Origin of the sequence: uncultured Sphaerotilus sp. (genome assembly GCF_963924895.1) — a bacterium.
Taxonomy (GTDB): Bacteria; Pseudomonadota; Gammaproteobacteria; order Burkholderiales; family Burkholderiaceae_C; genus Sphaerotilus.
In genome coordinates, this window is record NZ_CAWURG010000044.1 from 56,402 (window position 1) to 107,267 (window position 50,866).

45 protein-coding genes and 1 other RNA gene (1 of these 46 only partly in view) are annotated in these 50,866 nt (G+C 69.4%); 27 read left to right on the forward strand and 19 right to left on the reverse strand.

What is annotated here, in order from left to right:
* The 3 genes in view from AABN02_RS16080 to AABN02_RS16090 are tightly spaced (at most 1 nt apart) and all read right to left on the reverse strand, a layout consistent with a single transcriptional unit that may run on beyond the window.
* A protein-coding gene (locus AABN02_RS16080) for a methyl-accepting chemotaxis protein (RefSeq protein WP_338415932.1) crosses the window boundary here: on the reverse strand, window positions 1–1,497 show its 5' portion. The gene continues 1,092 nt to the left of window position 1, outside the view; 1,497 of the gene's 2,589 nt are visible here — the first part of the coding sequence; the start codon lies at window positions 1,495–1,497; its stop codon lies beyond the left edge, outside the window.
* Window positions 1,494–3,467: a chemotaxis protein CheA gene (locus AABN02_RS16085; RefSeq protein WP_338415933.1), complete on the reverse strand. Its 1,974-nt coding sequence runs from the start codon at window positions 3,465–3,467 to the stop codon at window positions 1,494–1,496. Before AABN02_RS16085 ends, AABN02_RS16080 begins: the two co-directional genes overlap by 4 nt.
* A 1-nt stretch (window position 3,468) precedes the next feature.
* A complete protein-coding gene (locus tag AABN02_RS16090) occupies window positions 3,469–4,599 on the reverse strand; it encodes a methyl-accepting chemotaxis protein (protein ID WP_338415934.1) in 1,131 nt (376 codons plus the stop codon).
* Between the two features lie 223 nt (window positions 4,600–4,822).
* Between AABN02_RS16090 and AABN02_RS16095 the strand changes: the two genes are divergently transcribed.
* Both AABN02_RS16095 and AABN02_RS16100 read left to right on the forward strand, forming a co-directional pair.
* Window positions 4,823–6,931 (forward strand): methyl-accepting chemotaxis protein, encoded by a 2,109-nt coding sequence (locus AABN02_RS16095; RefSeq protein WP_338415935.1) that lies wholly within the window; start codon window positions 4,823–4,825, stop codon window positions 6,929–6,931.
* Window position 6,932: 1 nt separating this feature from the next.
* A complete protein-coding gene (locus AABN02_RS16100) occupies window positions 6,933–8,930 on the forward strand; it encodes a methyl-accepting chemotaxis protein (protein WP_338415936.1) in 1,998 nt (665 codons plus the stop codon).
* On the opposite strand, the gene recJ is transcribed toward AABN02_RS16100, so the two are convergent.
* Window positions 8,903–10,624: a single-stranded-DNA-specific exonuclease RecJ gene (gene recJ, locus AABN02_RS16105; RefSeq protein ID WP_338415937.1), complete on the reverse strand. Its 1,722-nt coding sequence runs from the start codon at window positions 10,622–10,624 to the stop codon at window positions 8,903–8,905. The genes AABN02_RS16100 and recJ overlap by 28 nt on opposite strands.
* A gap of 28 nt (window positions 10,625–10,652) precedes the next feature.
* The gene (locus AABN02_RS16110) at window positions 10,653–11,633 is read right to left on the reverse strand and encodes a hypothetical protein (protein WP_338415938.1); all 981 of its coding nucleotides are present in this window, start codon (window positions 11,631–11,633) and stop codon (window positions 10,653–10,655) included.
* 164 nt (window positions 11,634–11,797) lie between these two features.
* Between AABN02_RS16110 and AABN02_RS16115 the strand changes: the two genes are divergently transcribed.
* Genes AABN02_RS16115 through AABN02_RS16135 form a run of 5 tightly spaced genes read left to right on the forward strand, consistent with a single transcriptional unit; the run spans window position 11,798 to window position 17,277 of the window.
* Window positions 11,798–12,976 (forward strand): acyltransferase, encoded by a 1,179-nt coding sequence (locus AABN02_RS16115; RefSeq protein WP_338415939.1) that lies wholly within the window; start codon window positions 11,798–11,800, stop codon window positions 12,974–12,976.
* A 50-nt stretch (window positions 12,977–13,026) separates the two neighbouring features.
* Complete coding sequence (locus tag AABN02_RS16120; RefSeq protein WP_338415940.1) at window positions 13,027–14,283, forward strand: lipoprotein-releasing ABC transporter permease subunit; 1,257 nt, start codon at window positions 13,027–13,029, stop codon at window positions 14,281–14,283.
* Complete coding sequence (locus tag AABN02_RS16125; RefSeq protein WP_338415941.1) at window positions 14,276–14,989, forward strand: ATP-binding cassette domain-containing protein; 714 nt, start codon at window positions 14,276–14,278, stop codon at window positions 14,987–14,989. Before AABN02_RS16120 ends, AABN02_RS16125 begins: the two co-directional genes overlap by 8 nt.
* A 48-nt stretch (window positions 14,990–15,037) precedes the next feature.
* Complete coding sequence (locus AABN02_RS16130) at window positions 15,038–16,369, forward strand: cation:proton antiporter (protein ID WP_338415942.1); 1,332 nt, start codon at window positions 15,038–15,040, stop codon at window positions 16,367–16,369.
* On the forward strand, window positions 16,366–17,277 hold the full coding sequence (locus AABN02_RS16135) for a mechanosensitive ion channel domain-containing protein (RefSeq protein ID WP_338415943.1): 912 nt from the start codon (window positions 16,366–16,368) through the stop codon (window positions 17,275–17,277). Before AABN02_RS16130 ends, AABN02_RS16135 begins: the two co-directional genes overlap by 4 nt.
* Window positions 17,278–17,305: 28 nt before the next feature.
* Here AABN02_RS16135 and AABN02_RS16140 read toward each other — a convergent pair whose 3' ends face one another.
* A complete protein-coding gene (locus tag AABN02_RS16140) occupies window positions 17,306–17,587 on the reverse strand; it encodes a DUF427 domain-containing protein (protein WP_338415944.1) in 282 nt (93 codons plus the stop codon).
* A gap of 111 nt (window positions 17,588–17,698) precedes the next feature.
* Here AABN02_RS16140 and arsA point away from each other — a divergent pair, with 111 nt between their 5' ends.
* Window positions 17,699–19,492 (forward strand): arsenical pump-driving ATPase, encoded by a 1,794-nt coding sequence (gene arsA, locus AABN02_RS16145; RefSeq protein ID WP_338415945.1) that lies wholly within the window; start codon window positions 17,699–17,701, stop codon window positions 19,490–19,492.
* 89 nt (window positions 19,493–19,581) lie between these two features.
* On the opposite strand, the gene AABN02_RS16150 is transcribed toward arsA, so the two are convergent.
* Window positions 19,582–21,321 (reverse strand): PQQ-dependent methanol/ethanol family dehydrogenase, encoded by a 1,740-nt coding sequence (locus AABN02_RS16150; RefSeq protein WP_338415946.1) that lies wholly within the window; start codon window positions 21,319–21,321, stop codon window positions 19,582–19,584.
* Between the two features lie 228 nt (window positions 21,322–21,549).
* The gene (gene glp / locus AABN02_RS16155) at window positions 21,550–22,824 is read right to left on the reverse strand and encodes a gephyrin-like molybdotransferase Glp (protein ID WP_338415974.1); all 1,275 of its coding nucleotides are present in this window, start codon (window positions 22,822–22,824) and stop codon (window positions 21,550–21,552) included.
* Between the two features lie 152 nt (window positions 22,825–22,976).
* Between glp and AABN02_RS16160 the strand changes: the two genes are divergently transcribed.
* From AABN02_RS16160 to AABN02_RS16200, 9 genes are all read left to right on the forward strand, one after another.
* Window positions 22,977–23,690 (forward strand): ABC transporter permease, encoded by a 714-nt coding sequence (locus AABN02_RS16160; protein WP_338415947.1) that lies wholly within the window; start codon window positions 22,977–22,979, stop codon window positions 23,688–23,690.
* 5 nt (window positions 23,691–23,695) lie between these two features.
* Complete coding sequence (locus tag AABN02_RS16165) at window positions 23,696–24,418, forward strand: ATP-binding cassette domain-containing protein (RefSeq protein ID WP_338415975.1); 723 nt, start codon at window positions 23,696–23,698, stop codon at window positions 24,416–24,418.
* A 23-nt stretch (window positions 24,419–24,441) separates the two neighbouring features.
* Complete coding sequence (locus AABN02_RS16170) at window positions 24,442–25,242, forward strand: substrate-binding domain-containing protein (protein WP_338415976.1); 801 nt, start codon at window positions 24,442–24,444, stop codon at window positions 25,240–25,242.
* A gap of 203 nt (window positions 25,243–25,445) precedes the next feature.
* A complete protein-coding gene (locus AABN02_RS16175) occupies window positions 25,446–25,919 on the forward strand; it encodes a 4Fe-4S dicluster domain-containing protein (RefSeq protein WP_338415948.1) in 474 nt (157 codons plus the stop codon).
* Between the two features lie 27 nt (window positions 25,920–25,946).
* Window positions 25,947–27,794, forward strand: a complete 1,848-nt coding sequence (locus tag AABN02_RS16180; protein WP_338415949.1) for an aldehyde ferredoxin oxidoreductase family protein — start codon at window positions 25,947–25,949, stop codon at window positions 27,792–27,794.
* A gap of 65 nt (window positions 27,795–27,859) precedes the next feature.
* The gene (locus AABN02_RS16185; protein WP_338415950.1) at window positions 27,860–29,182 is read left to right on the forward strand and encodes an FAD-dependent oxidoreductase; all 1,323 of its coding nucleotides are present in this window, start codon (window positions 27,860–27,862) and stop codon (window positions 29,180–29,182) included.
* A gap of 14 nt (window positions 29,183–29,196) precedes the next feature.
* A complete protein-coding gene (locus AABN02_RS16190; RefSeq protein ID WP_338415951.1) occupies window positions 29,197–29,451 on the forward strand; it encodes a MoaD/ThiS family protein in 255 nt (84 codons plus the stop codon).
* Between the two features lie 13 nt (window positions 29,452–29,464).
* On the forward strand, window positions 29,465–29,767 hold the full coding sequence (locus AABN02_RS16195) for a hypothetical protein (RefSeq protein ID WP_338415952.1): 303 nt from the start codon (window positions 29,465–29,467) through the stop codon (window positions 29,765–29,767).
* Window positions 29,768–29,804: 37 nt separating this feature from the next.
* Window positions 29,805–30,953, forward strand: coding sequence for a substrate-binding domain-containing protein (locus AABN02_RS16200; protein ID WP_338415953.1), 1,149 nt, complete (start codon window positions 29,805–29,807; stop codon window positions 30,951–30,953).
* Here the strand turns inward: AABN02_RS16200 and AABN02_RS16205 are convergent.
* The 3 genes from AABN02_RS16205 to AABN02_RS16215 are packed head-to-tail and all read right to left on the reverse strand — an operon-like array spanning window position 30,911 to window position 34,972.
* Complete coding sequence (locus AABN02_RS16205) at window positions 30,911–31,963, reverse strand: quinoprotein relay system zinc metallohydrolase 1 (protein ID WP_338415954.1); 1,053 nt, start codon at window positions 31,961–31,963, stop codon at window positions 30,911–30,913. The genes AABN02_RS16200 and AABN02_RS16205 overlap by 43 nt on opposite strands.
* Before the next feature lie 4 nt (window positions 31,964–31,967).
* Window positions 31,968–32,765 carry a quinoprotein dehydrogenase-associated SoxYZ-like carrier gene (locus AABN02_RS16210; RefSeq protein WP_338415955.1) on the reverse strand — a complete coding sequence of 266 codons (798 nt, stop codon included), beginning with the start codon at window positions 32,763–32,765 and terminating at the stop codon, window positions 31,968–31,970.
* Between the two features lie 23 nt (window positions 32,766–32,788).
* Entirely contained in the window at window positions 32,789–34,972 is a 2,184-nt protein-coding gene (locus AABN02_RS16215) for a TonB-dependent receptor (RefSeq protein ID WP_338415956.1), read from the reverse strand.
* Window positions 34,973–35,210: 238 nt separating this feature from the next.
* Here AABN02_RS16215 and AABN02_RS16220 point away from each other — a divergent pair, with 238 nt between their 5' ends.
* Genes AABN02_RS16220 through AABN02_RS16230 form a run of 3 tightly spaced genes read left to right on the forward strand, consistent with a single transcriptional unit; the run spans window position 35,211 to window position 39,925 of the window.
* Window positions 35,211–37,238 carry a TonB-dependent receptor gene (locus AABN02_RS16220; protein WP_338415957.1) on the forward strand — a complete coding sequence of 676 codons (2,028 nt, stop codon included), beginning with the start codon at window positions 35,211–35,213 and terminating at the stop codon, window positions 37,236–37,238.
* 15 nt (window positions 37,239–37,253) lie between these two features.
* Window positions 37,254–37,853 (forward strand): YfiR family protein, encoded by a 600-nt coding sequence (locus AABN02_RS16225; protein ID WP_338415958.1) that lies wholly within the window; start codon window positions 37,254–37,256, stop codon window positions 37,851–37,853.
* 8 nt (window positions 37,854–37,861) lie between these two features.
* Window positions 37,862–39,925 carry an EAL domain-containing protein gene (locus AABN02_RS16230; protein WP_338415959.1) on the forward strand — a complete coding sequence of 688 codons (2,064 nt, stop codon included), beginning with the start codon at window positions 37,862–37,864 and terminating at the stop codon, window positions 39,923–39,925.
* Here AABN02_RS16230 and AABN02_RS16235 read toward each other — a convergent pair.
* The 4 genes from AABN02_RS16235 to folE form a co-directional block, all read right to left on the reverse strand.
* A complete protein-coding gene (locus AABN02_RS16235) occupies window positions 39,875–41,140 on the reverse strand; it encodes an SUMF1/EgtB/PvdO family nonheme iron enzyme (RefSeq protein WP_338415960.1) in 1,266 nt (421 codons plus the stop codon). The genes AABN02_RS16230 and AABN02_RS16235 overlap by 51 nt on opposite strands.
* A gap of 92 nt (window positions 41,141–41,232) precedes the next feature.
* Window positions 41,233–42,057 (reverse strand): DUF429 domain-containing protein, encoded by an 825-nt coding sequence (locus AABN02_RS16240; protein WP_338415961.1) that lies wholly within the window; start codon window positions 42,055–42,057, stop codon window positions 41,233–41,235.
* A complete protein-coding gene (locus tag AABN02_RS16245; protein ID WP_338415962.1) occupies window positions 42,054–42,479 on the reverse strand; it encodes a BLUF domain-containing protein in 426 nt (141 codons plus the stop codon). The genes AABN02_RS16240 and AABN02_RS16245 overlap by 4 nt, the downstream gene beginning before the upstream one ends.
* A 5-nt stretch (window positions 42,480–42,484) precedes the next feature.
* Entirely contained in the window at window positions 42,485–43,225 is a 741-nt protein-coding gene (gene folE, locus AABN02_RS16250; RefSeq protein ID WP_338415963.1) for a GTP cyclohydrolase I, read from the reverse strand.
* Between the two features lie 166 nt (window positions 43,226–43,391).
* On the opposite strand from folE, the gene AABN02_RS16255 reads away from it, so the two are divergent.
* Window positions 43,392–44,189 carry a gamma-glutamyl-gamma-aminobutyrate hydrolase family protein gene (locus AABN02_RS16255; RefSeq protein WP_338415964.1) on the forward strand — a complete coding sequence of 266 codons (798 nt, stop codon included), beginning with the start codon at window positions 43,392–43,394 and terminating at the stop codon, window positions 44,187–44,189.
* A 185-nt stretch (window positions 44,190–44,374) separates the two neighbouring features.
* Here the strand turns inward: AABN02_RS16255 and AABN02_RS16260 are convergent, their stop codons facing one another.
* Window positions 44,375–44,509 carry a hypothetical protein gene (locus AABN02_RS16260; protein WP_338415965.1) on the reverse strand — a complete coding sequence of 45 codons (135 nt, stop codon included), beginning with the start codon at window positions 44,507–44,509 and terminating at the stop codon, window positions 44,375–44,377.
* Between AABN02_RS16260 and AABN02_RS16265 the strand changes: the two genes are divergently transcribed.
* Both AABN02_RS16265 and AABN02_RS16270 read left to right on the forward strand, forming a co-directional pair.
* Window positions 44,508–45,290, forward strand: a complete 783-nt coding sequence (locus AABN02_RS16265) for a hypothetical protein (protein ID WP_338415966.1) — start codon at window positions 44,508–44,510, stop codon at window positions 45,288–45,290. The genes AABN02_RS16260 and AABN02_RS16265 overlap by 2 nt on opposite strands.
* A 179-nt stretch (window positions 45,291–45,469) precedes the next feature.
* Window positions 45,470–47,152 carry an MFS transporter gene (locus AABN02_RS16270; protein WP_338415977.1) on the forward strand — a complete coding sequence of 561 codons (1,683 nt, stop codon included), beginning with the start codon at window positions 45,470–45,472 and terminating at the stop codon, window positions 47,150–47,152.
* A 39-nt stretch (window positions 47,153–47,191) separates the two neighbouring features.
* On the opposite strand, the gene AABN02_RS16275 is transcribed toward AABN02_RS16270, so the two are convergent.
* Window positions 47,192–47,659, reverse strand: coding sequence for a universal stress protein (locus tag AABN02_RS16275; protein ID WP_338415967.1), 468 nt, complete (start codon window positions 47,657–47,659; stop codon window positions 47,192–47,194).
* 110 nt (window positions 47,660–47,769) lie between these two features.
* Here AABN02_RS16275 and AABN02_RS16280 point away from each other — a divergent pair, with 110 nt between their 5' ends.
* Window positions 47,770–48,909 (forward strand): class I SAM-dependent methyltransferase, encoded by a 1,140-nt coding sequence (locus AABN02_RS16280; protein WP_338415968.1) that lies wholly within the window; start codon window positions 47,770–47,772, stop codon window positions 48,907–48,909.
* A gap of 91 nt (window positions 48,910–49,000) precedes the next feature.
* On the opposite strand, the gene ffs is transcribed toward AABN02_RS16280, so the two are convergent.
* Window positions 49,001–49,099: signal recognition particle sRNA small type (gene ffs, locus AABN02_RS16285), an RNA gene on the reverse strand.
* A 98-nt stretch (window positions 49,100–49,197) separates the two neighbouring features.
* Between ffs and AABN02_RS16290 the strand changes: the two genes are divergently transcribed.
* Complete coding sequence (locus tag AABN02_RS16290) at window positions 49,198–49,527, forward strand: H-NS histone family protein (protein ID WP_338415969.1); 330 nt, start codon at window positions 49,198–49,200, stop codon at window positions 49,525–49,527.
* Between the two features lie 79 nt (window positions 49,528–49,606).
* Here the strand turns inward: AABN02_RS16290 and AABN02_RS16295 are convergent, their stop codons facing one another.
* Window positions 49,607–49,771, reverse strand: coding sequence for an undecaprenyl diphosphate synthase family protein (locus AABN02_RS16295; protein WP_338415978.1), 165 nt, complete (start codon window positions 49,769–49,771; stop codon window positions 49,607–49,609).
* A 198-nt stretch (window positions 49,772–49,969) separates the two neighbouring features.
* On the opposite strand from AABN02_RS16295, the gene AABN02_RS16300 reads away from it, so the two are divergent.
* Window positions 49,970–50,569: a hypothetical protein gene (locus tag AABN02_RS16300; RefSeq protein ID WP_338415970.1), complete on the forward strand. Its 600-nt coding sequence runs from the start codon at window positions 49,970–49,972 to the stop codon at window positions 50,567–50,569.
* Window positions 50,570–50,651: 82 nt separating this feature from the next.
* Window positions 50,652–50,866 (forward strand): DUF1176 domain-containing protein (locus tag AABN02_RS16305; RefSeq protein ID WP_338415971.1); only part of this gene is annotated, 215 nt, incomplete at its 3' end.

Genomic DNA, 50,866 nt, shown 5'->3' on the forward strand with positions numbered 1-50,866 from the left:
GGCCACCGCGGCCCGCACGAGGCTGTCGGTGTCGACGATCAGGGCCTGGAGGTTGGCGCGGACCTGCTCGATCGCCTGGTTGATGAACACCTTCTGGCCCGGCAGCGGGGCGAGGGGCGTGTCGAAGCGACCACGCCCGAAGGCGCTGACGACGTCCAGCGCACGACGCTGCACATCGATGTGGTCGCGCACCGTGGCATTGACCAGATCGGCCACCTGCCGGTATTCGCCCTGGAACGGCGCCACGTCGATGAAGACATCGATCTCGCCGCGGGCGTGCGCGTCTGACATCTGGCGCAGCTCGGACAGCAGTGCGCGCATCGTGAGGCACACGGTTTCGAACGACCTGGCAATTTCGGCCAGTTCATCGTTCCCGCGGACCGTGGTGCCGTCCTCGAGTTCGCCGCGCGCCGCGGCGGCAGAGCGGTTGCTGATGAACTGTGCCGTGCGGCGCATCGACCGCGCCGTGCCAATCGCCAGATACAAGGCCAGCAGCACCCCCGAGATGGCCAAGATCGCCATCAGGTTGCGGATGTGCACTTGTTGCGCATGGCGTTGTTCCAGCAAGGCTTGCAGGCGGTGGATTGCCTGGTTGTGGAAAGCATCGGTCTTCTCCTGCAACTCGTTGGCACTGCGCGACATGGCGATCGGATCACTGCGCAGCGAAGCACCGGCGGCGACCAGAGAATCGATCTGCACGAGGTAGTGGTCCGCCGCGGTGCCCGCTTCTTTCCAGCCGGCGGATGCCTTCTCGCCGGCACGCTCCAGGGCGTCGATCCGGGCCTGAATGTCGATGCGGCTGTCCTCGAATTTGCGCCGCGTGACGGCAAGTGCCACGGTGTCGCCGGACAGCCAGCTGCCGCGCGCCACGGCCTGCATGGAGATGTCCCGCAGCTCCGCCAGGGCTCCGACGTAGACCGGCATCCGGTCGAACGCCAGGTCCATGAGCAGATAGGTGGCCGCCTCCGGGTCCAGCAGCAGCCCGCTCTTCTCGGTCACCAGCCCGATCAGGGCATGGGTTTCACGGACGGGCTGGTCCATGCGCGGTCCGTTGCGCTCCGCGGCGCTGCCGGGGTCTTCACGGGCGTCGCGCACGATGTGCTCGCGCAGGGCGATCCAGGCGGTGGACAGATCCATGCCGGAAGCCGGCACCAGGCCGTCCACCGACGCCACGGACTTGAGCAGCGCGGTGCGCGTCTCGTCCAGCTGGGCGCGGGCGGCGGGGAGCGTGCCCGCCCGTGCGCGCGCGCTCTGGAACGTTCGCTGCAGGTCCATCAGGTCGATCAGCTCGTGCGCGAGGGGGAGGCCGGACAGCTCCAGCCGGACCGCTTCGGCGACAGCCCCTTTGTCTCGAACCACCGTCGCCAGCAGCAGGGACAGCGGCAGCAGCAGCACCGTGACGATCAGACCGAGCTTGATCGACAGGCGCATCGGCCGGGTCACTGCGGTGACGGGGGCGAACAGCAGCGAGAGCAACGAGGTCCGGGCGGTGGTCATGGCGTTTCCGATGCGAGGCTGGCCGTCGAGGTGGACGTCGACGTGCGGGGGGATTCGGTGTGCAGGCGGGCCAGGGCTGGCACGTCCAGGATCAGGGCCACCTCGCCATTGCCGAGGATGGTCGACCCGGCCAGGCAGGGCAGGTGGCGGAACAGCGGCCCCAGCGGCTTGATGACCGTCTGGTGTTCACCGAGCAGTCGATCCACCAGCAGACCGACGCGGCCGGTGCTGCAGCGCACGACCACCAGGCTCTGCCGCGCCGGGCGCTCGCCGCCGTGACCGAAGCAGGACCGCAGGTCGAGGAAGGGCAGCACCTGGCCGCGCAGGTCGACGCAGCCGCTGTCCCGGCCCGGCCCGGCCTGCAAGCCGGACGGCGTTTCGATGCACTCGGCGACGATGTCGAGCGGCAGGACGTAGCTCACGCTGCCGACCCGGGTCAGGAAGCCGTCGATGATGGCCAGCGTCAGGGGCAGGCGGATCTGCACCGTCGTGCCCTGGCCGGGTGTGCTGCTCAGGTGGATCTGGCCGCGCAGCGCTTCGACCTGCCGGCGCACCACGTCCATGCCGACACCGCGGCCGGACAGGTCGGTGATCTGCTCGGCGGTCGAGAAACCGGGTTCGAAGAGCAGGGCATGCACCTGGGCATCGTCGAGCACGGCCTCGGGCGCGACCAGGCGGCGCTCGATCGCCTTCGAGAGGATGCGGCGCCGGTCGAGGCCCCGGCCATCGTCGCTGACCTCCAGCACCACGCTGCCGGCTTCCTGGTAGGCCTGCAGGCACAGTTGTCCGCGGACAGGCTTGCCGCTGGCGCTGCGCTCGCCGGGCGACTCCAGGCCGTGGTCCATGCTGTTGCGCACCAGGTGCATCAGCGGATCGGCGATGGCGTCGACCAGGGCGCGGTCGAGTTCGGTGTCGCCGCCAAGGACCTGCAGCCCCACCTCCTTGCCCAGCGTCTTGCCCACGTCGCGCACGACGCGCTGGAAGCGGCTGAAGGTCTGCCCGATCGGCACCATGCGCAGCGCGAGCGCGCCGTCGCGGGCCGACTGCACCAGCTCGTGCACGCGCTGCGCGGTTTCGATGCAGCGGGCGTGGCGGCTTTCCCGGGCCGCGTTGCCCGCGCCCGATCCGGCGATGACCAGCTCGCCGATCAGATCGACCAGCCGGTCCAGCTTGTCGGCGCGGACGCGGATGAAGCGGCCTTCTTCGGCGGGACGCCGTTCGGCGGGGGTGCCGGGGGACGGTGCCGGCGCTGGGGCCGATGCCGCAACCGGGCTCGGGACGGGGACCGGGGCGGCGGATTCGGGCTGGATCTCCAGCGTGCAGTCGTCCTGCAGGAAGTCGAACACGTCGGCGATGGCGGCGCGCGGTGCGGTGGACTGCAGCAGGATCTCGAAGTCGAGCCAGCAGTCTTCGGCATCCAGATCCTCCAGCGCGGGCAGGCGGTCGTGGCGGGTCTGCACCGTGCACAGCGTGCCGAGCGTGCCGAGGTGGCGGATGAAGGACAGCGGATCCAGGCCATTGCGCAGGGCGTCGGCGCCCATGCGCAGGGTCAGGCGCCACAGCGGCTCGCCCGGCGTGGCGGGCGGCTCGTGCGCCGCGGCGGCATCCGGTGCCTCCGGCGCAGCGCCGGTGTCCGGATCGTCCTGCAGCGCCGTGACCAGATCCCCGAGTTCATCGGCCCCGGTCAGCAGCGCGGCCATGCTGTCTTCGGTGAGGGTCTGGCTGCCTTCGCGCAGGGCGTCGAGCGTGCTTTCCAGCGTGTGGGTCAGGCGCACGATGGCGTCCAGACCGAACATGCCCGCAGCACCCTTGAGCGTGTGCGCGGCGCGGAAGGCGCCATGCACCGCCTCCAGGTCGCCGGGGTCCTGTTCCATGCGCAGCAGGTCCTGCTCCAGCTGGCGCAGGTTGTCCAGGGCCTCGTCCATGAAGCCCGCGCGGGCGGCGGCGATGATGTCGGCGTCGAGGCCCATGTCAGTGGACCGCCTGGCGCGCCTGTTCGCGGCGATGGGTGTCGACGTCGGTGTTCAGGCGCAACAGCCAGTCGTCGGCGGACCCGGCGAGCGGGTCCTCGGCGCCCAGCAGCCACTGGCGCAGGCGCTGCATGTCCTGCATCAGACTGTCCATGCCGGGCCGGAGCTGGTCGAGTTCCTGCAGGTCGTTGCGCAGTGTCGCCAGCTGGACCTGCAGCTGCAGACACTCCTCGTAGAGTTCGGTCGCCCCGCGGCGCACATCCCCGACCTCGTCGGCGGTCGCCCGCACCAGGCGGCGGGCCTGCTCCTCGGCCTCGGCCGCGCAGTCTTCTTCCGGTGCGTCCGGGTCGACGTCGTCGCGCGCGGCGCGCTGCATGACCGCGTCCAGCGGCGCTTGCATCTGCCCGACCTGCCGGGCGATGCGGATGCCGGCCTGGCGCGACTGGGCCGCCAGTTGCCGGACTTCCTGTGCCACCACCGCAAAACCACCGCCACGTTCACCGGCCCGGGTGGCCTCGACCGAGGCGTTCAGCGCGAGCAGGTGGGTGGCGCGGCTGATGGTCTGCACCTCGCGCGCCAGCGCGTTCAGCGCCTCCAGGGACGCCACCATGTTGCGGGCCGCCGACACCGTGTCCTGCCGCAGGCGTGCCGTCGAGCGGCTGTGGCGCAGCAGTTCGTCGAGGATGGCGTGGTGGCGCTCCATGAGGTCGTCGGTCAGTGGCGGCGCCGAAGACGTGGTCATGTGCAGGTTCAGCACCGACTCCAGCTGCTGCGCGATCGCCACGACGCGGGCATCGATCGACCGCTGGCGCTGGTGGCTGGCGCGCTGGGTGTTGCCGAGCAGGAGCTGCCAGCCGGACAGTACCGGCTCGGTCAGCCGCGCATCGCCCGCACGGCGGACGCGGCGTGTGTCGGATGACGCCGCCGCATGCGCCCGCCCGGAGGGTCGGGCGCCCAGCAGGGCGAAGGCCACGATGGCCACCCCGGCGACGGACCATCCGCCCAGGTAGAAGCCGGCGGCACCCGCCGCCGCGGCGAGTGCCGAGGCTGCGGCCGACCGCCAGTGCACCGGCCGGCCTGTTCGGGCGTCCGGATCGGCTGGAGCAGGCAAGGTCGACGTCTTGGAGGGCATGCAGGTTCTCTGGACAGCAGGAGATGCCTGCGAGTGTCGGAAATTCACAGGGGTGTCCAGACCCGGATAAGGCGGTGATGCCGCGCCTTCTTCGGGTGTGGCGCGGCAGCGTGCTGAATATGATCAAGCGGGAAGGTGGCCTGCCGATAACGCCTGCAGCGCCGCTGCCGTACCAGGAGTCGCTCCGCATGAAGTTGAAGTACCAGAGCACGAGAGGATTGGGATGGCTACCGACGAAATGACCACCTCGGCCGTCCAGCGGGGCGGCCCCTGGCCCGCACTTGTGCGGCGCTGGTGGAGGCAGCAGCAGGAGAGCGTGGAGGCGCTGCGGCGGACCGTCTGGGGGCACCACGCCGGCTGGTCGCTGGGCATCAGCCTGCTGCGCAACCTGCGCATGGCGCACAAGACCGCCCTGGTGGCGCTGGCGCTGATGCTGCCCGGCGGCCTGCTGATCCAGGACGCGCTGGAGCTGTGGCGCGAGCGCCATGCGCTCCACCTCGGCGCCGTCGACAGCTTCGGCCAGTACAAGGCCCTGACGGACCTGAACATCACGCTCGACGGCCTGTTCCAGCAGATGCTGCGCCGCGAGCAGCATCTCCAGGCCGACCGGCTGCCGGCGTTCCGGCTGCAGGAGGCGGCGCAGTACAAGGCGCTGGAAGGCGCGCTGGACGCCCGGTACCGGACACCAGGTGGCGCGGCCGCGATGGAGCGCATTGGCCGCCAGCTCGCCGCCAGCCGGGACGCCATGCTGGTGCACCTGGACGATGACACGCCGGCGGCCGTGCCCGGCACCCCGTCGCCGCGCTGGGTCGCCGTGATGGCCTATGCGCGGGACCTGCAGGCGATGCGCACGACGCTGTCCACCGACCGCGCGCTGGCGCTGGACGCCGATGTCGGCGTCAAGATGCTGCGCAGCGGACTGGCCGACCCGCAGTTCCAGCTGATGGCGTACATCAGCCGGATCGGGCGCATCGGTCAGCGGCTCTACGTCGCATCCTCGAACGAGGTCAAGGTGCGGGACATGGGCCTGCTGATGGCCCGGGCGGAGCTGCTGCTCGACCAGTCGCGGCCGATGTTCGAGTACGTGCGCGACGAGAAGCTCATCGATCCGGGCGAGGCGGAACACCTCATGGCCCGCCTGCAGGCCTTCCTCAAGACCACCGATGCGCTGCTGCGCATCGCTGCCGCGGCGCCGGGTTCGGAGCTGGCCCTGCGCAGCGAGATCGACGCACCGTCCCTGGCCCTCCGGGTGTCGGACGCGGTCGAGGCCAGCGCCCGGCTGCAGACCCTGGCGCTGACCGCCATGGGCGCCCGCGTCCAGGCCAGCTACGAGCAGCACAACGAGCGCCTGATCGGCCGCGCCGCGGCGTTTCTGCTGCTGACCCTGCTCGGGCTGTACCTGGTGGTGTGCCTGCACCGGGTGATGTCGGGCGGGCTGGCCACGCTGTGCCTGCAACTGGGCGAGATCGGGCGCGGCAACCTGTCGGTGCGTCCGCGTGGCTGGGGCCAGGACGAGATCGGGCAGGCGCTGAACATCCTGGGTCGCTCGGCCGGCGGCATGTCGCGGATCTTCGAGACGCTCGACCGCAGCGTGACCTCCATGTCGTACCAGACCGACGAGATGAGCGCCCAGCAGCGCAGCCTGCAGCAAGGCAGCCGCCAGCTGGTGGACGGCGTCGCCGAAGGTACCCAGCTGATCCGCTCGTTCGATGGGGCGCTCGGCCAGTGTGCCGCACGTGTCGAGTCGGCGGCCGAGCAGGTCCGCGTCCTGCGGGTCGATGCCCAGCGCAGCCGCCAGGCCATGTCCGGCCTGGGGCAGCGCATGGCCCAGATGCAGGCGCGCAGCCGCGAGATCACCCGCGTGATCGGGCTGGTCGAGACGGTGGCTTTCCAGACCAAGCTGCTGTCGCTGAACGCCTCGGTCGAAGCCGCCCGGGCCGGTAGCGCCGGGCGCGGTTTCGCCGTGGTGGCGCAGGAAGTGCGCGCCCTGGCGCAGCGCAGCGAGGACGCGGCCCGGACCATCCGCCACATCGTCGGCCAGTCGGTGGCCGAAATCGACGAAGGCCGGCAGGTGAGCGACCGCGCCGGGCGCGTGGTGACCCGCACCGCGGACGGGTTCCAGACGCTCGATGCCCACATGGCGGAGCTGCTGGCGCTGACCCGCACCAGCCACCAGCAATCGTCTCGGGTCTGCGAGCTGACCCGCGAGATGGCCCCGGCGACCGAGGAACAGGCGCGCATGGTGCGTCGGTTTTCCGAGGCCTGCGATGCGCTGCGGAGCGAGGGCGATGCCCTGCGCCATACGCTCGACCAAGTGACGCCCAGGGGCTGAGATGACCACAATCGACGACCGTTCACCCTGGACCTGCGGCGCGCTTGCCGTGCTGCTGAAACCGGGCTTGCGGGTCATGCGCGGCATGCACCTGCCCGCCAAGATGGGCCTGCTCGGCACCATGCTGGCCCTGCCGCTGTTCCTGCTGATGACGCTGGCGATGATCCAGGCCAGCGGCGACATGGCGGTGGCCCGGGCCGAGCGGGAAGGGACCGTCCTGGCCCGGCAGGTGACCGCGCTGATCGCGCTGGTGCAGTCGCACCGCAGTCTGTCCAACCAGGTGGCGGCCGGTGTCACGGCGCTGGCGCCGGCGCGGGACGCGCTGCGGGTCCAGCTGCGGCAGGCGGTGCAGCAGGCCGACCAGGCGATCGCGTCCACGACCACCTTCTCCTTCGGCGACCTGTGGCCGGCCGAACGGGAGCGGCTGCTGGCGCTCGCGGACGGCCATGTCTCGCTGCGGCGGACCGAGGCGATGGCGGAACACGGCCTGGAGGTCGAACGCCTGCGCCGGCTGCTCAAGCTGATCGGCGAGCGCTCGCAACTGCTGTTCGATCCGCGGGCGGACACCTACTTCATCATGGACCTGGGCATCGAGCGGCTGGTGCCGTGGATGGAGTCGATCGGCGTGCTCGAGACCCAGGGCGGCGAGCTGCTGCTGCGGGACGTCTCGGTGCGCGACCGCACGATGATGCTGGGCTTGACGAGCGACTCCCAGCATGCAGCCGAAGAGGTGGTGCTGCAGTTGCAGGCACTGGCGCGCGCGGGCGTCGAGTTCAGCGACGGGGTGCGACAGGCGTCCGAGGCCAGCGGGCGCTTTCTCTCGCTGGCACGAGCGACCTTCGAGCCAGAGGCCGTCGATGCCGAGATCGCGCCCTACCACGCCGCCGGCATGGAGGCCCTGCGTGCACTGCGGCGACTCGACGAGGAACTCTGGATCCAGCTCGACCAGCGACTCGACCAGCGCATCCAGGCCTTCGAGCAGCGCCTGCTGCTGCAGGGCTGTGCGGTGGTGCTGGGGCTGTTGGGGCTGACGTATCTGGGCCTGAGCTTCTATGCCAGTTTCACCGGCTCGCTGCGGCAGGTCACGGGCAGTCTGGTGGCCGTGACGAATGGAGATCTCTCGGTGCAGGTGCGCATCGAGGGCCGGGATGAACTGGCCGAGCTGGGGACCGAACTCGAGCGCATGAGCGTGCGGCTGTCGTCGCTGGTCGGCGAGATCCGGGGCAGTGCGGTCGGGGTCGACCAGGCTGGCGCCTCGGTGGCGGACGATGGCCGGGCCTTGTCGCAGCGCACCGAGTCGCAGGCCGCCAGCCTGCGCCGCACGCTGCTGACCGTGCAGCAGCTCAGCCGCGCCGTCCGCAACAACGCCACCGCCGCCGATGCTCTGCAGCAGCTCACCGTCCGTCTGCGCAACGACGCCGCACTCGGCAGCGCGTCGATGGCCCAGTCCATCCAGGGCATGCACACGCTGGAGGAGAGCGTGAACCGGGTCGCCGAGGTCAACGCGGTGATCGATGACATCGCCTTCCAGACCAATCTGCTGGCGATCAACGCCTCGATCGAGGCCGCGCGGGCGGGCGAGGCCGGCAAGGGTTTTTCAGTCGTGGCTGGCGAGATCCGGCAATTGGCCAACCGCTGCGGCGAGGCGGCGGCCGAGGTGCGCGGCCTGATCGAGTCGACCACCGAGCAGACCGGCAACTCGCGGCGCGCGATCGAGGATGCGGGCGGCTGCCTGACCTCGGTCATCAGCGGCGTCGACGATGTTTCCGTCCGGCTGAACGGCATCACCGAGGCCAGCCACGCGCAGAGCACCGCGCTCGCGCAGGTCAGCGCCAGCGTGAACGAACTCGACACCATCACGCGCCAGAACGTGGACATGGTCGAGCAGTCGTCCGTGTCCGCCGAGTCGCTGGCCACGCAGGCCGCGTCGCTGCGGACCTCGGTGGCGTCGATCAAGCTGCGCGAGGCCGTTCAGCCCGCCGCGACCACCAGCATCTGAACCCGCATCTGGCCCTGCCAGGTGTCCAGGGACAGCCGGTAGGCCAGCCGCACCCGCTCGGCCACCGGCTCGATCTGCCCGAACCAGATGGCGTCCCGCACCTGCCCGTGCAGCCGCACGCTGAGCTTGAGGTGTTTTTCGCCGACCAGGCGCTGCCGTAGCACGTCGACCTCGTCGGCGAACAGCGGCGCCTCGAAGGCCTGTCCCCAGACCTGCTGGTCTAGCAGTCCGACCGTGGACGCATCGAACCAGCGCGGGTCGAGCGGCCCGTCGGTCGCCAGCCGGTGGTCCAGCGTCGCCGCGTCCAGCCCTTCTTCCGCGACCGAGCGCAGCGCCTCGGCGAAGGTACCGAAGTCGTCGGCCTCGATCGTGCAGCCCGCCGCCATCGAGTGCCCGCCGAAGCGCTTGAGCAGACCGGGGTGGCGCTTGGTCACGAGGTCCAGCGCGTCACGCAGGTGGAAGCCGGGGATCGAGCGGCCGGAGCCCTTGAGCAGGCCGTCGGAGCCCGCTGCGAACACGAAGGTCGGGCGGTGCAGCCGGTCCTTGAGCCGGCCGGCGACGATGCCGACCACGCCTTCGTGGAACTCGGGGTCGAACAGCACCACCGCGGCGGGTGGCTCGCCTTGCGGCATCAGTGACTCCAGCAGCACCTCGGCCTGCTCGCGCATCCCGGCCTCGACCTCGCGCCGCTCGCGGTTGATGCTGTCGAGCAGGCGGGCGAGTTCGGCGGCCTGCGTCGGGTCGTCGGTGAGCAGGCAGGTGATGCCGATGGTCATGTCGGCCAGCCGCCCGGCCGCGTTCAGCCTGGGCCCGAGCGAGAAGCCGAAATCGGTGGCGCTGGCCCGCTGCGGGTCGCGTCCGGCGGCGGCGAACAGCGCGGCGATGCCGGTCTGCATCCGCCCGGCGCGGATGCGCTTGAGGCCCTGCGCGACGAGGCGGCGGTTGTTGGCGTCGAGCTTGACCACGTCGGCGACCGTGCCGAGGGCGACCAGATCGAGCAATGCGTCGAGCCGCGGCTGGCTCGCCGCGTCGAAGCGCCCGCGCTGGCGCAGCTCGGCCCGCAGCGCGAGCAGCACGTAGAACATCACCCCGACCCCGGCGATCGCCTTGCTCTCGAAGGTGCAGGCCGGCTGGTTCGGGTTGACGATCACGTCGGCGTCGGGCAGCGTCGGCTCGCCGTGGTCGTCCACGGCGGGCAGGTGGTGGTCGGTGACCAGCACGCGCACGCCGAGTTCGTGCGCCCGGTCCACGCCGGCATGGCCGGCGATGCCGTTGTCCACCGTGACGAGCAGGGCGGGGCGGTGCGCCATCGCCAGATCGACGATGGTGGGGGACAGGCCGTAGCCGTGGATGGCGCGGTCGGGCACGACGTAGTGCAGCGTGCCGGGCTGTGCGCCGAGCATCGCCAGTCCGCGCAGCGCGACGGCGCAGGCGGTGGCGCCATCGCAGTCGTAGTCGGCGATGACGACGATGTGGCCGCCGGCGTCGAGCGTGTCGGCCAGCAGGCGGGCGGCGGCGTCGGTGCCGGCCATTGCCGACGGGGGCAGCAGGCGGGTCAGGCCGTCGTCGAGTTCATCGGCGCTGCGGATGCCGCGGGCGGCGTAGAGGCGGGCGAGTAGCGGATGGACGCCGGCCTGTTCCAGCGCCCAGGCGGCGCGGGGCGGGACGTCGCGGATGTCGATCTGTGGGGTCATCTTGAGCGTGTCGCCAGGGTCCGCGGTGTCAGAGGGATTCGAGGACGGCCACGGCGCTCGCCGGGCGCGAGCGGCCCAGCAGGCGGCTGAGCCAGCCTTGCGGGCGCGGTGTCCAGGTCTGCGCCAGGCGCTCGCCGCACAGCGTCAGCGTGACCGGCTCGCCCGCTTCGGCGCGCTGCAGCAGCGCGGCGACGGGGCCGGCGTCCAGCGCGTGCCAGGCGGCCACCCAGTCCGCCCATTCGTTGGCGAGCAGCGGGGCGCGCAGGCGCAGGTCCACGTCGAGGTCATCGAGCGGGCGGCGGGGCTGGGCGGCGCCGCAGCCGCTGAGCCAGAACGAGTTCACCGTGAGCAGCCGAGCGGCTTCGCGCGCTTCGTTGACGTCGTGTTCGTGCCAGAGCATCTGCGCCTCCACCTGCAACCGGCGCAGCTTGCGCGTCTGCGGCGCGTCGCTGAGCCAGAGATCGAGGTTGCGACCGATGGCGCGGTCGAGCGAGGCGCTGGGCAGGTCGGCCAGCGCTGCGTGGCGCACGTACCAGCGCAGCGGCGCGCCCCACTGCAGCGACCAGCCCTCGGCGTCGAACGAGGGTTTCAGCAGGTCGAACAGGGTGCGCGCATCGGCGTCAGTCAGCGCGAGCGCGGCTGGGTCGACCAGCGCGATCTGGTCGCTGCCGACGTGCCAGTGCACGGGGGTCAGCAGGCCCCACGGCGCGCCACTGGTGTCGTCGTCGGCGCGCAGGCCGTCGTCCGCCGCACTGGCCGCCGCCCAAGGCCAGCGGCCGTCGGCGCCGGTCCAGCCGTGTGCTTCGGCCAGCACGCGCTCGTGCGGGGCGCTGAGGGTGTATTCGTCGTCGTCGGGCCGGGCGGGCGTGCCGCCTTTTGGCGCCAGTCTTCCGAGCAGGGCATCGAGGTTCGGCAGCTGCAGCGCCTTCAGCGCGGCGAGGCCGGCGGCCGAGGCGGCACTGGCGTGGGCGATCAGGAGGTGGGAGCGGGCAGGGGCGTGGTCTGGCATGGCGGGCGGATTATCCGACCCCCTCGAACGGGCGCGGGAAAAGTTTGCGTGCCCCGATCGTCCCGGCGACACGCCCCCCGGAGCGCTGGTGTACGGATACAAATCGGTTACGTATGATTTTTTCATCTGCGGATCGCCGTCCGGAAACCAAGAAAGCTCTCGCCATGATCGCCATGAAACAGGATGCCCGGGGTCCGGAGGCCAACCTCGATCTGTTGCGCAGTCTGGCGGTGCTCGCCGTGATGGTGGACCACCTGGTGCCAACCTGGCGCTACTGCGGCCTGCGGGTGCCGGACTGGCTGCAGCTGCTTACCGCCCACATCGGCCAGGCGGGTGTGATCGCCTTCTTCGTGCACACCAGCCTGGTGCTGATGGAGTCGCTGCAGCGCCTGAGCGGTGGCGAGCCATTGCGACGCGGCACCGTGTTGCGCTTCTACCTGCGCCGATTCCTGCGCATCTACCCGCTGGCGCTGGTCTGCATCACGCTGGTGGTGGTGCTGGACCTGCCGGCCGTGACCTGGCGCGAGGCCCTGCCGCCGACGCCGCAGGTGGTGCTGGCCAACCAGTGGCTGGTGCAGAACCTGGTGACCGGCCGCAGCGTGCTGGGGCCGCTGTGGAGCCTGCCCTACGAGGTGCAGATGTACGTCGTGCTGCCGGCGCTCTACCTGCTCGCCACCACGGCCCGCGGTCCGCGTTGGCTGAGTGTGCTGCTGGGGAGTGCGGTGCTGGGCGCGCTGGTACTGGGCGAATTCACGGGCGGGCGGCTCAACATGGCGGCCTATCTGCCGTGTTTCCTGTGCGGGGTGCTGTGCTTTGCGCTGCGCCAGCGGGTGCGCCTGCCGCAGTGGCCGAGCGGCGGCTGGATCGCAGCGCTCGCCGGGCTGTTCGGCGGCTACGCGTGGCTGCACTGGGGCGCGGGCAAGCCGAGTGCCGTGGCGGGCTGGTGCTTCGCGCTGCTGCTGTCCCTGGCGATCCTGGTGTTCGCGGACAGCCGCCGGCCGCGCCTGAACCGCAGCACGCAATGGATCGCCCGCTACTCCTACGGCCTGTACCTGCTGCACGTGCCGGTGCTGTGGCTGGTGTTCCACCGCTGGCGGTTGCAGTCGCTGCCCATGAGCCTGCTGGTGTACCTGGGCCTGTCGACGGCGGCGGCGGTGATCGCCTTCCATCTGGTCGAGGCGCCGATGGTGGCGCTCGGCCAGCGGCTGACGCAGCGCACACGCGCATCGGCCGCGGCGGCCTCGGAGCCGTCCGCGCGCGGCGAGTCTGGCAAGCGCGAGATGCCGCTGGGCCTGGCGGCGATGGAGCCGGCCGAGGTCTGGCAGATGCTGCACCGGCACTGAATTCAGACCGGCGGCGGCGCGGCCAGCGGGCTCGGGTAGCATGCCCGCCCATGAACTGGCCCTACGAAGTACGCATTGGCTGGCGTTACACCCGCGCAGGACGCGCAGGAAGACGCAACGGCTTCATTTCCTTCATCAGCGGTGTCTCCATGCTGGGCATCGCGCTCGGTGTGGCGGCGCTGATCATCGTGCTCAGCGTGATGAACGGCTTCCAGAAGGAAGTCCGCGACCGCATGCTCAGCGTCATCGCCCACGTCGAGATCTTCGACACCACCGGCAGTGGCCTGGAGCGCTGGCAGACGCTGGCCGAGGCGGCGCTGAAGAACCCGCAGGTGGCGGCGGCCGCGCCCTTTGTCTCGGCGCAGGCACTGATCGCGCGCGGCGAGGACATGCACGGCGTGATGGTCCGCGGCATTTCTCCCGACGAGGAAGCGAACGTCACGCCGCTGGCCGCGCAGCTCAAGGACACCGTGCTGAAGAAGTTGCAGCCCGGCGCCTGGGGTGTCGTGCTGGGGGCGCAGCTGGCGCGCTCGATGGGCGTGTCCGAGGGCGACTCGGTCACCCTCGTCACGCCGAGCGGGCAGACGACACCGGCTGGCGTCGTGCCGCGCCTGAAGCAGATGACGGTCGTCGGTGTGTTCAACGCCGGCCACTATGAATACGACAACGGGCTGGCGCTGATGCACATCGACGACGCCGCCCGGCTGTTCCGCACGGGCGGGCCGCAGGGCGTGCAGCTGCGCCTGAAGGACCAGCAGCTCGCGCGGCAGGTCTCCGCCGAGCTGACCGCCTCGCTCGGCCCGCAGGTGATGGTGCGCGACTGGACCCGCACCAACGCCGCCTGGTACGACGCCGTGCAGATCGAGAAACGCATGATGTTCATCATCCTGACGTTGATCGTCGCTGTTGCGGCTTTCAATCTGGTGTCGACGCTGGTGATGACCGTCACCGACAAGCAGGCCGACATCGCCATCCTGCGCACGCTGGGGGCGAGCCCGCGCTCGATCATGGGCATCTTCATGGTGCAGGGCGCGGCGTCCGGCGTGATGGGCACGCTGGCGGGGCTGGGGCTGGGGCTGCTGATCGCGTTCAACGTCGGGGTGATCGTGCCGGCGCTGGAGAGCCTGTTCAACGCGAGCTTCCTGCCGAGCAGCGTCTACCTGATCTCGCGCATGCCGAGCGACCCGCAGGCCAGCGACATCGTGCCGATCGGCGTGATCTCGCTGGTGCTGGCGTTCGTCGCCACGCTCTACCCGAGCTGGCGCGCCAGCCGTGTCAACCCGGCGGAGGCGCTGCGCTATGAATGACCAGGAACAAACCCATGACGCGGTGATCCTGCAGGCGACCGGACTGACCCGCCGCTTCCAGGAAGGCGGCCCGCGCGGTCTGGACGTGACGGTGCTGCACGGCGTCGATCTGGCGATCCGGCGCGGCGAGACGGTGGCCATCGTCGGCGCGTCCGGCTCGGGCAAGAGCACGCTGCTGCACCTGCTCGGCGGGCTGGATGCGCCCAACAGTGGCCAGGTGGTACTGGCCGGGCGCGATCTGTCCACGATGGACGCGACCGCGCAGGGCCGCTGGCGCAATCAGTACCTCGGCTTCGTCTACCAGTTCCACCACCTGCTGCCCGAGTTCACGGCGATCGACAACGTGGCGATGCCGCTGCTGATGCGCCGCCAGCCGATCGCCCAGGCGCGCGAGCGGGCCGCGCAGCAGTTGCGGACGATGGGACTCGGCGAGCGGCTGGAGCACCGGCCCGGTGAACTCTCCGGCGGCGAGCGTCAGCGGGTGGCGATCGCGCGGGCGCTGGTGACCGATCCGGCGTGTGTGCTGGCGGACGAGCCGACCGGCAACCTGGACCGCGAGACGGCCGGCGGGGTCTTCGCGCAGATGCTGGCGCTGGCCCGCGGGCGTGGCACGGCGTTTGTGCTGGTCACGCACGATCCGGAACTGGCCGGGCGCTGCGACCGCATCCTGCGGATCGACAAGGGTCGGATCATTGACCGCCCCTAGTGTTGTTCCGATCCTTCCACGTCCAGTCCGAATCTTTGCAGGAGCACCATGCTGACCGAATTGCCGAAACTGGAATGGCCAGAAATCAACCTGATGATCGCGTTCGGGATCCTGCTGGCTTTCGGCACGCTCGGCGGCATGCTGGCCGCGAGGATGCGCTGGTTGCCCACCATCACGGGATTCATGGTGTTCGGGCTGCTGATCGGCCCCAGTGGGCTGAGCCTGATGCCGGTGACCTCCCTGGACAAGGCCCGTCCGCTGGTGGAGATCGCGCTGGGCCTGATCCTGTTCAAGCTGGGCGCAACGCTCCATCCGATGGCCGTGCTGCGGAATCGGCGGTTGTTGATCACCAGCCTGGTGGAGAGCCTGGCGACGTTTGCCGCCATCCTCGGGCTCTTGCTGTGGATTGGCGTCGGGCCGCTGGTTGCGCTGCTGGCGGCGTCGATCTCGGTGTCTTCATCGCCGGCCGTGCTCATCCACGTGGCGGAAGAACTGCATGCCAGCGGCCCCACGGTCTCGACCGCCCAGGCCCTGGTGGCGCTCAACAATGTGCTGGCCTTCGTGCTGTATTCGCTGTGCCTGCCGCTGGCACTCCACGACAAGTTCGAGCTGAGCGAGGCGCTGATGCTGCCTGCCTACCAACTCATGGGCGCCGTGGTGATCAGCATGACCGTGGCCTGGCTGGTGACCCGGATCGCGCTGTACACGCGCCACGATGAAGAGCATTTCCGGTTTGCCCTGGTCGTGGGTGGCGTGATGCTCGCGATCGGGCTGGCGTTGTCGCTGAAGGCCTCGACCCTGTTCACGTCGCTGACGCTGGGCGTCGCCTGTCGCTGGCTGCAGGGACGCTCCAAACTGTCGCGCGTGGATTTCGGCGGCGGCGGCGATGTCTTTTTCATCATCCTGTTCGTCTTTGCGGGTGCGAACCTGCATCTGCATGATCTGCTGCAGTACGGATCGATTGCGGCTGCCTATGTTGCCGTGCGAACGCTGGCCAAGTGCCTGTCGATCTACGTGTGCGGACGTCGGTTCGGTGTGCCGCACCGGCAGGCGCTTTCGCAGGGGCTGCTGCTGGTGCCCATGGCCGGCCTGGCGATCGGACTGGTGCAGAACATCAGCGGTCTGATGCCGGAACTGGGCGCGAAGGTGGCGGCGGTGGTGCTGGCCTCGGTGGCCGTGTTCGAGACGATCGGGCCGCCATTGGCCGCATTTGCACTGCGCTTTGTCGGTGAGGCCGGCGCGGCCAATCCCGATCGCGAACCTGCCGAGGAGTTCGCTGTGCATGCGGGACCCGCTGCCGATTCGGCTGTCGATTCCGCCATTCCCGGCGAAGCGAGTGACACCGGGGCTGGACCGGGCCTGGTCGGGAGCCGGTCATGAATACGCCCATGCACGATTCGATCGGCGGGGTCGTGAATCTGCAGCTGTTTTCGATCGGGACCACCGTGGTCACGCTGGGCAGTCTGGTGCTCGCACTGGTGTTCCTGGGAGCCATCTGGTCGTTCGCCAGCATGGTGGAGCGCGGCGTCCAGCGGATGGCGGTCCGGTACAAGGACGAACCCTGGAAGGCCTCGCGCATCCACATGCTCAGCCGGCTGCTGCGGTACGCCGTGTGGGTCGTCGGGAGCCTGCTGGGTCTGAACTACCTGGGCATCGACCTGACCAGCATCGCCCTGGTCGGCAGCGCGTTCGCCATGGGTCTGGGCTTCGGGCTGCAGAACATCTTCAGCAACTTCGTGTCGGGCATCATCATCCTGCTGGAGCGCAGCGTGAAGGTGGGCGACTTCGTCGAGCTGGAGTCTGGGGTGCGCGGGCACGTGAAGGAGATCGCGATGCGGTACACCCACGTGACGACCAACGAGGCGCTGGACATCCTGGTTCCGAACTCGGAATTCATCAATGACCGGGTGGTGAACTGGACCTTCGGAGACTCGTACCGGCGCATGCACATTCCGTTCGGCGTGGCGTACGGTACCCCGAAGGAACTCGTGCGCGAGGCGGGCATCGCGGCGGCGCGGCAGGTGGACGGCATCGTGGAGGATGCCAGCCGGGAGGTGTCGGTCTGGCTGCTCCGCTACGGTGACAACTCGATGGACTACGAACTGGTCGTGTGGGCCGACCGGGCGCTGACCACGCACCCGGCCCGGACGCACGCGCAACTGATGTGGGCGCTGGACGACGAACTGGTGCGCCGGGGCGTCGAGATTCCGTTTCCGCAGCGGGATCTCCACGTCCGTTCCGGCACGCTGGATGTGCGCCTGCACGGACCGGACGTTCACGCACCCTAGCCGCCGTGTCGCGCAGGGTGCGCACGGTCTATTCGACGACGCGCACCCCCTTCCAGAACGCCACCCGCCCCTTGATCTCCGCCGCCGCCTCCTTAGGGTCCGGATAGAACCAGACCGCATCCGGATTCACCTCGCCGTTGACGAACAGGCTCAGGTAACGCGCCTCGCCTTTCCACGAGCACATCGTGCGGTGGTTGCTCGACAGTACGCAGTCCTGGCGCAGCGACTCGGGCGGGAAGTAGTGGTTGCCTTCGATGACGACGGTGTCGTCGCTCTCGGCCACGGTGGTGCCGTTCCAGATGGCTTTCATGGGGATGTGCTCGTGGGGTGGTGGAGGCTGGCGTTATACCGCTGATGCGGCGCAAGGTCAGTGTGGTGGCTTCGGGTGCAAGATGGACCTGACTCCTCGAAAGGCCCGCCCATGACCACCGCCACACCCCTTCCCGACCTCGGCCTGCTGCGCGCGCCGACGCGTTACCTGTTTTTCACCGGCAAAGGCGGCGTGGGCAAGACCTCGCTGTCCACCGCCTGTGCGCTGGCGCTGGCGGATGCGGGCCGGCGCGTGCTGCTGGTGAGCACGGATGCGGCGTCCAACCTCGACGAGATGCTGGACATCCCGCTGCGCAACACGCCGGTGCCGGTGCCCGGTGCAGCGGGACTGTCCGTGCTCAACATCGACCCGCAAGAGGCCGCCGAGGCGTACCGCGGCCGCGTGATCGCCCAGATGGGCAGCGAGGCCGACGCCGCCGAGCGCGCCACCGTGCGCGAGCAGCTCTCGGGCGCCTGCACCACCGAGATCGCCGCCTTTGACGAGTTCACCGCGCTGCTGGCCGGCGGCGGCGAGGGCTATGACCATGTCGTCTTCGACACCGCCCCGACCGGCCACACGCTGCGCCTGCTCAGCCTGCCGAAGGCGTGGACCGGCTTCCTGGCCGGCAATGACCGCGGTGCTTCCTGCCTCGGGCCGCACTCCGGGCTGAAGACGCAGGAGCTGCGCTTCCGCCAGGCGCTGCAGACGCTGGGCGATGCGGCGCAGACCACGGTGGTGCTGGTCACACGGGCCGAGACCGGCGCCATCGCCGAGGCGGCGCGCACGTCGGTGGAACTGGCCGAACTCGGGCTCGAGCACCAGCGGCTGGCGATCAACGGCGTGTTCCACGCCAGCCGGCGCGAGGATCCGGTGGCGCTGGCGGTCGAAACCCAGGGTGCGCAGGCGCTGGCTGCGATGCCGGCGGTGCTGCGGGCCTTGCCGAGCGACCAGGTGCCGCTGCGCCCGTTTGACACGGTCGGGCTGCCGGCGCTTCGGGCGCTGCTGCGGCCCGGTGCAGACGGCCCGGCGCTGTCGAGCGTCGAGGCGCTGACCCCGGGCGGCGCTGCCTGGCACCCGCTGGCCGATCTGGTCGACGACCTCGCCGCACCCGGCCGTGGGCTGATCATGGTGATGGGCAAGGGCGGTGTCGGCAAGACGACCATCGCCGCCGCGCTCGCCGTGGCGCTGGTGCAGCGCGGCCACACCGTCCACCTGAGCACCACCGACCCGGCCGCCCACTTGGCTTCGACGCTGGACGGTCAACTCGACGGCCTGCGCGTGGACCGCATCGACCCGCAGGCCGAGACCCAGCGCTACACCGACAAGATCATGGCCGCGCGTGGCAAGGATCTGGACGCCGCGGGCCGGGCGCTGCTGCTGGAGGATCTGAAGTCGCCCTGCACCGAGGAGGTCGCCGTCTTCCACGCCTTCTCGCGCATCGTCAGCGAAGCCCGCAGCGCCTTCGTCGTGCTCGACACGGCGCCGACCGGCCACTCGCTGCTGCTGATGGACGCCACCGGCGCCTACCACCGGCAGATGGTGCGCGAGTTCGAGGGCGTCGCAGGCGCCGGCCACGTCGTCACGCCGATGATGCGGCTGCAGGACAGCACCTACACGCACATCGTGCTGGTGGCGCTGCCGGAATCGACCCCGGTGTCGCAGGCCGCGGCGCTGCAGGACGACCTGCGCCGCGCCCGGATCGAGCCTGCGGCCTGGGTGCTCAACCGCAGCCTGCTGGCCTCGGGCACGACCGATCCGCTGCTGGCCGGGCGGCTGGCGGGCGAGCGGCGGCAGATGGCGCGCATCGCCGACGGGCTGTCGAGCCGGCTGACCTGTGTCGTGCCGTGGCAGGCGGTGGCGCCGGTTGGCGTGGAGGCGCTGTCCGCCTTGACCAAACGTCCATGAAACAGCGCCCATGAAAAAGCCCCGCCAGGGCGGGGCTTCGGGACGATCTGGCCGAAGCCGGATCAGGCGCTGAGGGCGCGGGAGTCAGCTCACTTGGCGAGCTTGAACACCCACATCGAGCCACCTTGCTCGAGGAAGCTGACCTTCTTGGCCACGTCGCCACCCCACAGCGGGACGGCGCCGCCCCAGCCGGAGGCCACAGCGACGTACTGCTCGCCACCTTCGGTCCAGGTGACCGGCGGCGCAACGACGCCAGAGCCGGTCTGGAACTTCCAGACGATCTTGCCGGTCTTGGCATCAGCCGCCTGCAGGTAGCCTTCCGGCGTGCCCCAGAACACCAGGTTGCCGCCGGTGGTCAGCACACCACCCCACAGCGGGGCGTTGTTCGGTGCTTCCCAGACGATCTTGCCGGTCTTCGGGTCCATGGCGCGCAATGCACCGATGGGGCCGTCCGACAGCGTCTTGATCGTGAAGCCGGCGCCCAGGTAGGCAGCGCCCTTCTTGTAGCTGATCGGCTCGTTCCAGATTTCCATGCCCCATTCGTTGGCCGGCACGTAGAACAGCTTCGTGTCGGGCGAGTAGGCCATCGGCATCTGGTTCTTGCCGCCCAGGAACGACGGAGCGGCGAAGGTCGAGGTGCCCTTCTTGCCGTCGGCGCCCAGGGTCGGATCGCCAGGGCGGTTTTCCGGCACGAAGTTCGGGCGGCCCGTCTTCAGGTCGATGCCGGTGGCCCAGGTGATCTTCTTGACGAACGGGAAGGCGTTGACCAGCTTGCCGGTCTTGGCGTCGTTCACGTAGAAGAAGCCGTTGCGGTCGGCCTTGCCGCCGAGGATCTGACCGCTTTCGTCGTAGGTGATGAATTCGTTGACGCCGTCGTAGTCCCAGCCGTCGTTCGGGGTGCCCTGGTAGTGCCACTTGATCTGACCGGTCTTCACGTCGATGGCGACGGTCGAGGTCGAGAACAGGTTGTCACCCTTGCGCAGGTGGCTGTTCCACGGCGCCGGGTTGCCGGTGCCGAAGTAGGCCAGGCCCGTCTTGGCGTTGTAGGTGCCGCCCAGCCACGTGGCCGCGCCGCCGGTCTTCCACAGGTCGCCCGGCCAGGTCTTGCCCTGCTCGCCGGAGATGCCGATTTCGGTCTTGTTGCCGTCCTTGTCGTACTTGTAGCCCATGTGGCCTTCGACCGTCGGGCGCGACCAGACCATGCGGCCTGTCTTGGGGTCACGTGCTTCGACACGGCCGACGACGCCGAACTCGCCGCCGGACACGCCGGTCAGCAGCAGGCCTTCAGCGATCAGCGGAGCGGCCGAGGCAGAGTAGCCAGCGGCGTAGTCGTCGATCTTTTCCTTCCACACGACTTCGCCGGTGTCCTGGTTCAGGGCCACGAGCTGGGCGTCGAGGGTCGCGAAGATGACGAGGTTGTCATACAGGGCGGCGCCGCGGTTGATCACGTCGCAGCAGGGCATGATGCCGTCGGGCAGACGGTGCTCGTACTTCCACAGCTTCTTGCCGGTCTTGGTGTCGAGCGCGAAGATCCGCGAGTAGGACCCGGTCACGAACATCTTGCCGTTGTGGATCACCGGCTGCGATTCCTGGCCGCGCTGCTTTTCGCCGCCGAAGGAGAAGCTCCACACCGGCACCAGCTTGCTGATGGTGGACGGGTTGATCTGCTTGAGCGGGGAATAGCGCTGGCCCTGCTGGCCGATACCCCAGCTGAGCACGTCGCCCGTGGACTTGGCGTCGTTCTCGATCATCTGATCGGTCACGGTGGCATGGGCGGCCATGGACGCAAGTCCGGCGCACACCAGCAAGCTCAACAGTTTCTTCTGCATGGTTGGTCTCCTCAGTGAGGTGGATGTCACAACGGCTGGAACAGATGCCGTTCGGGAGCTATTCCCGGGCAACAAATGTGCCACCTCGCCTCTCCTGGGGAACCTTGGGGATCCTACTAGCTGCCTGCGCTCCGGCGGCTGGCGCGGTGCGGGTAACTCCGGGTCAGGTGTACCAGGAGACAACACTTTTACCGAGATTGCTCCGCCGGGATGGGGACGACCGTGCCATCACACCAGACCGTCGAACAACCAGACGTCCACCGCGTCGCCCGCGGCCACCGAGGTCTGGGCATGGCCGAGCACCACCAGCGCGTTGGCTTCGCTCATGCTGCGCAGCACGCCGGCGCCCTGGGTGCCGGTGAGCCGCACTTCCCACTGGCCGTCCGCGCCGGGGCGGACGATGCCCCGCTGGAACTCGGTGCGGCCCGGGCGCTTGCGGATGGCGGTGGCGCAGCGCACGCGCAGCGTCGGCAAGGGAGACGGCCGGGCCCCCGCCAGTTGCAGCAGTCCGTCGCGGGCGAAGGCGTAGAAGGTGACCAGCGCCGCCACCGGGTTGCCCGGCAGCGCGAACAGCCAGGCCGGCGTGCGGCCGTCACCGCGGTGCAGCGGCCCGAACGCGAAGGGCCGGCCCGGGCGCATCGCCACCTTCCAGAACGCCACGTCGCCGCGGCTGGCCAGCAGGTCCTTCGTGTAGTCGGCGTCCCCCACGCTGACCCCGCCGCTGGTCAGCACCACGTCCGCGCGGGCGATCGCCTCGTCGAGGGTGGCGGCCAGCGCAGCCGGGTCATCGCGCACGAGGCCCAGGTCGATGATCTCCACGTCCAGCCGCGCCAGCGCGCCCATCAGGCTGTAGCGGTTGCTGTCGTAGATGCAGCCGGCGTCCAGCGGCTGGCCGAGCGTGCGCAACTCGTTGCCGGTGGAGAACAGCGCCACGCGCAGCCGGCGCCGCACGGTGACTTCGCCGATGCCGAGCGAGGCGACCAGGCCGAGGTCGGCCGGGCGCAGCCGCTGACCGGCATTGAGCGCGGGGTGGCCGGCGCGCAGGTCTTCGCCCTGCAGGCGGCGGTTGTCGCCGGGGCTGACCGTGCCCGGCGCGACATGCACTACGCCGTCAGCAGCGCGGCAGAGTTCCTGCGGCACGACGGTGTCCAGCCCCGCCGGCATCACGGCGCCGGTCATGATCCGCACGCACTGACCTGCCGCCGTCTCGAAGTCCGGCACGTCGCCGGCATGGACCGTGCCCGTGACGGTCAGCACCGTGTCGGCGTCGGCCCGCAGCTCGCTGCCGCGCAGCGCGTAGCCGTCCATGGCCGAGTTGTCGTGCGCGGGCACGCTGATCGGCGAGACGATGTCCGCGCCGAGGATGCGGCCCAGCGCGGCGGTCAGCGGCAGGGTTTCGGTCTCGGTGATGGGCTGCAGCGCGGCGGCGATGGCGGCGCGGGCGGCCTCGACGCTGAGCTGGTCATCACCGGTGGAGAGGGGGGAGGGGCCGAGTTCCGACATGGTGGGCAGGGGCGGTGGGTTCAGGGTCAAGGTCAGGGATTGGCGGTGATCATAGTGGCCGTGCCTGCGCCGGCCCACGCCATTGGGGTGGATCTCTATGCAAGCGCCGACATATCGCCAGCGCGGTGATCCGGCGACAGAATCGCGCCGCCATGTCCACCGTCTCCGAGAGTTTCGCCACCGCGCTGCGCCTGATTACCCAGGCCGACACCGCGCTGTTCTCCATTGCCGGCCTGTCGTTGCAGGTCAGCGCGGTGGCCTGCGCGCTGGGCGCGGTGGTCGGGCTGGCGCTCGGGGCCTGGCTGGCGGTGGCGACCTTTCCCGGCCACCGTGTCGTCATCTGGGCGCTCAACACGCTGCTGGCGCTGCCCTCGGTGGTGGTGGGGCTGTCGGTCTACCTGCTGCTGTCGCGCTCCGGGCCGCTGGGCGCGCTGGGCATCCTGTTCACGCCGACGGCGATGGTGATCGCGCAGAGCATCCTCATCCTGCCGCTGATCACGGCGCTGTCCCGGCGGCTGGTGCTCGACGGCCTGCGCGAAGGGGGCGACCAGCTGCGCTCGATGGGCGCCGGCCCGCTGCTGTCGGCGCTGCTGCTCTTGCTGCACCAGCGTTTTGCGGTGCTGACGGTGCTGCTGACGGCGTTCGGCCGTGCGGTGGCCGAGGTGGGTGCGGTGATGATCGTCGGCGGCAACATCGACGGCATCACCCGCGTGATGACCACCGCCATTGCGCTGGAAACCAGCAAGGGCGACCTGCCGCTGGCGCTGGCGCTGGGCCTGGTGCTGCTGGGCGTGGTTGGCATCATCAACCTGGTCATCGGGCTGGTGCAGTGGCGCGGTGGTGCGCCTCAGGAGGCGCTGGCGTGACGACGATGCCGGTGGCCGAAACCCTGCTGAGCCTCGACAGCACCACCGTGCGCTTCGGGGCGGTGACCGCGTTGCGCGACGTCCAGCTGCAACTGCGCCGAGGCGACCGGCTGGCGCTGGTGGGCGCCAATGGCTCCGGCAAGACGACGCTGCTGCGCGTGCTCAACGGCCTGCTGCCACCGAGCGAGGGCCGGCGTGAACTGCACCGGCTGCGCGGCTCCGGGCGCTGGCCGGTCGCGGCGATGCTGTTCCAGCGGCCCTTCCTGCTGCACCTGTCGGTGTGGCGCAACCTGATGCTGGCGCTGTGGCTGGGTGGTGTGCCGCGGGCCGAGCGGCGCGCCCGCGGGCTGGATGCGCTGGCGCGGGTGGGCCTGCAGGCGACGGCGGACCGCCCGGCGCGCGCCCTGTCCGGCGGCCAGCAGCAGCGGCTGGCGCTGGCGCGGGCCTGGGCGCTGCAGCCGGACATCCTCTTTCTCGACGAGCCGACCGCCAGCCTCGACCCCAGCGCCAAGCGCGAGGTCGAGGCGCTGATCGACGATTTCGCCCGCAGCGGCATGACGCTGGTGATGAGCACGCACAACCTCGGCCAGGTGAAGCGTCTGGCGACCCGCGTCGCCTATCTCGAAGCCGGGCGCCTCGTGGTCGACCGGCCGGTGGACCAGTTTTTCAACGACGCGCTGCCGCCCGAGGCAGCGCAGTTCCTCAAAGGAGAATTGCCGTGGACCTGAAACGACGCCTTGCCTTCACCACCATGGCGACCCTGGCGATGGCGCTGGCTCTGCCGGCGGCCACCGTGCAGGCCCAGGACAAGTCCATCGTGATGGCCTCGACCACCTCGACCGACCAGTCCGGCCTGTTCGGCCACCTGCTGCCGGCGTTCAAGCAGGCCAGCGGCATCGACGTGCGCGTCGTCGCGGTCGGCACAGGGCAGGCGCTCGACATGGCCCGTCGCGGCGATGCCGACGTGGTGTTCGTCCACGACCAGCCCGCCGAGGAAAAGTTCGTCGCCGAGGGCTGGAGCCTCAAGCGCCTGCCGGTCATGTACAACGACTTCGTGCTGATCGGCCCGGCCGCCGATCCGGCCAAGGCCAAGGGCGGCAACATCGCCGAGGCGCTGCTGCACGTCGCGGCGGCCAAGGCCTCGTTCATCTCCCGGGGCGACAAGAGCGGCACGCACGCCGCGGAGCTGCGGCTGTGGAAGCAGGCCGGGGCCGACCTGGCCGCGGCCAAACCATCCGGCTACAAGGAATGCGGCTGCGGCATGGGCCCGGCGCTGAACATGGCGGCGTCCACCGGCGCCTATGTGCTGGCCGACCGCGGCACCTGGCTGGCGTTCAAGAACCGCGCCGACCTCGCCGTCCTCGTCGAGGGCGACAAGGCGCTGTTCAACCAGTACGGCGTGATGGTGGTCAATCCTGCCAAGCACCCGCACGTCAAGCAGGCGCTGGCGCAGGCCTTCGCCGACTGGGTGGTCTCGCCGGCGGGACAGGGCGTGATCGCGTCATACAAGATCGGCGGGGAGCAGTTGTTCTTTCCGAACGCCAGCCGCTGAGCTGTCTGCGTGTCAGGCTGGTACATCTGCAGGGGGCTTCATAGGTTCTGCCTAAGCGAAGTCCCGACGGACTCAAGGCCTTTCAGGGTTAGGCCTAGGTTCCCGAGAGCGACCGATATGCAGATGATTGCATAGACCCTCCCCGGTGTGCGCTTTGCTCGCTCGGGGTACCCCCCCAACGGACGACTGCGGAGAACCCCATCATGCAGAAGAGCCTTCACATCAACCCGGACAAGTGCACGGGTTGCCTGCAGTGCGAAATGGCCTGCTCGTACGAGAACTACGGTGTCTTTGCGCCGGCCAAGTCGCGCATCAAGGTCTTCGACTTCCACGAGACCGGCAAGAAGGTGCCCTACACCTGCACGCAGTGCGACGAGGCCTGGTGCCTGCACGCCTGCCCGGTCGAGGCGATCACGCTCGACAAGGTCACCGGCGCCAAGGTCGTCAACGACACCACCTGCGTCGGCTGCAAGGTCTGCACGATCTCCTGCCCCTTCGGCACGATCAACTACGTGCAGGAAACCGGCAAGGTCCAGAAGTGCGACCTGTGCGGTGGTGACCCGGCCTGCGTCGAGGCTTGCCCGACCGGCGCCATCACCTTCATCGATTCCAACTGGACGGGTCTGAACAAGATGCTGTCCTGGGCCGACAAGCTGGGCAACCAGTCTGCTGCCTGATCCGTCCAAACAAGGAGCACACACATCATGTCTTGGGCAGGAAAAATTCTCCGCGTCAATCTGACCGCCGGCACCGTCACGTCCGAGCCGCTGCGCATGGACTGGGCCAAGCTGTATCTCGGCTCGCGTGGTCTGGCCACGAAGTATCTGGTCGAGGAAATCGACGCCAAGGTGGACCCGCTGTCCATCGACAACAAGATCATCTGGGCCACGGGTCCGCTGACGGGCACGATGGCTTCGACCGGTGGCCGCTACACGGTCGTCACCAAGGGCCCGCTGACCGGCGCCATCGCCTGCTCGAACTCGGGCGGCTACTGGGGCGCCGAGCTGAAGATGGCCGGCTGGGACATGGTCATCTTCGAAGGTGCCTCGGCCAAGCCGGTGTACCTGTCGATCGAGGACGACAAGGCCGAACTGAAGGATGCCGCCCACCTGTGGGGCAAGTCGGTCTGGGAGACCGAAGGCATCATCAAGAAGGGCCACCAGGATCCGCTGGTGCGCGTCTCGTCCATCGGTCTGGCCGGTGAGAACAAGGTGCTGTTCGCCGCCGTGGTGAACGACCTGCACCGCGCGGCTGGCCGCTCCGGCGTCGGCGCCGTGATGGGCAGCAAGAACCTCAAGGCGATCGCCGTGCGTGGCACCAAGGGCGTGGGCAACATTGCCAACCCCAAGGAGTTCATGCGCGTCACCTACGAGAAGAAGAAGATCCTGCAGGACAACGCCGTGACCGGCGCAGGCCTGCCGACCTACGGCACCCAGGTGCTGATGAGCGTCATCAACGAAATGGGCGCGCTGCCGACCCGCAACCACCAGGACGTGGCCTTCGAGGGCGCCAAGGACATCGGTGCGGAAGCCATGGCCACCCCGCGTGCGACCGATGGCAAGAAGCCGCTGGTGACCAACCAGGCCTGCTTCGGCTGCACCATCGCCTGCGGCCGCATCCAGAAGATCGACCAGAACCACTTCACCGTGGACAACAAGCCGCAGTACTGGGGCGCCTCGGGCGGCCTGGAATACGAAGCGGCCTGGGCATTGGGTGCTGCCAACGGCGTGAAGGACCTGGACGCGCTGCAGTACGCCAACGTGCTGTGCAACGAACAGGGCATGGACCCGATCACCTTCGGCGCCACCATCGGCGCGGTGATGGAGCTGTACCAGATGGGCATTCTCACCAAGGAGCAGCTCGGCATCGACGCCCAGTTCGGCTCGGCCCAGGCGCTCGCACACTTCGCCGAGATCACGGCCAAGGGCGAAGGCTTCGGCATCGAGATCGGCCAGGGCAGCAAGCGCCTGTGCACCAAGTACGGCCACCCCGAGCTGTCGATGAGCGTCAAGGGCCAGGAATTCCCGGCCTACGACTCGCGCGGCATCCAGGGCATGGGCCTGACCTACGCCACGTCCAACCGCGGCGCCTGCCACCTGCGCAGCTACACCGTGGCGTCGGAAGTGCTGGGCATCCCGGTCAAGACCGACCCGCTGGTCGCGGACGGCAAGCCGGAACTCGTGATGGCCTTCCAGGATGCCACCGCGGCATTCGACTCGGCCGGCATCTGCATCTTCACCAGCTTCGCCTGGGGCCTGGCCGACGTGCAGCCGCAAGTGGCTGCCGCCTGCGGCGAGGAGTTCACGCTGGAAAACCTGTCGATGATCGGCGAGCGGATCTGGAACATGGAGCGCGACTTCAACAACCGCGCTGGCTTCACCTCCAAGGACGACACGCTGCCCCCCCGCCTGCTCAACGAGCCGGCCAAGACGGGTCCCGCCAAGGGCCTGGTCAGCAAGCTGCCCGAGATGCTGCCGAAGTACTACGACATCCGCGGCTGGGACGGCGACGGCCAGCTCAAGGCGGCCACGCGCGAGCGCCTGGGGCTGTGACCGGCTTGTGCTGAACTGAACAACAAGGCGGTCGAAGACCGCCTTGTTTTTTGAAGAGACCGAACATGAAACACGTGATCCTGGGCGCCGGCCCCGCCGGCATCATCGCCGCCGAAACCATCCGCAAGCACGCACCGCACGACGAGATCCTCGTCATCGGTGACGAGCCTGAAGCGCCGTATTCGCGCATGGCGATTCCCTACCTGCTCATCGGCAAGGTCGGCGAAGAGGGCACGCACCTGCGCCACGGCGTCGACCACTACGCGACGCTGGGCATCACGCTGCGCCGCGCCCGTGCCAAGCATGTCGATGTCGAAGGCCGTGCCGTCGATCTGGACGACGGCACCACGGTGGTCTTCGACCGGCTGCTCATCACCACCGGCTCCTCGCCGGCCACGCCGCCCATCCCCGGCATCCACGGCCGCGGTGTCCACCCCTGCTGGACGCTCAAGGATGCGCGCGCCATCATGGAACTTGCCCAGCCCGGCGCCAAGGTGCTGCAGATGGGGGCGGGCTTCATCGGCTGCATCATCATGGAAGCACTGGCGATGCGCGGCGTCGAGCTGACCGTCGTCGAGATGGGCGACCGCATGGTGCCGCGCATGATGGGCCCCACCGCGGGCACCATGATCAAGGACTGGTGCGAGGCCAAGAACGTCAAGGTCCACACCGGCGCCCGTGTCGAGGCGATCAACCGTCCCGAGCCGGGCATCCTCGACAAGCTGGCCGACATGGCGGGCATGAAGCCGGCACACAAGTCCGCTGCGATGACCGTGCGCCTGTCCACCGGCGAGCACCTGGAGGCCGATCTGGTCATCAGCGCCACCGGCGTGAAGCCCAACATCGGCTTCCTGCAGAACTCGGGCATCACCTGCCTGGTCGGCGTGTTGACCGACGAGCACCTGCAGACCAACGTTCCGGGCATCTACGCGGCTGGCGACTGTGCCGAAGCCTTCGACAAGGTCAGCGGCACCACCATCGTCAGCGCCATCCAGCCCAACGCGGCCGAGCAGGCGCGCGTGGCGGCGCTGAACATGGTCGGCCAGAAGGCGGAACTCAAGGGCGTCACGCAGATCAACGTGCTCGACACGCTGGGCATGATCTCGGCCTCCTTCGGCAAGTGGGACGGTGTGCCCGGTGGCCAGCAGGTGGAGCTGACCGACCTGCCGGCCGGCCGCCACCTGAGCCTGCAGTTCGACGGCGACCGGATGGTTGGCTGCAACTCGATCGGCTGGACCGAGCACGTGGGCGTGATGCGCGGTCTGGTCGAAGGCCAGGTGCGTCTGGGCGAGTGGAAGGACAAGCTGATGGCCGACCCGACGCTGCTGATGGAGGCCTACATCGCCTGCGCGCAAGGTCAGCACCAGTTCGTCGCTGGCAAGTGGTGAGTGGGGTCGGGTCCGTGCAGATCACCTTCAAGCTCTACGCCTCGCTGACCGACTACCTGCCGGCCGACCGGCGCACCAGCAACTGGATGACGCTGGAGATCGAACCCGCGTCGACCATCGCCACCATCATCGCGCCGTTCAACCTGCCGATGAATCTGGTGCACCTGGTGCTGATCAACGGCGTCTACATCTACCCGGCCGAGCGCGCCACGCGCACGCTGGCCGAGGGCGACGTGCTGGCGATCTGGCCGCCGATCGCGGGCGGTTGAGGGGGGTCGCGCCGTGATCGGCCACTACGCTGCCGAGTTCGAACGCGACCAGGGTTGCACCGAGGCGGAGTGGCTGGCGTGGCTGCCGGGCGCGGTGCGGGGCCATGCGCTGAGCCTGCCATCGCCCGGTACGGCGCAGGTGGTGATCGACGCCGGCACGCTGGAGATCGCCTGGCACGCCTTGCCACCACGCCAGATCGCGCTGGTGCGCCTGCCGCGTCTGGCCATCCATTTCCGCTTCGTGGCCGTGGACGAGGACGCCCGCCAGCGCTTCATGCGCTACTTCGACCTCTACATGCAGCGCGGTGGCGGTTGAACGCCACGGGCTTCGGCCCTGGGGTATCGTGACGGCCATGAAAACCCGCGGTATCCATCTGCAATACACCTTCGGCCCGCCAGACCAGCGCGGCGCCGAGGTCCAGAACCCCCTGTTCGACCTGCTGAGCGCGGTGCGCGAGCACGGCTCCATCCAGCAAGCGGCCAAGGCGCTCGGTGCGTCCTACCGCCACATCTGGGGCTCGCTCAAGCAGTGGGAAGAGGCGATGGGCGAATCGCTCGTCGTCTGGACCCAGGGCCAGCCCGCGCGCCTCACGCCGTTTGCCGAGCGGCTGCTGTGGGCCGAGACCCGCGCCCGCACGCGCATGACACCGCACATCGAGGCCCTGCGCGCCGAACTGGAGCGGGTGCTCACCGAGGCGCTCGACGGCTCGCAGCATGTGCTGACCATCTACGCCAGCCACGACCTGGCGCTGCCGCACCTGCGCGAGATTGCCAGCACGGACGAGCGCCTGCACATCGATCTGCGCTTTGCCGGCAGCATCGACGCGCTGCGGGCGCTGGCCGAAGGACGCTGTCTGGTGGCCGGCTTCCACGTGCCGCGCATCCGCACCGCGGCGCCGCTGTTCTCGCGTGCGCTCAAGCCGCTGCTCAAGCCGGGCCAGCACAAGCTGATCGGCTGCACGCAGCGCACGCAGGGGCTGATGGTGGCGCGCGGCAACCCGCTGGGTCTGCACGCGCTGGGCGATCTGGTCGGCAGCCCGGCGCGCTTCGTCAACCGGCAGGAAGGCTCGGCCACCCGGCTGCTGACCGACCACCTGCTGCAGCAGGCGGGCGTCGCGCCCAGCGCCATCGCCACCTACTTCGAGCCGTCCGAAGATAGCCATCTTGCGGTCGCTGCGGCGATTGCCAGCGGCGTCGGCGATGCGGGCATGGGCATCGAGGCCGCGGCGCAGGCCTTCGGGCTGGACTTCGTGCCCATCGTCGCCGAGGACTACTTCCTGGTCTGCCTGAAGGACGCGCTGGAACACCCCGCCGTGCTGCGCCTGCGCCAAGTGCTGCATGGCGAACACTGGCAGACGGCGCTGCAGGCCTTGCCCGGCTACACCGGCGCTGACAGTGCCGGCGAGGTGCTGTCGCTGGTGCGGGCCTTGCCGTGGTGGAACTACCGCTCGGCGAAGGCTCAGCGGCTGGAAGCGGCGCCAGTGGCCGGCGCGAGCACCTGACGTTCGTAGGCCGGGTAGAGGTGCGCGACATTGCGCACGTACTCGGACTTGAACGCCGCCCAGTCCCGGAACTCGGCCGGCACCGGCGCCCGCAGCACCTCGTTCATCTCCCAGCCCTGCGCCGCCCAGCGGCTGAAGTGCTGGTCGATCCACTGCAGGAAGCGCCGGGTCTGCGCGATGCCGTCGCGGGCGGCCTCGGGCGTGGTCTGCACCGGGCCGTGGCTCGGCACCAGCGTGCGCAGGTTCAGCGCGTCGAGCGCATCCAGACTCTTCAACCAGGGGCCGACCTGCGCATGGGGCGTGGTCGGGATGCGCTGCACGAACACCAGCCCGCCGACGAAGGCCACGCCGCTCGTGCGGTCGACGAGCACGAGGTCCGACGCGGTGTGGCCGCTGAACTCGCGCAGCTCGAACGTGCGCTGGCCGACCTTCCAGACGCTGCCGCCCGGTGGGGCCGCGGGGGTGTCACGGTCCGGCGCCACGGTCTCGGTACCGAGCATCCAGTCGCCGCAGAGGCGGTAGAGGTTGGTCTCGTAGGCCGCGGCCTCGCGGGCAACGCCGGCGCGGGTCACCGGCGTGGCGGTGCGTGGCACGTCCGCGAAGCCCTGGTTACCCAGGAAATAGTCCGGGTGCAGGTTGAGCTGCACCACCTGCACCACGGGCTCGGTCGTCGTGCGCGCGATCAGCGCCCGCAACTGCTCGCCGTAGCGCCGGCTGGTGCCGGTGTTGATGACCACGACACCTTCGCCGGTCGTGATGAAGCCGGTGTTGATGATGTTGCAGCCGTTGGCGACCGAGAAGTCGTCGTTGGCGCCTTCGACCACATAGACCCCGTCGGCCAGCGCGCGGGCACGCAGGCCGTAGTCGAAACGGGCCAGATCGACCTTCGGCACATCGGCGAAGACCAGCGCCGGCACGGCGGCCAGCAGCGCCAGACCGATGGCGAGCACGAGGGTGTGCAGCCAGACCGAGGCCGAAGAGGGCGGTGTGGAGTAGACCGGCTTCGTCATGCGCTCACTCCAGCTTCGCGTCGATGCGGTTGCCGTTGTTGTCGGTGCCGACGATGCGCAGCGTGCCGGCCGGCTTGACCGGGAAGTCGAACGAGAACACCGGGTTCTCGCTGACCGGCTCGAAGGTCTGCAGGCGCAGCAGTTCGCGGTCACGCTCGTCGCGCACCGAGAGGCGGTTGACATAGAACGCCGGGATGCCGCCGACCAGGCCGGTGTCCATCGGGTGCATCACCTTCAGGCGCAGCCGCGAACCCGATGCGGCCTCGCCGGGAATCGGCGTCGCATCGAACACCCGGGCGCTGACGAGCCCCAGCGTCTGCGTCCAGGAGCCGTCCTTGCGCGTCGCCCCCGCCACGGTGCAGCCGCCGCCGGCCGAATCCACCAGCGTGCCGCCGATGTGCCAGAGGCCGTCGCTGGTGTGCACTGCGGCCCGCACCGGGCTGGCCTGCTCCAGCTTGAACCGGAAGGACACGCTCGGCAGCGCGTCCATCGGCTGGTACTCCAGCACCTTGCGGATCGGGTTGCGGTCCACCAGCACGACGATGCGGTCCACGCCGGGCAGGTTCGTGACCGAGACCGTGATCGGCACGTTCATCGGGTCCTCGGCAAACGCGGGGCCGCGCACCTGCACCCGGTCGTCGAACACGGTCTTCGCGGTCGCGCCGAGGTATTCCTTGCGCATGTCGACCCAGGGGTGCGACTGGTAGGGATCGCCCTCGAAGGGGTCTGGCGCAGCGGCAGCCGTGTGGCCGTGGCCCAGCCACAGCGTCAGCAGGGCGGCGATCAGGTGGCGGCGGGGCATGGCGGTGGCGCTCCGGTTCAGATTCAGAATCGCCGCAGGTAGCGCAGCGACACCAGGGCGCTGCGCGGCGCACCCGGCTCGAAGTAGCGGCCGTTGCCATCGTTGACGATGACGCTGCCGACGACGCGCCGGCCGGCGACGTTGTCCAGGCGCGCCAGCAGCTGCAGCGAGCCGGCCTCGTCGACGATCCAGCGGTGGCTGTAGCGCAGGTTGAACAGGCCGTAGCCGCCGGCGTAGTCGGAGTTGGTGTCGTTCACCACCGTGCGGCCCTGGGCGCGCCATTCGACGGCCGCCTCGGCGTCGGCGCTCCACGGGGCGCTCCAGGCGAGTTCGGCGTAGGCGGACGCGGGCTGCGTGCCGGCAATGCGGTTGCCGGCGGGCACGGTGGTGGTGTTGGTGGCGGCGGTCAGCGTGCAGGGGATGCCGGTGCAGGTGACGAAGGCGTCGGCGTACTGCGCGTGCAGCAGCGTCAGCGCCGCCTGCGCGCGCAGACCCGGCAGGACGCGCCAGCCCGCGCCCAGCTCGGCGCCGAAGCGCTCGGTGCGGCCGACATTGCGGAAGGAGGACCGGCCGCCCGCGTTGGTGGCCACGCCGATCTCCTGGTCGGTGTCGATGCGGAAGACCGTGGCGTCCAGCGCCAGACCGTTTGCGCGCCACTTGGCACCAAGTTCGAACTGGCGGCTGGTCTGGGCTTGCAGGTCGGTGTTGAAGCCGCTGGTGCCGTCGGGGCGGTAGGCGAGTTCGCCCAGCGTGGGCGATTCATGGCCGCGCGAGGCGGCGGCGTGCAGCGTCAGCGCGGAGCTGGCGCGCCAGCGCAGGCCGGCCACCGGGTTGGTGTAGCGGTAGCTCAGCGTGCCGGAGTCGTCGCCGTTGCTCAGGTAGCTGTCCGATACCCGCATGCGCACCCGGCCGCTGCGCACGCCCAGGCTGGCCTGCCAGTCGGTGGCGAGGGCCCAGTCGGCCTGTGCATAGGCCTCGCGGGTGTCGGCGCGGTTCTGCTCGTTGCGGCGCAGCGTGCCCTGCACGCCGAGGGCGGTGGGGGTCGCGGCCGCGCCGGTGTAGTTGTTGTAGCCGCGGCGGTCGTCGGTCTGCTTCTCGACATTGACGCCGGTGGTCAGGTCGACTGCGTCCCAGTGCCACAGCGCGCGGGCATCGACGCCGTTGTACTGCCGGTCGAAATCGACAAGGCCGCCGCCATGCCGGACATTGGCCTGCGTGGCGGGCGGGATGGCGAGGAACTGCATCACGCCGCGCGAGCCGGTGTAGCCCATGAGCTGCGTGCTGGCGAGCGGGCCGGCGTCGGTGAACTGGTGGCTCCAGCTGGCGCCGGCCTGGGTCTGGCGGATGACCTTGCGCGTGCCGTACTGCGCCGCTTCGGGCGTGGTCTGGTCCGGATTGGCCTGGAACTGCGCGCGGGTCAGGCCGAGCGGATCGTCGGCGGTCTGGTTCTGGTCGCTGACCGTGACGGTCACGCGGTCATGGTCGCCCTTCCAGCCCAGGCGGGCATTGGCGAGCTGGCGGTCGGCGCCGCTCTGCGGGCGGAAGCCGTCGATCGACAGGCTGGACAGGCTGGCCGACACGTCGAAGCCATCGTCCAGCGGCGCGGCGATGGAGACGCGGCCCTGGCGCAGGCCGAAGCTGCCGGCATCCACCCCGACCTCGAACTGCCGCTCGCGCACCGGCTTCGAGAACAGCGCGATCACGCCGCCCGAGGAGTTGCCGTACAGCGCCGAGAACGGCCCGCGCAGCACCTCGACCCGCTCGGCCCCGGCGAGGTCGAAATGCGCGACCTGGCCCTGGCCGTCGGGCATGGAGGCGGGGATGCCGTCGGCGTACAGGCGCAGGCCGCGCACGCCGAAGCCGGCGCGGGCGCCGAAGCCGCGCGAGCTGATCTGCAGGTCCTGCGCGTAGTTGTTGCGGTTGGCCACCACCAGCCCGGGCACGCGGGCCAGGGACTCGGACAGGTTGACCATCGGTCCGCTGTTGCGCAGCGCCTCGGCGCCGACCGAGGTGATGGCGTAGGGCACCTCGGTCAGCTTGCGCGCACGGGTCGAGCCGGTGATGACGACCGTTTCCAGCGTGGCATCGGCGGCTGCCTGGGCCAGGGCAGCGCCCTGCAGGCCGGACAGCAGGCAGGCGAGGGCGGCGACGGCCGTCGGGCGCAGGCGGGCGTGGGCAACGGCGGCGGAGTGGGAGATCGGCGTCATGGGCAAGAGTTCGGCTAGTGGTTCGGGTCAAGCGCTGTGACCCCAGCGTGCAGGTGTACCCGTTGCGCACGGGTCGAGGCCAGTCGGCATTAACCCGGTCTGCCCTGCGGCCTGCGCCAGAAAGTGACAACTGGCGCTTCGGTGACCAGGCCGGCTGCGCGATTCAAGTCGGACCGGTCGGGAACCGATATGTGCAGGAACCAGTCCGGAGCAGGGCCGCATGCCGCCCTGGAACACCATGCACCCATCCCGAACGCTCACCGCGCTGGCGTCGCTTGCGCTGATTTCCCCCGTGGCCCTGGGGCAGAACGCCGGTGGTGTGCGCGCCCTGGCAGAGCTGTCCCTGGAAGACCTGATGCGTGTCGAGGTGGTCAGCGCCAGCCGGGGCAGCGACCGGCTGGGCGATGTGGCTGCGCCGGTGTTCGTCATCACCCGCGACGACATCCTGCGCACCGGCGTGCGCTCGCTGCCGGAAGCGCTGCGGCTGGCGCCGGGTGTGGACGTGGCCCGGCTGTCGGGCGCGCGCTGGGCGGTGGGCGTGCGCGGCGATGCGGGGCGCTTCTCCAACAAGCTGCAGGTGCTGGTCGACGGCCGCAGCATCTACTCGCCGCTGTTTTCCGGCGTGATGTGGGAAACCCAGCGCGTGCCGCTGGCCGACATCGAGCGCATCGAGATCATCCGTGGCCCGGCCGGTGCGGTCTGGGGCGCGAACGCGGTCAATGGCGTCATCAACATCATCACCCGGCGGGCACAGGACAGCCTGGGCCAGCAGCTCGACGTGGAGGTCGGCAGCGAGGGTGCAGCGCTGCTGCACGGCAGCCGCAGCACCGGCTCGGCGGCAGAGGGTGCCTGGCGCCTGTATGCCCAGGTCGACGGCACGGGCCGCTCCTCCGCGCCGGATGGCAGCGACGCCAACGACGCCTCGCTGGTCAGCACCGCCGGACTGCGTTTCGACCGCGACGTCGATGCAAACACCCAGCTCACCGCCCAGGCGCAGCTGATGCACTCCCGCGTCGACGACACGCGGCTGCGGCCGGTGGTGACGCCGCCGTACTCGCTGCAATCGCCGACGACCCAGACCATCGACCGTGTGCATGCCCATGGCACGCTGACCCACCGGCTCCAGGAACGCTCGCAGCTGACCCTGTCGGGTCTGGTCGCGGCGGAATCCGGCGAGGAGCTGGGTTCCCAGAGTGTCAACAGCCAGACCGCGGACCTGGAGGTGTCGCACACCTTCCAGCCGCTCGACTCGGTGCACCAGATCACCTGGGGCGCCGGCACCCGGTTCTACCAGGACCACAACGAGACCCAGGGCATCGGCAAGTTCGACCCTGCCCGGCGCCGCATGACCGACTGGCGCATCTTCGGGCAGGACCGCTGGGTGGGGTTCGACGACCGGCTGTCGATCGTGGGGGGGCTGCGGGTAGACCACACGTTCTTCGCCGGCACACGCAGCCAGCCGAGTCTGGCGGTGGCGTGGAAACAGACGCCGGACATGACGCTGTGGTCCTCGCTGTCCCGTGCCATCCGGGTGCCTTCGCGCGGCGAGGAAGACGCCGATGTGGCCGTGGCGGTCATCCCGCCCGGGGTGGCGGGCAATCCGCTGCCGATCCTGCTGCGCTCGGGGGCGGACCAGCCGACGGTGGTCGAGTCGGTGCGCGCCCTGCAGGCCGGCCTGCGCAACCGCCTGAACGAGCAGCTGGCCGTCGACGCCACCCTGTTCCGCCAGATCTATGACCCGCTGGGCTTCCGCTCGTCCACGCCGGTCAATCCGCAGCTCGTCATGGCGCAAACCCCCTACATCGACGCCACCCTGGGCCGCGCGCCCGGCCGGGCGTCGGCGACCGGGCTGGAGCTGTCCTCGGACTGGCGCCCGCTGCCGTCGCTGCGCCAGCAGCTGGGCTACACCTGGCTGCGCACCGAGGTACCGGACAGCCAGGCCGGCCGCGGCGGAGCGCTGGCCCAGAGCCCGCGCCACCTGCTGACGCTGCGCCTGTCCTACGACGTCTCGCCGCTGCTGAGCGTGGACGCCTGGGCCCGCTACACCAGCGAGCGCGGCCGGGACGCCACCTCCGCCAGCTACATCCCGGCCCGCAAGCTGCTCGATCTGAGCGCCCGCTGGTCGGTGGCCCGCAACACCGTGCTGAGCGCCCGGGCCTACAACCTGGGTGGCCCGCGCCGGGTCGAGATCCAGCCGGACATCGGCTATTCGAAGCCGGTGGACGTCAGTCCCGGCCTCGGCGTGCGCATGGAAATCAGCCGCTGAACGGCCACGCCCGGCATGCGCACCACCTCCGCCGCACCGCGGCCGACCCGGGGACGCCGATCCCGCGCGGGCTGGACAAGCCGGCTGGCGTGCGCCGTCGTGCTGGGCCTGCTCGGCCGGTCCGGGGCGGTCGAGGCGGCGCCGGACGAAGCGGCGGTGCAGGCGGCCTTCGTGCTGAACTTCGCCAAGTTCACCGAGTGGCCACCGGCCAGCCAGCCCGCACGCCAGGGCGCGATGCTGCTGTGCCAGTTCGGCGTGCGCGAGGAGCTGACCCAGGCCTTCCGCGCGCTGGAAGGCCGTCCGCTGCAGGGTGTGCCGATCCAGTGGCGCAAGGTGAACCGGCTCGACGAGGCGCGCGCCTGCCACGTGCTCTTCATCGCCGAATCGGGCCTGTCCCTGGTGCAACTGGGGGGTCTGCCGGTGCTCACGGTCAGTGACCTGCCGGGGTTTGCACAGCAGGGCGGTGTGATCGGGCTGGTCCGCCAGAGCGGGCGTCTGCGCTTCGAGGTCAACCGGGCGGTCGCGCAGACGGCCGGGCTGCGCCTCTCGGCCGATCTGCTGTCGCTGGCGATGACCGTGCTCGACGGCTCGGTCCGGCGCGAGGGCGCCCTGTGATCGCGCACATGCTGCACAAGATGAGCCTGCGCACCAAGCTCAGCCTGGTGGTGATCGCTTCGACGCTGATGGCCTCGCTGCTGCTGTTCGTCGGGGTGACGCTGCTGGAATACCACGACTCGCGCCACCGGGTCGAGGAGCGCGCGCAGGGACTGGCGCGGGTGCTCGCGCAGAACGTGCGGGCGCCGCTGTCCTTCGAGGACCCGGCCGCGGCACGCCGGGTGCTGGAAGGGCTGGGCGCCGTGCCGGAGGTGCGCTGGGCCACCTTGCTGGACCTGCGCTCCCAGGTCTTCGCGACCTACGCGGTCAAGGGCAGCGCACCGCCCGCGACGCTGGACATCCTCCGGCTGGTCGCGGAGTCGGCTGGCGGCATGGCCGCCGGCTCGCTCGTGCACACCGCCGAGCTGGTGCAAGTCGACGGGTCGGTGGTCGGGCAACTGGTCCTGTGCACCGATGCCGCGCCGGCCTTCAGCGCCACGGTCGCCCGCGCCTTGCTGGTGCTGATGGGCGCGGCGGTCATCGGTCTGCTGGCCAGTGCGGCCGCGGTCAAGGTGCAGGACGGCATGGTCCAGCCCATCACCGGACTGGCCGACGTGATGCACGACGTCTCGCGCACCCACGCCTACATGACGCGCGTCAGCACCAGCCGCAGCGACGAGGTGGGCGCGCTGTACGACGGGTTCAACCTCCTGCTGGGTGAACTGGAAGCGCGCGACACCGCGCTGCAGCGGCAGCAGGCGCGCCTGTTCACGCTGGCGCACGTGGACGCCGTGACCGGCCTGAGCAACCGCCACCACTTCCGGATGATGCTCGACGAGGCGCTGACCCGCCTGTCCGGCCACCCCTTCGCCATCCTGTGCCTCGATCTGGACCGCTTCAAGACCGTCAACGACGCGCTGGGCCACGACGTAGGCGACCACCTGCTCCGGCTGGTCGGCGAGCGTCTGAAGGCGGTGTCGCGCGAGGGGGACATGGTGGCGCGGCTCGGCGGCGACGAGTTCGCGATGATCCTGTGCGATGTCGCCGATCCCCAGGAGGTGCAGCGGATCGCCGACCGCGTGCTGGCGACGCTGTGCACGTCGCTGGACATCGAGGGCCTGACCGTGCCGATGGGGGTCAGCGTCGGCATCGCGCTGGCGCCACGCGACGGCGACCAGCCGGAGCAGTTGCTCAAGAACGCCGATCTGGCGCTCTACGGCGCCAAGGCCGGCGGCCGCGGGCGGGCGTGTTTCTACGACGCGGGCATGAGCGCGGGCGTCGTGCGCCGGTTGCAGCTGGAGCGGGCGCTGCGCTCGGCGATCACGCTCGACCAGCTCTCGGTGGTCTACCAGCCGCAGGTCGCACTGGCCAGCCGCACCGTCACCGGCTTCGAGGCGCTGGTGCGCTGGAAACACCCGGAATTGGGCGATGTGCGCCCGGACGAGTTCATCGCCGTCGCCGAGGACGCGGGACTGATCAACGAGATCGGCGCCTGGGTGCTGGAGCAGGCCTGCATGGTCGCGACCACCTGGCCGGCGCACCTGTCGGTGGCGGTGAACCTGTCGGCCGTGCAGGTGATGACGCAGGACTTGCCGCTGCTGATCGGGCGGGTGCTGGACGCCACCGGACTGCCGGCCGAGCGGCTGGAGGTGGAGATCACCGAGTCGGTGCTGCTCAACGAGACCGAGGCCACGCTGGCGCAGCTGCACGGCCTGAACCGGCTGGGCGTGCGCATCGCGCTGGACGACTTCGGCACCGGCTATTCGTCGATGGCCTACCTGCGGCGCTTCCCCTTCGACAAGCTCAAGATCGACCGCTGCTTCGTCAAGGCGCTCACCACCGAGCCGGACGCCCGCGTGATCGTGCACGCCATCATCGACATGGCGGCTGGGCTGCACATGAAGACGCTGGCCGAAGGTGTGGAGCGCGAAGCCGAGATGGTGGCGCTCCTCGACGAGGGCTGCGAGGAAGTGCAGGGCTATCTGGTGTCGCGGCCGCTGCGGGTCGAGGCGGTGCCGGCCTTCCTCGCCGACTGGAGCAGCTCACAGGGCGCAGCTGCGGAATCCGGTCAGGCCGTGCTGGTCCTCGGCTAGGCGGTGGTGGCGGTGGCGCGCGTCGCGCAGGCGCGGCCGGGTCACCGTGGCGCCGCCGCGCAGCACGCGGTGCTGGGTGCAGGCGGCGAGGAAGGCCTCGCGCTGCGGCAGGTTGCAGTCGCCCATGTCCGGCTCCAGCGCGGCCAGCCGGTCCGCGGTCCATTCCCAGACCTCGCCCCAGCGGAAGCCCTGCCGGTCCAGGCGCTCGGCGGCATGGGTCCACTCGACCTCGCTGGGCAGGCGCCGCCCGGCCCAGCGGCACCAGGCCTGGGCCTCGTGCAGATTGACGTGGACGACGGGATGGTTCGGGTGCACGCGGATGGCGCGCCCGAAGCGCGTCTGCGTCAGCCCATCGGCCGGGTCCTCGACCATGACCGGGCCGCTGCGCTGCTGCCGACAGACCCAGTCCCAGCCCACCGGGCTCCACCAGCGCGACTGGCGGTAACCGCCGTCCGCGACAAACTCCAGGAACTGCTGCCAGGACACCGGCTGGGCGTCGATGTCGTGGTCCGGGCAGGAGTCCAGCCGCCGGCCGCGTTCGCTCTCGAAGACGTAGCCGCCCTGTTCCGGCGCGATGCCGATGTGCCAGTGGCCGGCGCTGACCGCCAGCGGCTGGTGCGGCACCCAGGCGCCGGGCGAGGTGGCCTCCGGCAGCGGCACGTCCAGCATCTGCGCCGCCTCGATCAGGCGCTCGGCCTGCCGGTCCTCGTGGAACAGCGCGTCGCGGTAGAAGTACAGCGTCTCGTCCTGCTCCGGGGCGTCCATCAGCAGCTCCAGCGTCACCTCCAGCGTGTCGACGAGGTACTGGCGCACGGCGGCGGCCCGCGGCAGGTCGGTGCTGCCCCGTTCAATGGGCGAGCGCAGGCGTGGATCCCACCACAGGTCGGCCCGCGGGTCGATGGACGCGAGCCGGATGCCGCGTGCGTCGCAGCGCCGGCCGCGGTGGCGCTGCACGTTGCGGGCGATCCAGTGTTCCTGGTACCAGCCGAGCTGTCCCAGCCACCACAGCGGCGAGCCTTGCAGCGGCGGCGGTGTGCCGTCGAGCGCGTCGGGCCGGGCGGCGGCCTCGAAGGCTGCGAACAGGCGCAGGCTGCGGTTGCGGGCGTCGATCAGGGCCAGCGACAGCAACTCGCGCCCGGCATGGCGCATCGTCACCGGGTGGTCGAGGTCTGCGGCGGGCATCAGCATCGTGGACAGGCCAGAGGTGGGAGGCATGCAACGATTGTGAACTTGTTCACGGTAATCGGCGATACCGGCGATGCGCCTGTCCGGGTGGTCGGCGGCCCTGCGTCCGAGGGGGCACGGCCTCAGGCGGTGAGGATCCAGCCTTCGACGGGATCGACATGTTCCGGCCAGCCGTGCCGGTCCGTCTGCCGGGAAGCCCAGCCGGCCTGCAGCAGGCAGAGCACGGCGTCCAGCCGATCGCCCGTGGGGTCGGCGACCAGCGCGTCGTGCTGCGCGACCGTGAGTTTCAGGCGCAGTCCGAGCCGGGTGCGGCCCTGCTCGAGCGCGTCGACCAGATCGCGCCGGGCCAGCAGCCGCTCGGGCGTCTGGCGGGCGCGGTCGTCGCTCTTGTAGGAGCGGGATCCGAGGAGTTCGCGGGCCAGCAGTCCCGGATAGGCTTCCAGCGCGGTGCGGGTCGGATCGCCGGCGTGGAAGCCGGGCAGGGTGCAGCCGGCGTCCAGCAGCGCCGGCACGCCCGCGTGCAGCATGAAGGCCACCGGCGGATTGACCCACTTCATCGACGGGGACGAACCCGCCGGCCGGTCACAGGCCCGGTGCGCGAACTTGGCGCCGGCCGGACGGGTGTTGCAGAACGCGGCGAAGGTGGCGCGGATCTCGGCGCGGTCGAGCGTCCGGTAGTGCGCGATCAGCGGGCCCCAGGTGGCGGGCCAGCCCAGCGCGGTGACCAGCTCCCGCGGCAGACCGAAGGGCAGGTCGAAGCCGCCCAGCCACGGCCCCGGCTCGCGCAGGCTGGCGGCGAAGGCGGCTTCGTCGGGCAGGGCGCGCAGCCGCTCCAGGCGCAGCACGTCGCCGACCAGACGGCCTTCGGCCAGGGTGATGGGCTTGCGCGGGGTGGGGCGGCCGGTGAAGTCGACGCCGCGCAGGGGCAGCGTCGCGGCTGCCGTCAAGCGGTGCGTCCGACGATCGAGGCGGTGGCGATCAGCTCTTCGAGCATGGCCAGCGAGGCCTGCCCCGACACCGAGAAGGGGTCCAGCACCGGTCGGTCGCTGTACTTGAGCACGATCGCCGGGTTGATGCGCGCCAGATTGACCTGGCCCATCGTCCAGCCGGAAAAGCGCCGCTCGGTGATCTCCTCGTAGTGCAGGACCACCACGTCGTGGTGGCGCCCGTCGCGGACGATGTCGTTGTAGAGGCGGTTCACGGTGTCGCGGCCGCCTTCGAGCACCTGCATGAAGACATTGCCACCATGGCAGAGGATGCCGGTGATGCCGAGGGCCGGGTTGTGGGTGCGCGACTGGGCGAGGATCGAGTCGATCATCTCGGGCGTGACCGCTTCGGCGCGGCTGGCATAGAGCAGGCGGACGAGCATGGGATTCAGCCTTTGCGGTGGGTGACGAGCGAGAGGAATTCGCGGCGCAGGTTCGGATCCTTGAGGAAGGAGCCGCGCATGACGCTGTTGATCATCTTGGAGTCCATGTCCTTGACACCGCGCCAGCCCATGCAGAAGTGGTCGGCCTCCATGATGACGGCCAGTCCGTCGGGCTGCATCTTGTCGTTGAGCAGGTCGGCGACCTGGGTGACGGCTTCTTCCTGGATCTGCGGGCGACTCATGATCCACTCGGCCAGCCGGGCGTACTTGGACAGGCCGATCAGCGCCGAGTGCTCGTTGGGCATGACGCCGATCCACAGCTTGCCGATGATCGGGCAGAGGTGGTGCGAGCAGGCGCTGCGCACGGTGATCGGGCCGACGATCATCAGCTCGTTCAGGTGCTCCACATTGGGGAACTCGGTCACGGGCGGCTGTGGCACGTAGCGGCCGCGGAAGACCTCCTGCAGGTACATCTTGGCCACGCGGCGGGCGGTGTCCTGGGTGTTGTGGTCGCTCACAGTGTCGATCACCAGGCTGTCGAGCACGCCGGCCATCTTCCCCTGCACCTCGTCCAGCAGGGCCTCCAGATCACCGGGCTGGATGAAGTCGGCGATGTTGTCGTTGGCGTGGAAGCGGCGATGGGCGGCCTGGATGCGGGCCCGGATGACGGCGGACATCGGACGTCCGGCCTCGTGGTCCTGGTTGCCCGACGATGCGGTGGCGGGAGAGTCGGTGGGGCTGTTCATCGTTCGGTGGGCGTCCGGAGTGGAAGGAAATCCTAGCAGGCCTCGGTTTTTCATGCGCGTGGCGGGCTGCACATGGATTAACCCGGACAAATCCGCAACATTGCCGGGAGGCGAGACCTAGGGTTTGCAAGAATGGACGCACTGAAATGGAATCCGAGGAACCGCCATGTCCCGTCCTCCGCTGATCGGCATTTCCGCCCGCATCTATTTTCCCAACACGCCGGTGGCCGATCTGGGTGGGGTGTTCACCCGCACGCTGCACTATCTGGAGCAGTCGGTGGCGCACTGGGTGCTGGGTGGCCGGGCCCTGGCGGTCATGATCCCCGCCATCGAGAGCGACGGCATGATTGCACGCAGCGAGATGAGCCTGTCCGAGTACGCCAGCCATCTGGACGGGCTGGTGCTGCAAGGTGGCAACGACATCGCGCCCGAAAGCTATGGCGAAACCCCGCTGCGCCCGGAGTGGAGCGGCGACCGGATCCGCGACCGCTACGAGATCGATCTCTTCGAGGCCTTCGTCGCGGCCGGCAAGCCGGTGCTGGGCATCTGCCGGGGTTGCCAGCTCATCAATGTGGCCCTCGGTGGCACGCTCTACCAGGACATCCCGACGCAGGCACCGTCCTCCGTGCGCCACCTGCACCTGCAGCAGTACGACCAGCAGTTCCACGAGATGGCCATCGTCCCCGGGACCCATCTGTCGGCGCTGTATCCCGGCGTGGACACCGCTTCGATCAACTCGATCCACCACCAGGCGGTCAAGGACCTGGGCCGCGACCTGACGGTGGAAGCCCGTGCCCAGCCGGACGGGCTGATCGAGGCCATCCGCTGGACCGGGCCGAGCTATGTCTTCGGCATGCAGTGGCACCCGGAATTCATGGCCCAGCAGATGAGCTACGCCACGCAGCTGGACGGCAATCCGATCCTCTCGGACTTCCTGTCGGCCTGTCTGCGCCGCCGCGGCTGAGCGTGCGTCCGGCTTGAAAGTCCGGTGCGTCTGTCGATATAGCGGTGCAGGCCGCCCCGATGCACGGGGGCTGCGGCTGCCGTCGCGGTGTGCTCGTGCCGGCACCAGGGCGTTGCCAATGTGATAAACGAATTGGTACCGCTCCATGATTCAGGGGGGAACCCGAAAATCCGCGTGAATTTATGTCAGGATTCAATGTTTTCAGATTTTTCTTGAGCATCGTTCTTGACAATATTGACGCCGACCATGCGGCGTTCGAAGAGATAGCATGAAATTTTCAATTCCAGACAGACGCGGGGACGCCTGACCATGGCCGACATGCAAGCAACCCGGCGCCGTGCGGCTGTGGCAGTGTTTTCGGATTTGCTCGACGAAACGGCGCTGACCGAGGCACTCTGGCTCCAGCACGAGTCGATGCGCGGGGAAAACGTCTCGGACATCATCGCGTTCGTCGATGCAGTCGCCCAGCGCAATCTGCTGGATGCGGCGTCCGTCAAACGCCTCTACAACGGTTTCTACAAGGCGTTGCGGGAAAGCTCGGAGCGCCTCCCGCTGGATCCGTGGCCGGCCATGCAGGCGGCCCGTGCCGCGGCCCGGGCATCCGCGCCACCGCCACCTCCGCCCGCAGCGCCACCCGTGTCGGCCGTCACGCCGGTGATCAATCCGGTCGCGGTGGCCCTTGCGGCGGCGCAGGCGGCCGCCCCCGTGCCGGTGCAGGAGCCGGAAGAGCCGCCGGTGATCTTCGGCGCCCTGATGCGTGCCATCGTGGCCGAGGTGTTTCAGTACCACCGCGAGGCGCTCGACGAGGTCCGCAAGGATGCCTTGCAGCGGCTGGACGACGCGATGGCGGCGCCCGCCTTGCGGCAGCAGTTCCGCAGCGGCTGGAGCCGCGCGCTGCAGCACGACTGGCAATTGCCGGGCACGCACGCCGAACTGGCCGAATTGACCCGTGTGGTCTATCTGGCGCTGGGTGATGCCTTTGGCCGCGCGGGCGCGGACCAGATCCTCAAGCGCGGTCTGGAAGCGGCCGATGCCGTGCCCGAGGCCAAGGTGTTTGCCCCCCGTCGCCTGCTTGCCACCATCAAGGGCCTGCGCATCTGATCCGAATGGCCAGCGGGTGCGGCCCGGTGCCGACATCCTCTGCCTTGAATTGACCACAGCGCCGTGTGCGCGGGCGACCCGATCGTCCGCCCCGGCAGGAGAACAGCATGTCCAATCTGCAGGACGTCCGTGACGCCGCCGTCGATACCGACGCCGATTACCACGATGCCCCGGCACCGATGACCGCGCAGGAGCGCAAGGTCATCCTCGCCTCGTCGCTCGGCACCATCTTCGAGTGGTACGACTTCTACCTCTACGGCGCGCTGGCCGCGATCATCGCCCAGCAGTTCTTCTCGGCACTGGAGCCGACGTCCGCCTTCATCTTCGCGCTGCTGGCCTTCGCTGCCGGCTTCATCGTGCGACCGATCGGGGCGGTGGTCTTTGGTGGCCTGGGCGACATGATCGGCCGCAAGTACACCTTCCTGGCGACCATCGTGATCATGGGCGTCTCGACCGCGCTGGTGGCCGTGCTGCCGTCCTACAGCACGGCGGGCGCCTTTGCGCCGATCGCGCTGGTGCTGCTGCGCATGCTGCAGGGTCTGGCGCTGGGCGGCGAGTACGGCGGTGCGGCCATCTATGTCGCCGAACACGCACCGCAGAACCAGCGCGGTGCCTACACGGCCTGGGTCCAGACGACGGCCACGGTCGGTCTGTTCCTCGCGCTGGTCGTGATCCTGGCGACGCGCAGCCTGCTGGGCGAGGCGCAGTTCTCCGACTGGGGCTGGCGCATTCCCTTCGGCCTGTCGGCGGTGATGCTGGCAGGGTCCTTGTGGATTCGCCTCTCGATGAGCGAGTCGCCGGCCTTCCGCAAGATGCAGGAAGAGGGCAAGACCTCCAAGGCGCCGCTGGCCGAGTGCTTCGGGCAGTGGAAGAACCTCAAGATCATCGTGCTGGCGCTGTTCGGGCTGGTCGCCGGTCAGGCCGTGGTCTGGTACACGGGACAGTTCTATGCGCTGTTCTTCCTGACGAGCGTGCTCCGGGTCGATTCGACCACCGCCAACATCCTGATCGCCGTGGCCCTGCTGATCGGCACGCCGTTCTTCGTGGTGTTTGGAACGCTGTCGGACCGGATTGGTCGCAAGCCGATCATCATGGCCGGCCTGCTGATCGCTTGCCTGACCTATTTCCCGCTGTTCAAGATGCTGACCGCCATGGCCAATCCGGATCTGGCCGCCGCGCAGGAGCGTGTCCAGATCGTCGTGAAGGCCGATCCGATGACCTGCTCCTTCCAGGGCAGCCCCATCGCCACGGAGACCGACTTCACCTCGTCCTGCGACATCGCGAAGCGGACGCTCGCACAACTGGCGGCCAGCTACACCAACGTGGCACTGCCCTCCGGCTCGTCCACGGAGGTGCACATTGGCCAGGTCGTGCTGGCGCCACCGAACGGCCACCTGACCCCCGAGGGCGATCGTTTCGAGAAAGACAGCCTCTTCGAGATCTCGCGTTTCCGCAAGGAGCTGCTGCCTGACGCGTTGAAGGCGGCGGGCTATCCCGTGAAGGCGGATCCGGCCAAGGTCAACCACGTGGGGGTGGTCGCTGTGCTGGTGGTGCTCATGCTGCTGGTGACGATGGTCTACGGCCCGATCGCCGCCACGCTGGTCGAGATGTTCCCGACCCGCATCCGCTACACCTCGATGAGCCTGCCCTACCACATCGGCAACGGCTGGTTCGGCGGTCTGATGCCGACCATCGCCTTCGCGATGGTGGCCCAGAACGGCGACATGTACCACGGCCTGTGGTATCCGATCGCGGTGGCGGCGGTCACCTTCGTGATCGGCATGTTCTTCATCCGCGAGACGAAGGACGTGGACATCTACGCCAAGTTCCTCTACTGGCACCCCAACCGCCTGCGCAAGTGAGCCCAGCGGCGTGAGCGGGCCGCCTGGGCGCAGCCGCGCTCAGGTCGGCTCTGCGGTGGCCTCGTCTTCCTGATCGGCGAGGTCGGCCGGTTCCACCTCCGGCAGCAGGTGCGGCACGAGCAGCACCGGCACGCGGCAGTGGCGCTGCACGGCCTGCGTCACCGAGTGGCTCAGGCTGGCCAGCACGACGAGGTCGCAGCCCAGCAGTTCCGCCTGCTCGACCACCTGCTGCGCCGCGTCGCCCGTCACCACGAGCGACTCATGGGCCACGCCGGCCGCGTCCAGCAGCGCCTGCGCCGAGGACAGCGCGTGTTCACCGGCCTCATGGCTGGCGCCCTCGATCAGATCGGCATCGGGCGCCAGCACCACCTCGTACAGGTGCGGGGGCTCCTGCACATTGAGCAGCACGGCCGTGAAGTCCAGACCCTGGGCGCGCAATTGCAGCGCCTGGTGGACGGCGGCCAGTGCTTCAGAGCTGCCATCGAGGGGCAAAAGGGTACGGATCATGGTGTGACTCCTGTTGTGGGCATGCCGTCGATGCTAGCGCCTGTGGCGTCCGGCGACCACCGGCGATACTGGCGAGTTGAGCCACTCCTGACCGCGCGCTGCGCACCGCCATGACCCAGCCTCCGATGTTGACCTGGACCGAAGACGATCAAGTCCGCACCGCCCGCTGGAGATCCGAGAACGGCGCGCCGGTGCCACGCCGTGTCGTCGTGGCCGACGACCAGACCCGTGCGGACGACGCACTGCGCCTGGCGCGCGAGGGCGCGGTGCTGCTGTGGCGGGGCGACTTCCAGAACGCGCGGCTGCTGCTGCAGGCGATGACCCGCCGTCTCGAGCGGGCATCCGGCCCCAGGCCCGCCGCCGCGTCGCTCACCGACCAGTTCCACCGCCACCGGCTCGCGCAGGCCCAGCGCGCCCGCCTGCTGTCGGCGATCGTCATGCCGGTCGAGGCCGACTACGGCATCGCCCTGCGCCGCGCACCTGATTGGCGCCAGGCCTGCGCGGAGGCTTATGGCGCACCGGATGGACTGGCCTCCGTGGTGTCGCTGCGGGAATTGCTGGGGCTGGTGGGCGCGCACGAATGGCGCAAGAAAGGGGTGCCGATCGCGGCGACCGGCGGGCGGGTCCATGCCCATTACGGGGTCTTCTCGCCGGTGCGGGGGGAATACGTCGACCTCGTGGCCGCAACGCCGCTGCCTTCGGGTGCGCTGGCCTTCGACGTCGGCACCGGCACGGGCGTGCTGGCCGCGGTGCTCGCGCAGCGGGGCGTGAAGCGGATCGTCGCCACCGACCTGGATGACCGCGCGCTGGCCTGTGCGGCGGACAACCTCGAGCGGCTCGGGCACGCGGCGCAGGTCGAACTGGTGAAGGCGGATCTGTTTCCGCCGGGCCGTGCACCGCTGGTCGTGTGCAATCCGCCGTGGTTGCCGGGCAAGCCCAGCTCCTCGATCGAGCACGCCATCTACGACCCGGACAGCCGCATGCTGAAAGGCTTTCTGTCCGGGCTGGCCGAGCACCTGAGCCCGGGCGGGCAGGGCTGGTTGATCCTGTCGGATCTGGCCGAGCACTTGGGTCTGCGCAGCCGGGCGCAGTTGCTGGAGTGGATCGCGCAGGCCGGGCTGCGGGTGCTGGCCATCCAGTCCATCCGCCCGCGCCACCCGAAAGCCGGCGACGCCGAGGATGCGCTGCATGCGGCCCGGTCGGCAGAAGTCACCATGCTCTGGCAACTCGTGGCGGACACGGCGGCATGATGCGCGGCGTGGGCCGTGCATTGAACGAGATTCGGAAGTAAAAAGCCCTTCTAGTCCTGAAAGCCCGCGAGGAATGGCGGGGAGGATGAAGGGTGACGAGCCTGAACCCTGGCACTGAAGGCTAACGGTTAGGGCTGCTTCGTTCCCGACCTGACCCGTTTGGCCGCGCCCCCATGCAGGGAGGCCCGTCACTCGGGATTGTAATCGACTTGGCCGGGGTGCTGTACCGAATCCGGTTCTGTGCGATTATCCGATCTCTGTTACAGCTTGCAGGGCTGTCATTCATCGATGAAGAATACTGAACGCCAGATCGTTGATCTCGAAGACGACGCCGAAAGAATTGCCGCGATCCGCAAGATCCGGAAGTTGATGGACTTCTGGCGCATCACGCCAAATGAGTTGCGCGGACGCCCCGTCGAACCCGTGCGCTCGCGGGAACCTGCCGAAATCCGCTATCGCCATCCGGTGACGGCGGAGGTGTGGGACGGGCAGGGGACGCAGCCGCAGTGGCTGCGTGACGCGCTGATCAGGGAGGGTTACACCGTGGACGAGTTGCGCCGCACGGTGCTGCCGCAGATCCCTGCGGCTGAAACGGACGCCACCTCGTCGGCGACTTGATCAAGATGCGGATTGACAGTACGTCGAACTTGGCGGTTGCTTGGACCGAGCGGGTGTGTTCGGCGCCTGGATACCGACTTCAGCCGCCGAGGGTGCGGTCCTGCTGACCGAACCAAGCCAGTGCAGCGTCAAGGTGCTGCGGCTGGAAGTCGGGCCACAGCGCGTCCAGCAAGAAGCCGCTCAAGCGGCGACCGCCGCCCCAGCGGACAATCATGTCCATGCGCGAGACCTCTGCCGACCGCAGGCAGCCATGGGCGGCTTGGCGTCAACGGTATGCATCCTGGCTCCTGATGTCCGTTCGATAACGAACATAGGCGAACGCCACCCTGTGCATGGGACCTGTGGCGCGTTGCAGTCATGTGTTCGGTATCGAACAGAAGGTGTCGCCATCTGTACGTAGAGTCAGGCGGTTCTCGGTGCCAACCTGCCGTGAACCCTACTCATGCCGCATATTTGCAATCGCTTGATTCGCTTGATTCGCCTGTTCGCCCTCTTGGGCCTTGCGGCGATGGCAGGGGCTTGCACCTCGTTGCTGCCGACCGCCAAGACCGAAGTGGTCTCTGATTGGAACAGCTACGACGATGCGGTGAAATCGCTCGCGTCCATCACGCCTTACAAGGCCACCCGCGCGGAGGTGCACCTCGAGGGGCTGGATCCGCACCTGAACCCGGCCATCACCGTGCTGCATTTTTCCGACGTGTTGCAACGCTTCGCTGCCGCCGCGCTGATCAAGCCGGAGGACGTCGACCGAGGCATCCGAGACTGTCTCCATGTCGGCAAGCAATGCAATGGCTACGCCATTTCTGTCAAGAAGCTCGAACGTCGCCGGGTGGGCAACTTCTGGATCGATTCGCTGAATTTCAAGCGCGAAACGGTCACCAAGGGCTGGAGCGTTGATGCGCTGTTGGTGTTTGTCGATGACTTGCTGGTGTACGAGCTGGTCGGCGGTCAGCCCACCATCAACGAATATGAGGTCCGGCGCAATCCGCTGGGCCCGTTGCAGGGCTGGGGGGATGGCTCGCTGCAAGCCGCGATACGCTGATCGTTATGGGTCCGACGAGCACCGGTGCCGAGGGTGCTACCGTTCCTGCCACTGATCCCATTTCCGATTTGAAGCTTCCTGCATGTTCCGATCTCAGCTCGCCACCGCCCTCCTGATGCTCTCCGGCACGGCCTTGACCGCCGACGGACTCGGGACACTGCACACCTTCCGCGACTGGGTGGTCGGCTGTGACAACACGCGGCGCTGCGAGGCGCAGGGCTACGGTCGCCAGGGTGAGGACGCTCCGCCCGGTGGCCGGGCCGCGCTGATCATCCGGCGCGAGGCCGGCCCCGGCCA

Excerpts from the sequence above, each read along its gene's own strand:
- AABN02_RS16085 (WP_338415933.1), bottom strand. The coding sequence starts at position 3,467 with ATGGGCCTCGACGCCGACATCATCGCCGCCGCCCGCGCGGGCTTCATG.
- AABN02_RS16090 (WP_338415934.1), bottom strand. The coding sequence starts at position 4,599 with ATGCCCTCCAAGACGTCGACCTTGCCTGCTCCAGCCGATCCGGACGCC.
- AABN02_RS16095 (WP_338415935.1), top strand. The coding sequence starts at position 4,823 with ATGGCTACCGACGAAATGACCACCTCGGCCGTCCAGCGGGGCGGCCCC.
- AABN02_RS16100 (WP_338415936.1), top strand. The coding sequence starts at position 6,933 with ATGACCACAATCGACGACCGTTCACCCTGGACCTGCGGCGCGCTTGCC.
- recJ (WP_338415937.1), bottom strand. The coding sequence starts at position 10,624 with ATGACCCCACAGATCGACATCCGCGACGTCCCGCCCCGCGCCGCCTGG.
- AABN02_RS16110 (WP_338415938.1), bottom strand. The coding sequence starts at position 11,633 with ATGCCAGACCACGCCCCTGCCCGCTCCCACCTCCTGATCGCCCACGCC.
- AABN02_RS16115 (WP_338415939.1), top strand. The coding sequence starts at position 11,798 with ATGATCGCCATGAAACAGGATGCCCGGGGTCCGGAGGCCAACCTCGAT.
- AABN02_RS16120 (WP_338415940.1), top strand. The coding sequence starts at position 13,027 with ATGAACTGGCCCTACGAAGTACGCATTGGCTGGCGTTACACCCGCGCA.
- AABN02_RS16125 (WP_338415941.1), top strand. The coding sequence starts at position 14,276 with ATGAATGACCAGGAACAAACCCATGACGCGGTGATCCTGCAGGCGACC.
- AABN02_RS16130 (WP_338415942.1), top strand. The coding sequence starts at position 15,038 with ATGCTGACCGAATTGCCGAAACTGGAATGGCCAGAAATCAACCTGATG.
- AABN02_RS16135 (WP_338415943.1), top strand. The coding sequence starts at position 16,366 with ATGAATACGCCCATGCACGATTCGATCGGCGGGGTCGTGAATCTGCAG.
- AABN02_RS16140 (WP_338415944.1), bottom strand. The coding sequence starts at position 17,587 with ATGAAAGCCATCTGGAACGGCACCACCGTGGCCGAGAGCGACGACACC.
- arsA (WP_338415945.1), top strand. The coding sequence starts at position 17,699 with ATGACCACCGCCACACCCCTTCCCGACCTCGGCCTGCTGCGCGCGCCG.
- AABN02_RS16150 (WP_338415946.1), bottom strand. The coding sequence starts at position 21,321 with ATGCAGAAGAAACTGTTGAGCTTGCTGGTGTGCGCCGGACTTGCGTCC.
- glp (WP_338415974.1), bottom strand. The coding sequence starts at position 22,824 with ATGTCGGAACTCGGCCCCTCCCCCCTCTCCACCGGTGATGACCAGCTC.
- AABN02_RS16160 (WP_338415947.1), top strand. The coding sequence starts at position 22,977 with ATGTCCACCGTCTCCGAGAGTTTCGCCACCGCGCTGCGCCTGATTACC.
- AABN02_RS16165 (WP_338415975.1), top strand. The coding sequence starts at position 23,696 with ATGCCGGTGGCCGAAACCCTGCTGAGCCTCGACAGCACCACCGTGCGC.
- AABN02_RS16170 (WP_338415976.1), top strand. The coding sequence starts at position 24,442 with ATGGCGACCCTGGCGATGGCGCTGGCTCTGCCGGCGGCCACCGTGCAG.
- AABN02_RS16175 (WP_338415948.1), top strand. The coding sequence starts at position 25,446 with ATGCAGAAGAGCCTTCACATCAACCCGGACAAGTGCACGGGTTGCCTG.
- AABN02_RS16180 (WP_338415949.1), top strand. The coding sequence starts at position 25,947 with ATGTCTTGGGCAGGAAAAATTCTCCGCGTCAATCTGACCGCCGGCACC.
- AABN02_RS16185 (WP_338415950.1), top strand. The coding sequence starts at position 27,860 with ATGAAACACGTGATCCTGGGCGCCGGCCCCGCCGGCATCATCGCCGCC.
- AABN02_RS16200 (WP_338415953.1), top strand. The coding sequence starts at position 29,805 with ATGAAAACCCGCGGTATCCATCTGCAATACACCTTCGGCCCGCCAGAC.
- AABN02_RS16205 (WP_338415954.1), bottom strand. The coding sequence starts at position 31,963 with ATGACGAAGCCGGTCTACTCCACACCGCCCTCTTCGGCCTCGGTCTGG.
- AABN02_RS16210 (WP_338415955.1), bottom strand. The coding sequence starts at position 32,765 with ATGCCCCGCCGCCACCTGATCGCCGCCCTGCTGACGCTGTGGCTGGGC.
- AABN02_RS16215 (WP_338415956.1), bottom strand. The coding sequence starts at position 34,972 with ATGACGCCGATCTCCCACTCCGCCGCCGTTGCCCACGCCCGCCTGCGC.
- AABN02_RS16220 (WP_338415957.1), top strand. The coding sequence starts at position 35,211 with ATGCACCCATCCCGAACGCTCACCGCGCTGGCGTCGCTTGCGCTGATT.
- AABN02_RS16225 (WP_338415958.1), top strand. The coding sequence starts at position 37,254 with ATGCGCACCACCTCCGCCGCACCGCGGCCGACCCGGGGACGCCGATCC.
- AABN02_RS16230 (WP_338415959.1), top strand. The coding sequence starts at position 37,862 with ATGCTGCACAAGATGAGCCTGCGCACCAAGCTCAGCCTGGTGGTGATC.
- AABN02_RS16235 (WP_338415960.1), bottom strand. The coding sequence starts at position 41,140 with ATGCCTCCCACCTCTGGCCTGTCCACGATGCTGATGCCCGCCGCAGAC.
- AABN02_RS16245 (WP_338415962.1), bottom strand. The coding sequence starts at position 42,479 with ATGCTCGTCCGCCTGCTCTATGCCAGCCGCGCCGAAGCGGTCACGCCC.
- folE (WP_338415963.1), bottom strand. The coding sequence starts at position 43,225 with ATGAACAGCCCCACCGACTCTCCCGCCACCGCATCGTCGGGCAACCAG.
- AABN02_RS16255 (WP_338415964.1), top strand. The coding sequence starts at position 43,392 with ATGTCCCGTCCTCCGCTGATCGGCATTTCCGCCCGCATCTATTTTCCC.
- AABN02_RS16265 (WP_338415966.1), top strand. The coding sequence starts at position 44,508 with ATGCAAGCAACCCGGCGCCGTGCGGCTGTGGCAGTGTTTTCGGATTTG.
- AABN02_RS16260 (WP_338415965.1), bottom strand. The coding sequence starts at position 44,509 with ATGTCGGCCATGGTCAGGCGTCCCCGCGTCTGTCTGGAATTGAAAATT.
- AABN02_RS16270 (WP_338415977.1), top strand. The coding sequence starts at position 45,470 with ATGACCGCGCAGGAGCGCAAGGTCATCCTCGCCTCGTCGCTCGGCACC.
- AABN02_RS16275 (WP_338415967.1), bottom strand. The coding sequence starts at position 47,659 with ATGATCCGTACCCTTTTGCCCCTCGATGGCAGCTCTGAAGCACTGGCC.
- AABN02_RS16280 (WP_338415968.1), top strand. The coding sequence starts at position 47,770 with ATGACCCAGCCTCCGATGTTGACCTGGACCGAAGACGATCAAGTCCGC.
- AABN02_RS16290 (WP_338415969.1), top strand. The coding sequence starts at position 49,198 with ATGAAGAATACTGAACGCCAGATCGTTGATCTCGAAGACGACGCCGAA.
- AABN02_RS16300 (WP_338415970.1), top strand. The coding sequence starts at position 49,970 with ATGCCGCATATTTGCAATCGCTTGATTCGCTTGATTCGCCTGTTCGCC.